Here is a 55,180-nt window from a genome sequence, read left to right as displayed (position 1 = left end):
GCATTGGCCGCGGCCACGATCGCGGGGGTCATCATCATCAGGCGGGCGTTGGCACCGCTGCGCCGCGTCGCGCAGACCGCGCGCAGGGTTGCCGATCTTCCATTGGCCCGCGGTGAGGTCGAGTTGCCGGTGCGCGTGCCCGAATCCGACGCAAACCCCTCCACGGAGGTCGGCCAGCTCGGCTCGGCGCTGAACCGGATGCTCGACCACATCGCGGCCGCGCTGGAAGCCCGTCAGGCGAGCGAGACGCGGGTGCGGCAGTTCGTCGCCGACGCGAGTCACGAGCTGCGCACTCCGCTCGCCGCGATCCGCGGTTACACCGAACTCACGCAACGCATGGGCGACGACCGCGAGGCGGTGGCGCACGCGATGAGCCGGGTGGCATCGGAAACGGAGCGGATAACGCGCCTCGTCGAGGACCTGCTATTGCTGGCCCGCCTGGACTCGGGACGGCCGCTGGAACGCGAACCGGTGGACCTATCGCGCCTTGCGGTCGATGCGGTCAGCGATGCGCACGTCGCCGGACCCGATCACCAGTGGGAGCTCGACCTGCCCGAGGAGCCGGTGGTCGTCACCGGCGACGCGGCCCGGTTACATCAGGTGGTCACCAATCTGCTTGCCAACGCCCGCATTCACACCGGCGCGGGCACCGTCGTGACGACGCGACTGAGCACCGAGCCGACGCAGTCCGTGCTGCAGGTGATCGACAACGGTCCCGGCATTCCGGCCGAGCTTCAGTCGGAGGTGTTCGAGCGGTTCGCCCGCGGCGATTCGTCGCGCTCCCGCAAGGGCGGCAGCACCGGGCTGGGCCTGGCGATCGTCTCAGCAGTTGTCAAGGCGCACAACGGAACTATCGCGGTGAGCAGCTCACCGGGCCATACCGAGTTCACGGTGCGGTTGCCACTCAACGGGTGGCAACCGCCCGCACCCAGCTCTTCGGCTAGCTAGAGCAATTCACATCGATTTCGAACGGCTTGTTCACCGGTTGCATCGGGTTGGCCATGTCGACGCCCGTCGCGGTCCCGGTGATCTTGTAGTGGCTGCCGTCCTTGGTCGCCGAGGCGTTGCCCTGGCCGGTCCCCGACGTGTACGCGAGCGTCACGCCGTTGACGTTGCCGAGCCCAACCGACTTCACCTGAGGAGGGTTGGCATCGGTGAGCACGGCGCCGATGCCGGTCGCGGCCCCACCGATCGCGATGTTGACGTTGCCGCCGGCCGTCGTGCACACGACGGAACCACTCACGTTCTGGTTCTTCCCGTCGATGGTCACCGTGGGCCCGCCGCCGGCGCTAGCCGACGCATTACCGCCCGAGGTGGCCCCGCCACCGGAACTCGATTTGTTACTCGAACAACCAGAAATAGCCGCGGCCAGAATTGCCGCCCCGGCAACCGCGATCGTCAGTTCACGCTTCACCTGTTCTCCTTCGCCCGATCGTTGCGACCCTCGGCATTGAGGGTCGTTTGGGCATTATGCGGGTTTGCCGGACCGCATAGAAGAGGTTCGGCGAAATTGTTTCTTTTCGGTTAACCCGCCAGGTCTCCCCATGTTCTTTCGGGGAAGGCGCATGGATGGCAATGTATTGCCGGTGGACCACAAACCTCCCACTGCAGTCATCGAGTCCGCACATCGCCAGCACGCCCTGCCATTTGATGACACCACGGATTTTCACAATGCCGACCGTGGATTTATAGCGGCATTGTCGCCGTGTGTCGTCAAAGCGGCCGACGGCCGCGTGGTGTGGGACAACGACGCCTACTCATTCCTTGAGGGTCCGGCTCCCGCAACCGTGCACCCCAGCCTGTGGCGGCAATCGTCGCTGGCCGCCAAACAGGGCCTCTACGAAGTGGTGCCGGGCGTCTATCAGGTCCGCGGGTTGGACCTGTCGAACGTCACCTTCGTCGAGGGCGACAAAGGGGTCATCGTCATCGATCCGTTGATCTCCACCGAGGTCGCCGCCGCGGCGCTCGACCTGTATCGCACCCACCGCGGCGGGGACCGCCCGGTAGTCGCGGTGATCTACACCCACAGTCACGTCGACCATTTCGGCGGCGTGCTGGGCGTTACGTCGCAGGCGGACGTGGACGCCGGTGCGGTCGCAGTGCTGGCGCCGGAGGGCTTCGTCGAGCACGCGGTCAAAGAGAACGTCTACGCCGGTCCCGCCATGACCCGCCGGGCCACCTACATGTACGGCACGCTGCTCCCGCGCGGACCGCAGGATCAGGTGGGCTGCGGCCTGGGCCAGGCGCCGTCCACCGGCGAGGTCGCAGTCATCGTCCCGACCATCGACATCCGCGAGACCGGCGAGAAGCACACCATCGACGGCGTGGAGATCGAGTTCCAGATGGCGCCGGGCACCGAGGCGCCCGCCGAAATGCATTTCTATTTCCCGCGTTACCGCGCGTTGTGTATGGCCGAGAACGCCACCCACAACCTGCACAACCTGCTTACCCTGCGCGGCGCGCTGGTGCGTGACCCGCACGCCTGGTCGGGCTATCTCACCGAGGCGATCGACACCTTTGCCGACCGCGCCGACGTGGTGTTCGCCTCCCATCACTGGCCCGCCTGGGGTCGCGACGACATCGTCGAATTCCTGTCACTGCAACGCGACATGTACGCCTATCTGCACGACCAGACGCTGCGGTTGCTCAACCGCGGCTACACCGGTGTGGAAATCGCCGAAATGTTCCAGATGCCACCGGTATTGGAGCGCGCCTGGCATACCCATGGCTATTACGGTTCGGTCAGTCACAACGTCAAGGCCGTGTACCAGCGCTACATGGGTTGGTTCGACGGCAATCCCGCCAGGTTGTGGCCCCACCCGCCCGAGGCGCTGGCCGTCCGATACGTCGACGCGATGGGTGGGATCGACCGGGTGGTTGATCTCGCCGGGGCCGCCTTTGACTCCGGCGACTTCCGTTGGGCGGCGACGTTGCTCGATCACGCCATCTTCGCCGACAGCACCCACGAGGCCGCCCGCGCGTTGTACGCCGATACGCTGGAGCAGCTTGCCTACGGCGCTGAAAACGCAGTCTGGCGAAACTTCTTCATGAGTGGGGCAACCGAATTGCGTGACGGCAACTTCGGAACCGCCGTCACCGCCGCCTCGATGTCGATGCTCAATCAGCTGACACCGGAGCAGCTTTTCGACGGGTTCGCGCTGCGCGTAGACGGGCCGCGCGCGTGGGACCTCGACATCGCCATCGATATCTCGTTCGCCGATCTGGCCGCCAACTACCGGCTCACGCTGCGCAACGGTGTGCTGGTCTATCGCAAGGTTGCCGCCGAAGCCGCAACAGCGAACGTTACGGTCAAGCTGGACAGCAAGTTTCGTCTTCTGACGGTGGCGATGGGCGACTTCGCTTCGCCCGGACTGGACATATCCGGCGACCAGACCGCGCTGCAGGCGTTCCTGGGCGTGCTCGACGAACCGGACCCGAGTTTCAACATCGTCACGCCGTAACGAACTCAACTGTGGTCGAGGAGTTGTCGAGATTGCCGTGAGGGTTGTGCTTTGCCCCTAATTCGCGACCATGACGGCAATCTCGACGACGGCACCTGCGGTGTGCGCCGCACACCGCCTCACGCGACGTCGATGACGACCTTGCCCAGCACCTTGCGCTCCGCCACATAGCGCAGCGCCGCAGCCGTTTCGGCCAGCGGGAAGCGCGCGCCGATATACGGCCGGATGACCCCGCTGGCGAACATCTCGGTCAACTCCTGCGTGTCGCGGATCGCCTCGTCGGGATGATCGGCCATAAACGTGCGGATTTCCATGCCGCGCACACAGATGTCTTTGAGCAGAATGAGATTGAGCGGGATGGCCGGGATAGCGCCCGCCGCGTAACCGAGTGTGACGAAGGTGCCACCGCGGGCCAGGCCGCGCAGCGCCGGCTCCGAATACGCACCGCCGACGGGGTCCAGGACCACCCGGGCGCTGTCACCGGTGAGCTCGCGGATGCGGGCCTTCAGGTCCTCCCGGTCATAGTCGACGGTCGCCTCGGCACCACGCTGACGGCACAGCTCAAGCTTTTCCGGACTCGACGCCGCGGCCAGCACCCGGGCCTTCATCGCGACCGCCAGATCGACGGCGGCCAGCCCCACGCCGCCCGCAGCACCCAGCACGACAACCCAATCGCCCTCTGTCACAGCGGCAGTCGAACGCAACGCATGATAGGCGGTGCGGTATGTCACCCCGAACGCCGCGGCCGAAGCGAAGTCGGCGTCGTCGGGCACAAGTTCGGCCTGACTCGCGTCGAGCAACGCCTGTTCGGCGAACGCTCCAAAAGTGGTTCCGGATACCCGCTGACCCGGACTGAACGCCGCGCCCGCGCCGGCGGCGATCACCTCGCCGGCGATCTCGTTTCCGGGGATGAACGGCGGCGGAATCTTGACCTGGTACTTGCCGGCGATGAACAGTACGTCGGGGAAATTGACCGCAGCGGCGTGAACCCGCACCAGCAACTGGCCTGGACCCGCGACCGGCTCGTCAACGTCGGTGAGTACCAGGTCTTCCGGCGGCCCGTACGCCTGGCAGACGACCGCACGCATCACTTGACCCCCAACCCTTTCAGGCAGAACCGAACCACGTGTGCGATGTCGTCGGGCCCGGGCCGCTCCGCGGAAGCCATGTAACGCCGCATCGTTGCGGCCGTGCAGCAGAACACCGCCTCGACATCGCGGTCCACATCGCTACTGCCCAGCGCCGCAACGGGTTCGACCAGCAGGTCGCGCAGCGGCAGCATCATCTCCTGGTCGACCGTGCGCCAGTTGGTGCCCGTCGCCATCTGACCGGCCGCGGCGCGGCTTTTCCGGATTAGGTGCGGGTGGGCGACCTGTGCCAGCGTGCCCTCGATCCAGCGCGCGACCTTGTCCTGTGGCCTCGCCTCCTTGGCCATCTGATGCTGAAGGTAGGACACGACGATCGCGACCCCACGTTCCATGACGGCCAGGATGAGGTCATCCTTGCCGGCGAAGTAGCGGTAGAACGCCTTGTTCGACGAGCCGGCCTCGGCGACGATGTCGCTGACACGCGGCGGCTCGGGCGCGACCCGCTCCATCACCCGCACCGCGGCGGCCAGGATGCGCTCCACCTCCTCGGTGGCCTCCCGCTGGCGTTCGTCGAGCGCCCGTTCGACGGCGGCCGTGACTCGGCTATTGGTCAACGAGCTCACCGTATTTGGCGCGGGCGGCCTCTCGCCGAACGCCCAGCATTTCACTGGGCCACTCGCCGTCTTCGGCGTCGTATCCCTTGAGCAGCATGCGGGCCAGGTTGACCTTGTGTGCCTCTGTCGGCCCGTCGGCCAGGCCGAGCGCGATGCCGCCCAGCAGGACGTTGACCAGTGGCAGCTGGTCGGTGAGGCCGAGCGCGCCGTGTACTTGAATGGCGCGCAGCGCAATCGATTTCAGTACCTGGGATGCCAGGATCTTGCAGGCGGCGATCTCGGCGCGGGCCGCGTGCTCGTTGCCGTTGTCGATCAGCCACGCGGCGTGCAGCACGGTGAGCCGGAACGGTATCAACTCGGTATAGGAGTCGGCAACGAATTCCTGCACCAATTGCTTGTCGGCCAGCGAGGTGCCCTGTGTGAACCGGCTTTTCGCCCGCCGCGACATCATCTCGACGGCGCGCTGCGCCATTCCGATCGAGCGCATCGCGTGGTGCAACCGGCCGCCGGCCAAGCGGGTCTGCAGAATCAGGAAGCCCTGGCCGGGTTCACCGAGCAGCGCGTCCGAACCCACCCGGACCCCGTCGTAGTGCACCAGGGAATGTCCCGGCTCGTGCGGCTCCGCGCCGACGAGGTGATGGGTGGCTTCGACCGTGAGGCCCGGGGTACCGGCGGGGATCAGGAACGTCGACGCCCCGTGGTGGACGGCCACGTCGGGATTGGTGATCGCGACGACGATGAAGAACGACGCGACGGAAGCGTTGGAGGAGAAGTACTTTCGGCCGGTGATGACCCAGCCGTCACCGTCCGGGACGGCACGGGTGGTGAAGACCCGCGGATCGGCGCCGCCTTGCGGTTCCGTCATCGAGAAGCAGGAGAAGATCTCCCCGGATAGCAGCCCGGCCAGATAGCGGTCCTTCTGCTCCTGGGTGCCGAACCGGGCGATGATCTCCGCGTTGCCGGTATCGGGCGCCTGCGTGCCGAACACGACCGGCGCCCACGGGCTGCGGCCCAGGATCTCGTTGATCAGCGTCAGCTTGACCGCGCCGAAGCCCTGGCCGCCCAGCTCGGGGCCCAAATGCGGTGCCCACAAGCCGTTGTCGCGGACCTGCTGCTTGAGCGGGTCGACGATGCGGCGGCGCTCGTCGTTCAGCGGGAGGAACTCGCACCCCGGGAACAGCACCTCGAGGGGTTCCACCTCTTCGCGCACGAACTCGCGGATCCAGTCCAGCTTCTTGTCGAACTCCGGGTCGGTGGAGAAGTCCCAAGTCATCGAATACTCCTGTCTCGTTCATATGGTGGCGACCCGCAGCGCCCGGCTACGCCGCGCTTGCGATCGCCACGCTAGGGAATGCCGCCGTCGGCCCGCAGAATCGAACCGGTGGTGAAACTGGATGCATCGGACGCCAAAAACAGTGCAGCACCGACGATTTCGCGCGGGTCTCCCGCGCGCTCCAAGAAGAGGTGACTGAACCTGTTGGTGTCGTCGTTTTCCAGACCCCAGGCTTTGCTGACGTCGGTCAGGTATGGCCCGGCCATCAGCGTGTTGACCCGCACGGTGGGCCCGAACGCCTGCGCCAGGCCCTCGGTCATGGCGTTGAGCCCGGCCTTGGCCGCGGCATAGGGGATGATGCCGCCGTTGGGTCGCAGCGACCCGGTGGAGCTCACGTTGATGATGGACCCGCGGCCGGCGGCCACCATCCGCTCGCCCACCAACGCCGATAACCGGAAGGGCCCCTTCAGGTTCAGGTTGACGACCGCGTCGAAGAGCTTCTCGGTGACGTCGGTCAGCTTGTCGTACAGCGGCGACATGCCGGCGTTGTTGATCAACGTGTCGACCTTGCCGAACCTGTCGTAGGTCGCCTCGACCAGTCCGTCGAGCTGTTCCCAGCGTCCGACGTGCACTTGGTAGGGCATGGCGGAGCGGCCGGTCTCCGCCTCGATTTCCTTGGCGGTGCTCACGCAGTTGTCCATGTTGCGGCTGGCGATCACCACGTCGGCGCCGCAGCGTGCGGCGGCGAACGCCATTTCGCGGCCGAGTCCGCGGCTGCCGCCGGTGATCAGCACCACGCGGTCGGTGAGGTCGAAAATGTCGTCCGCATAACCCATTTCAGCGGTCTCCTGTCGAGAGGGACCGGGCGAGCTCGGCCGCGGTGGCGATCAGCCGCGGAATCATCGCCCCGAAAGTGTCTTGGATCTTGGGGTCGACCTTGCCCGTGCGCACCCCGGCGGCGTACGTCTTCTCCAGCACGATGCCCAGTTTCCAGTTGGCCAGCACCAGGTAGTAGTCGATGTTCTCGGTGGACAGTCCGCTGACCTTCTCGTAGTGCTCGAGCAGTTCGCTGCGCGTCGGCATGCCCTTCATGTCCAGGTAGAACCCGTCGTCGCTGGGGTTTTCGCCGTCGTAGCCCAGTAGCGCCCACGCCAGATCCAGCAGCGGATCGCCCACCGTGGTCATCTCCCAGTCCACGATCGCGGCCAGTCGTGCCGGCGCGCCGTGGGCGAACATCACGTTGGCGAACTGGTAATCGCCGTGCATGATGCCCGGCTTGTAGTGCGCGGGCCGGTGGCGGCGCAGCCAGTCGGCCGCCTCGTCCAGGCCGGGCAGCTCGCGGACCTTGTAGGCGTCCAGGAACGTCAGCCAGCGATCGACCTGTCGCTCGTGAAATCCGTCCGGTCGGCCGAACCCTTCGAGCCCCTGGGCGCGCCAGTCCACCCGGCCCAGCCTGGCGGCGCCCTCGACCAATTCGAACGCCAGGCCGTGGCGTGCGTCCAGGTCGGTGTCGAACGGCGCTTGCCATCCGCCGTCCATCGGGCTCCACCCGTCGATGGCCCGCATGACGTAGAACGGCATGCCCAGCACGGTGCCGGTGTCGTCGGCGGCGATGAGTTCCGCGTGCGGTACGTCGGTGCCGGACAGCGCGCGTACCAGCCGGATCTCGCGCAGCAGTCCGTCGATGCGGGCGGCATCGGCGCGCGCGCCGGGCATCCGCAGCACCATGCGTTCGGGGCCACGCTCGATCAGGTACAGGGTGTTCTGGGAACCGCCCTTCAGCTGGTTCAGCAGTGGTTCTTCGCCGCTGCCCGGTGCGTCGTTGGCGTCGAGCCAACGTCCGAGAACACCCGGGTCCAGTTGCGTTTCGCCGGCAGCAGTCATGATCCGCACACCCCAATCTCCGTACGGAGAATAGCATTCTCCACGGGATTGGGAAGGGGCCGCGTCAGCGGTCGGCCTTGTGGGCGCTGAGCAGAAACCCTGGCGCCATGAAGTGGCCCTCGTCGTCGCGCTCGACGTCGGGTACCGTCCCGGACCCGACGGCATCGGCGTTGCCGTAGAGCTTCGCCGGTCGGATGTCATCGACCCGCCACAGGGTCGAGACCGCGTCGTGCAACTCGGTTTGGGTAAAGCCGCGCGGGCCGGGCGCGTCGTCCTCGCCCTGGTGGCCCAGGGCCCCCGCGACGAACGCCAGAATGTAGAGCGCTGCCCCCGGCGCCGCGGCACGAAAGATGGATTGCATGTAGTCCTGGCGCCTCTCGGGCGGCAGCGCGTGGAACAGCCCGCTGTCCAGGATGGTGGAGAAGCGGCCTTCGGATCCGGGCGGGTAGTCACGAAAGCTCGCGACGTCGGCCTGCGCGAAAGTCGCTGTCGTGAACCCTTGTTCGGCCGCGGCCGCGGCCGCCGCCTCGATCGCCGTGCCGCTGGCGTCCAGGCCGACAACCGTGTAGCCGCGCGCGGCAAGGGCCAGCGATAGTGCGGCGTGGCCGCAGCCGGCGTCCAGCACGTCGCTGCGGATCTTGCCCTGATCGATGAGGGCCGCCAGCTCGGGTTGTGGCCGGCCGATGCTCCACGGGGGTGGCGATTCTTGTCGGTAGGCGGCGTCCCAATCCATGCCCGGCTGGGTCATCTGTCCTCCTCGAGGTCGAGCCTCCTGCGCGCAATGAGAAACTGGCGCTGCCCACCATCCGACGACGGGAACAAACATGCAAGTGCTGCTGGTCCGGCACGCGTTGCCGCTGCGCAGCGAACACGGGCAGGGTTCGGACCCGGACCTGTCCGACGAGGGGAAGGCACAGGTCACACGCCTGCCCAACGCCCTTGCCAGGTTTCCCATCTCCCGGGTGGTCAGCAGCCCGCAGCGCCGGGCGATCCAGACCGCCGAACCGGTCGCGGCGGCCCGGGAGTTGGCCGTCGAGATCGACGAGCGATTCGCCGAATACGACCGCGACCTTCCGGTGTACATCCCCGTCGAGCAGATCCGCGCGGAAAACCCTCAGGAGTGGGCGCGGCTGGCGCAGGGCCATCTGCCCAGCGCGGTCGACGAAGACGCCTTCCGGGCGCGGGTGCTGGCGGGCGTGGACGATCTCGTCGCCGCCACTGATCCCGACGACACCGTCGCCGTGTTCAGCCACGGCGGAGTGATCAACCTGCTCCTGCACCACATTCTGGGGACGGCCCGGTTGTTGTCGTTCCCCGTGGACTACGCATCGTTCACGCGCCTGCTCTACTCGCGCTCCGGCCAGGCAACCGTGGCAACGGTGAACGCCGTCGAACACGTGTGGGACCTGTTGCCGCGCAACCAGCGATGGTAAACAAGTTCGGTGACTTCGGCTGACCGACTCGACGGGCTCGACCTGCCCGCGCTGGACCGGTATCTGCGTTCGCTCGGCATCGACCGCGACGGCGAGCTGCGGGCGGACTTCATCTCCGGTGGCCGCTCCAATCTGACGTTCCGGGTCTACGACGACAAAACCAATTGGCTCGTTCGGCGTCCGCCCCTGCATGGGTTGACGCCGTCGGCCCACGACATGGCCCGCGAGTACAAGGTGGTTGCGGCGCTACAGGACACACCGGTACCGGTCGCCCGCGCGATCGCGCTATGCGAGGACGACTCGGTGCTCGGCGCGCCGTTCCAGATCGTCGAATTCGTTGCCGGGCAAGTGGTCCGCCGCCGCGCGCAACTGGAAGCGTTCAGCCACACCGTCATCGACGGCTGCGTCGACGCGTTGATCAGGGTGCTCGTCGACTTGCACAACGTCGACCCCAACGCCGTGGGCCTGGGTGATTTCGGCAAGCCCACGGGCTACCTGGAACGCCAGGTGCGCCGATGGGGCTCGCAGTGGCAGTTGGTGCGGCTGCCCGACGACCACCGCGACGCCGATGTGGAACGGTTGCATTCCGGTCTGCACGAAGCGATTCCGCAGCAGAGCCGCACGTCGATCGTGCACGGCGACTATCGGATCGACAACACCATCTTGGACTCCGACGACCCGACGCGGGTCCGCGCCGTCGTGGATTGGGAGCTCTCGACGCTGGGGGACCCGCTGTCCGACGCGGCGCTGATGTGCGTGTACCGCGATCCCGCGCTGGACTTGATCGTCAACGCTCAGGCCGCCTGGACGTCACCGCTGTTGCCCACGGCCGACGAGCTTGCCGACCGGTACTCCCTGGCCGCCGGATTGTCGCTCGCGCACTGGGAGTTTTACATGGCCCTGGCCTACTTCAAGCTCGCCATCATCGCGGCGGGCATCGACTTCCGCCGGCGCATGTCGGACCAGGCCCGCGGGACGGATTCGGAGCTCACGCCCGAGGTGGTGGCGCCGTTGATCTCGCGCGGGCTGGCCGAACTTGCCAAGCTGCCCGGCTAGGAGCTATTGCGAAGCCGCGGCGTGATGCTTCTTGGCCGCGCGACGCAGCTGCAGGATCCGCGCGGTGCCGACGGCGACGGTGATCAGGCCGCCGACCACGGCCGCCAGCAGAATCGCGACACCGAGCGGCAGGCTCCAGTGCCAGCCCAGGAACTGAAACTGACTCGACGCCGTGTTCTGGGCTATGAAGATCAGCAACAGGATCAGGATCAGGAACCCGGCGATCAATGCGGTCCACAGGGCGCCGGCGCGGGTGAAGCCGATGGCGGGTTCTGCCGACTTGGCGCCGCCCTTGGCCGGTGGGGAGGGCTTGGGGGCCGGCTGGTCGGGCGAGTCAGGCGTTTGGCTGCTCATAGTGTCATCTTTGACCCATCGCGACCGGATTGAAACCACACCACGCAGGAAACCTTGCGGCGTCCCGTCGTTTCTGCCGATAGGGTCACCGGTATGAGGATGCTGCGCGTGCGCAGCGCGACCCGCTCCGCGACGGCGTTGCTGGCGACGGCGTGCCTGATTGCGGCATGCAGCAATTCGGACCCGCTGGGCGAAGAGACCCGCAGCATGAAGTCCATCGTCGTGGGCTCCGGCGACTTCCCGGAATCCCAGATCGTGGCCGAGATCTACGCACAGGCGTTGCAGGCCAACGGGTTTGACGTCGGGCGCCGGATGGGCATCGGCAGCCGCGAGACCTATATCCCGGCGCTGAAGGACCATTCCATCGATTTGGTGCCGGAGTACATCGGCAACCTCCTGCAGTACTTCGAGCCCAAGTCCACGGCGACCATGCTCGATGCCGTCGAATTGGAGCTCTACAAGCGGCTGCCCGGCGATCTGTCGATTCTGACCCCCTCGCCCGCATCCGACACGGACACCGTCACCGTCACGGCTGGAACCGCGGGGGACTGGCACCTGAAGACAATCGCCGACTTGGCGGCGCACTCGCCGGACGTGAAATTCGGCGCGCCCTCGGACTTCCAGGCTCGCCCGTCCGGGCTGCCCGGCCTGAAGCAGAAGTACGGGCTGGACATCAGCCCGGGCAATTTCGTCGCGATCGAGGACGGCGGCGGCGCCGTGACGGTCCGCGCGCTGGTCGAGGGCAGGGTGAACGCCGCCAACATCTTCAGCACGTCACCGGCCATCCCCCAGGAGCACCTGGTGGTACTCGAGGATCCCGAGCACAACTTCCTAGCCGGTAACATTGTGCCGCTGGTGAATTCGCAGAAGAAGTCCGATCGCCTCAAGGAAGTACTCGACGCCGTCTCGGCGAAGTTGACCTCACCGGGGGTGGCCGCGCTCAACGCCGAGGTGGCGGGAAACTCGGGCAGAGATCCGGGCCAGGTGGCCCGAAACTGGGTGCGGGACAACGGCTTCGATCACCCCTTGGGGCAGGGATGATCCGCTTCGACAACGTCAGCAAGGTGTTCGCTGGCGGCGGGACCGCCGTGGACCGGCTCAGCCTCGACGTGCCCGACGGCAAGTTGACTGTCTTCGTCGGCTCCTCCGGCAGCGGCAAAACCACGGCGCTGCGCATGATCAACCGCATGGTCGAACCGACCTCCGGCACCATCACGGTGGACGGCGTCGACGTATCCAAGGTCGACCCGGTGAAGCTGCGTCTCGGAATCGGTTACGTCATCCAGCATGCGGGCCTGATGCCGCATCAGCGGGTGATCGACAACGTCGCGACCGTGCCGGTACTCAAGGGGCAGGGCCGCCGAACCGCCCGCAGAGCCGCCTATCAGGTGCTGGAGCGCGTCGGGCTGGACGCCAAGCACGCCACCCGGTATCCCGCGCAACTTTCCGGGGGCGAACAACAACGCGTCGGGGTGGCGCGGGCCCTGGCCGCCGACCCGCCCATCCTGCTGATGGACGAGCCGTTCTCGGCCGTCGACCCGGTGGTCCGCCACGAGCTGCAAAACGAAATACTGCGTCTGCAAAGCGAATTGCGCAAAACCATCGTGTTCGTGACCCACGATATCGACGAGGCGCTCAGACTGGCCGACCAGGTCGCGGTGTTCGGACACGGTGGCGTCCTGCAGCAGTACGACGAACCCGCTCGGCTGCTGTCGCGGCCCGCCAACGACTTTGTGGCGAGGTTCATCGGTCTGGGCCGCGGCTATCGCTGGCTGCAGCTCATCGACGCAGCCGGGTTGCCGCTGCACGACATCGAGCGGATCTCGCCGAGCGCTCTGGCCGATGGTGGCGGCGCGCCTATCACGCACGGTTGGAGATTGGTGGTCCAGGACGACGGCGCGCCGTTGGGCTGGATCGACGCCGACGGCTGGCGGCGTCACCGCGGTGGTGCGTCCTTGTCGGACAGCATCAGCGCCATTGGTTCGCAGCTGCGTCCGGACGGCAACCTCAGCCAGGCGCTCGACGCGGCGCTGTCCTCCCCGTCGGCAGTCGGCATCGCCGTCGACCGCGACGGCAAGGTCGTCGGCGGCATCTTGGCCGCCGACGTGCTGGCCGCGGTGGAAGCCCGGCGGCGGGACTGACCATGCACTACCTGCTCACCCATCTCCACGACGCGTGGGCCCTGACCATCGTGCACGTGCGGCTGTCGCTGCTCCCGGTGCTGATCGGTTTGGCGGTCTCGGTGCCCGTCGGCGTGCTGGTCCAGCGCGCCCCGGTTGCCCGGCGGCTGACGACGGCGACGGCCAGCGTCGTCTTCACCATCCCGTCGCTGGCGTTGTTCGTCGTGCTGCCGGTCATCATCGGAACCCGAATCCTCGACGAGGCCAACATCGTCGTCGCGCTGACCGCCTACACGACCGCGCTGTTGGTGCGCGCGGTGCTCGAGGCGCTGGACGCGGTGCCGGCCCAAGTGCGGGACGCCGCGACCGCGGTCGGCTATCCGGCGCTCAAGAGGGTGGTGAAAGTCGAACTGCCACTGTCCATTCCGGTGATGATCGCCGGCCTGCGGGTGGTGGTGGTGACCAACATCGCGATGGTGTCGGTGGGCTCGGTGATCGGGATCGGTGGACTGGGCACCTGGTTCACCATGGGTTACCAGACCAACAAGAGTGATCAAATCCTCGCCGGGATCATCGTGTTGCTCCTGCTCGCAATCACCATCGACTTGGGGATCGTGCTGGCCGGGCGCTTCGTCACACCCTGGGAGCGCGCCGCGCGTCCGGCCCGCCGTCGCCGCCCGGTCCCGGCACCGATAGCGGGCGGTGCGCGATGAACTTTCTGCAGCAGGCGCTCTCCTACCTCTTGACCGCCGCCAACTGGACCGGCCCGGTAGGACTGGCGTCGCGCATCTTGGAGCATTTGGAGTACACCGCGCTCGCGGTGGGCGCGTCGGCGCTGGTCGCCATTCCGCTGGGCGCGATCATCGGGCACACCGGTCGCGGCACCCTGCTGGTGGTCGGCGCGGTCAACGGACTGCGCGCGCTGCCGACGCTCGGGGTGCTGCTGTTGGGGGTGCTCGTGTTCGGGCTGGGCCTGGGCCCGCCGCTGGTTGCCCTGATGCTGCTGGGCATCCCCGCCCTGCTTGCCGGCACCTACGCCGGCATCGCCAGCGTCGAGCCGACGGTGGTCGACGCGGCCCGCGCGATGGGCATGACCGAAACCCAGGTGCTGCTGCGCGTCGAGGTGCCCAATGCGATGCCGCTGATCCTGGGCGGGCTGCGCAGCGCGACGCTGCAAGTCGTCGCGACCGCGACGGTCGCCGCGTACGCGAGCCTCGGCGGGCTGGGCCGCTACCTGATCGACGGGATCAAACAGCGCGAATTCCAGCTCGCTCTGGTCGGTGCGTTGGCGGTGGCGGCGTTGGCGCTGATCCTCGACGGTCTGCTGGCGTCGGCGGTGTGGGTCTCGGTGCCCGGCACCGGGCGGCTGCGCCGGGCTACCCGTGGGCGCGAGCGCGTGACGGTGGCCGCACTTCCGGACAAACCTGCCGCGGTTGGTGGACACGCTTTACGGTAGGGGGGTGAACGCAGGCCCCACGGATCCGACTCCCCGCGTCGTGACGGCGATGTTGACCTGGCGTGCACAGGATGTCTCCCGGATGGAGTCGGTGCGAATTCAGGTGTCCGGCAAGCGAATCAGGGCCCACGGCCGCATCGTGGCCGCGGCCACCGAGACAAATCCGGCGTTCGGCGCCTTCTACGAGGTGCAGACCGACGAGACGGGCGCAACCAAGCGGTTCGGGTTGACCGTGACGCTGGCCGAGCGGGAACGGCAGCTGGCCATTGCCCGCGACGAGGAGAACATGTGGTTGGTGACCGACCATCAAGGCGAGTCGCGCGCGGGGTATAACGGTGCCCTCGACGTCGACGTGGTGTTCAGCCCGTTCTTCAACGCCCTGCCGATCCGGCGGCTCGGGCTGCACGAACATGCGGAGTCGATCGCGTTGCCGATGGTCTATGTGAACGTGCCCGAGATGACCGTCACCGCGGCCGTCGTCAGCTACACCAGCGCGGGCAGTCTCGACGGGATCAAGCTGCGTTCGCCGGTCGCCGACACCAACGTGAGCGTCGACGCCGACGGGTTCATCGTCGACTATCCAGGGTTGGCAGAGCGGATCTGATCACCCCGCCGGCCCGGCCCGCGGCGGCCAATTCCTCGCGCCAGTTGTCCTCGCCGATGGTGATGGTGAAGATGTCGGAGCGCGGGAAGCTGTCGAAACGGGTTCGCGCCGCGTGGCCGGCTTCGACGAGCTCGGCCACCGAGATGTCCCGGTCGAGGGAGTCGCGCGCACGACTCAGCAGCTCGATGGCACGGTCGAGGGCGGGCAGCAGTTCGCTGGAGTTGCCTTCGCACATCGCGCGCACCAGGTCCGGCGCGCTGGCGGCCACCCGCGTGCCATCTCGGAAAGACCCCGCGGCCAGCGCGAACGCCAGCGGCACCTCGGCGGCGGTGATGGCGAGGGCCTCGGCGAGCAGGTGCGGCAGGTGTGAGATGGCGGCCGCGGCGGCGTCGTGCTCGTCGGACTTGGCCGGCACCACCGCCGCGCCGCAGTCCAGCGCCAGCGTCATGACCATTGACCACACTTCGGGATCCACATGGTCGTCGACGCTGATGACCCACGGGGCCATGGTGAACAACCCGGCATGGCCGGCGGGCCAACCGGACTCGGCGGTGCCCGTCATCGGGTGACCGCCGACGAAGCGCTGCAGCAGACCGGCCGCCGCGACCTCGTCGAGCACCGCGCGTTTGACGCTGGTGACATCGGTCAGCGGACAGTCGGGGGCCAATTCGCTGATGTGGGCGAGCATGCTGGGCAGGGCCGGCATCGGCACGGCCAGCACGATGAGTGCGCCGAGGTCGGCGGCGCGGGTCAGCGTTTCGGTGAGGTCGGTGGTGGCGTCGAAGCCGTCGGCGACGGCTCCCTGCGCGCCTTCCACCGACCGGTTGTAGCCGAATACTTCGCGGCCGGCTTTTGCGGTGGCCCGCATGATCGAGCCGCCGATCAGTCCCAGACCGAGCACGCATATCGGTGTCTTCGTTGCAGTCCGAGCCACAGTCCAAGGTTGGCACAGTTCCGCACGCCGTGGTGGTTCAGGTTCGCTCGCACGGGTGCGTCTGTCTGGTCAAGGGGCCTGGTCAGCGACTAGCGTATGCGGCCATGGGAGCACAACGGGCCTCCGCACAGGGCCCGTCCGCGGACGTGCCGGATGGCTTCGGCGTCGCGGTCGTGCGCGAAGAGGGCCAATGGCGCTGCTACCCGATGGCGACGAAGTCGTTGACTAGTCTGTCGGCGGCCGAGACGGAGCTGCGTGAACTACGCAGCGCCGGAGCGGTGTTTGGGCTTCTCGATGTCGACGACGAATTCTTCGTCATTGTGCGCCCGGCGCCGTCGGGGACCCGGCTGCTGCTGTCGGATGCCACGGCCGCGCTGGACTACGACATCGCGGCCGAGGTGCTGGACAATCTCGACGCCGATATCGATCCCGAGGACCTCGAGGACGTGGAGCCGTTCGAGGAGGGCGACCTCGGGTTGCTGTCGGACGTGGGCCTGCCCGAGGCGGTACTCGGTGTCATCCTCGATGAGTCCGACCTCTACGCCGACGAGCAATTGGGCCGCATCGCCCGGGAAATGGGCTTTGCCGACCAGCTGTCGGCCGTGATCGACCGCCTCGGTCGGTGATCGCAAGCTCGGTCGGTGTTCTCTGACGAAGATCTGATCCGTACCGCGCTGTCGGTCGCCGCGACGGCGGGACCCCGCGACGTCCCCATCGGGGCGGTGGTCGTCGGCCCCGACGGCACCGAACTCGCCCGGGCGGTGAATGCCCGTGAGGCCCTCGGTGATCCGACCGCGCACGCGGAGATCCTGGCGATGCGGGCGGCGGCCGGCGTGCTGGGCGACGGGTGGCGGCTGCAGGGGACCACGCTGGCGGTGACCGTCGAGCCCTGCACCATGTGCGCGGGCGCGCTGGTGCTGGCTCGCATCGAGCGGCTGGTCTTTGGCGCCTGGGAGCCCAAAACGGGAGCGGTCGGATCGCTGTGGGACGTGGTCCGCGATCGTCGGCTCAACCACCGCCCGGCCGTGCGGGGCGGCGTGCTTGCGGAAGAATGCGCCGCACCGCTGGAGGCCTTCTTCGCCCGCCAGCGATTGGGGTGAGCGGCGGACGGTTCGGTAAGCTGCTCGGCGGTGGCGTGTCCGAGCGGCCTAAGGAGCACGCCTCGAAAGCGTGTGACGGCTAACACCGTCCGAGGGTTCAAATCCCTCCGCCACCGCCACAAACTAGCCGGGCATTAGTACGGGTGAAACGGCTTCTTTTCTATTTGCAAGCGCTAGCCGATCGGTCGTGGATGACGAGGCCGCCCGAAAGCTGCCCCGCCGGGGCCTGATCTCTTGATCAGCCGGGGCGGTGGGTTGACTTCAGCCCACCCTCCATTGGGGGGCAGACTTTCGGATCCAGAAGTCCCGACAAAGTTGGCCCATCTGTCCATAAAGGGCGGTGGCATCGCAATTGCCTTGGTATCTGTGCAGGGGGTTCTCGCGCCGGGATTTGTCGATGCAAGCCTGGTGGGCAGCGGGATCGGTGATGCTGACACAGGGATCGTCGGCGTGCGCTTGTGCTGGTGGAATGCAGAGGGGTGCCAGTGCTATGGCTGCTGCAGTTGACACGCCCAATATTGCCCTCTTCAAATTAGTTGTTCCTTTTCTGCCCCCCTAATAGCCGCGTTGTTGTCGTCACCTACAAATTGTCCCACTTTGTGACGTTGCCGCCCGGGTGATGTGGCTAGTACGCAGCCAGTACGCAGGAGAATTACGGGCAGCTTTCAGCAACCATCAGAACCAGCCGCCCTGCCGGCCATCGGCTGGAACCGGGCCGGATGCTCGCGGGCATCGACCGTGCTCATGCCTAGGCGGTCACGCGACCTGGACCTATGACGCGCCATCCGATACGTGCGTCGTTCTCGCACAAGCACTCCCGCCGCCAGCCTTGCCGCCCCCGCCGCCAGAGGCACCACCTCCGCCGCCAGCGCTTCCACCTCCGCCCGCGTATTACGGCCCGCGACCATACGTCTCTATCGGCATCTGTGCGCCCATACCGTTTGTATCTATCTGCGGCGGTATCTGAGCCGGCGTAATTCATCGTGAAGGCAGCTCGAAGTGCTGGTAGTCGACGGGACTCGACCAATGGCCGCCCCATTGCCAGCCTCGGTCGGTGAAGACGCGTACGCCTGCGTCGCCGTTGTGCAGGAGTCCCGGGTCAGTGCGGCTGCGATCGAGATACGGCGCCGCATTCCGCGGTTCGAATACGCCGCTTGCGTAGACGCACGGATTGAGAAGGGGATTGACGTCGATGGCCCGACCGTAGGCATGTTGAGACCATTCGCTGGACCCCGGGATGCCTCGGCAGTTGAACGCCGACGTGTTGTCGTCCTCCATGGATAGCTCGTCGTCGGCGCCCGGATAGTGGTCGGCGGTGCGGATTTTCTCGATGGGAAAGCGCAGCCGGTAAAGCTGCTCGAAGATCGCGATGACCTGCGGCACCAGGTCTTCGTGCACGATCAGCTCGCCGCGGTGGGTCTGGCCGTCGAAACCGATGTGGTCGACGCCGACCCGCCGCAGCCGCGCGGGTTCGACCGGACAACCCGGCCGCCAGCTCGCACCGAGTTCCTCCGCGGTGACCGGCTGAACCGAGTCATCGGCAGATGCCAGGGGCGCGGCGCTGCAGTGCGCCAGCATGACCCCCGCCGCCGTCGCGCTCACCAGCACGGCAATCCCCCGCCTGCGAGACGTCAACTGGGGTGAGTCCTCACGCTTGGTTCCACCTCGTTCGGCTCTGGACCGTCGGCCTACCCTTGCGATATGCCCGAACTCGGGTCGATGGCGTGGCCCGTGCGGACGGCCATCACTGTTGGAGCCGTCCTGCTTATCCTCGCTCTGCCTTCCTCGCGTGGCTATCCGGGCCACCTGGCAGCCCACGGCAGCGCGGTGGCGACGCAGCCAACGCAGGCGATGCAGCCGACGCAGGCAACACAGCCAACGGAGGCGATGCAGCCGCCGCAGGCATCGGCGCCGATGCAGGCGACGGAGCCACCGCAGGCGACCCCGCCGCCGGCTGCGGGGGCCGCGGGGGACTTCGCAGCCGTCGCCAAACTGATGAACAATGCGGTCGCCGCAAACAGGCTGCCGGGTGCCGTGGTCGTGATCGGGCACGCCGGCAACGTCGTCTTCCATCAGGCGTTTGGCTCGCGCAAGCTTGCGGGCGAACAGGGGCTGGACGGATCGCCCGCACCCGCAGAGCCGATGACCGAGGACACGATCTTCGACTTGGCGTCGTTGACGAAGTGCCTCGCGACGGCGATCGCCGTCATGCAGCTCTACGAACAAGGCAAGGTCGGCTTCGACGATCCGGTTCAGAACTATTTGCCCGAGTTCAACGCGGGCAACGACCCGCAGCGCGCCGGGGTGACGCTGCGCATGTTGCTGACAAACACCTCGGGCGAACCGATAGACGTAAACCTCGGCGACCCATGGGGATTGGACGGACCCGACAAGGCGGAGGGCATCCGTCGTGCGCTCACCACGCCGCTGCAGTCGGGTCCCGGCGAGGTGTTCCGTTACTCCGACATCAACTTCCTGCTACTCGGGGCGCTACTCGAAAAGATCACGGGCCAGGCGGAAGACGTCTACGTAGAGCAAAACGTATTCGGGCCGCTGGGCATGGAGGACACCCGCTACCTTCCTCCGGCCAGCCTCTTGCCGCGCATCGCACCGACGGCGCTCGACGAGGAAAACAGAGCCGATCCAAGCAAGAATCCCGATTACGGTCACCTGCTTCGCGGCACCGTGCACGACCCGACGGCGCGCCGCATGGGGGGAGTGGCCGGGAATGCCGGTGTGTTCGCGACGGCGCACGACGTCAGCATTTTTGCGCAGGCCCTGCTTGATCGACTTGCGGGCCGCCCGAGCAAGTTTCCGCTGCAGCAAGCGACTCTCGAGATGATGACGACGCCGGAGCAGCCCGGGCATAGCGCCCGACAACTTCAAGCGGCGAACGATGCGGCCCGCAGGGCCACCGTTCCGAGCTATCCGGCCATCAACGGACAGAATCTGTTCGGCTTCGGCTGGGACATCGACACTCCCTTTTCCAGACCCCGCGGGTCGATCTTTCCCGTTGGCAGCTTTGGCAATACGGGGTTCACCGGAACCACGCTGTGGCTGGATCCGGAATCGGATACCTACGTCATCCTGCTCTCGAACGCGATCCATGTGCGCGGCAGCTCCCCGATCTCGGATCTGCGCGGCGAAGTGGCCACGGAGGCCGCCCGGGGGTTGGGCCTGTATGGCAGTGCACCGTCGTCATCGACGCCGAAACCCCTTCGGCAGCACTAGCCTTGCGCGCCGGTAAGTCCGCGGATCGCTTGAATTTCGCTCTCCCGGTATGGCCGCCCGTCGGGCAGCAGAAGGTCGTGGAACCATACCTTCGGCGGTGCCGTGTACGGGTGATCCCACGAGTCCCACGGAAAGTAGGTCTGGGTCTTCCCGGCTACCAGGCCCCAGTTGAATGCGCCGACGTTGTGGCGCTTCGCCACGGGCAGGATCGACTCGACGGTGCTGCCCTGCGGCCGCGCCATGTACTCGGTGCAAATGATCGGGCGCCCAAGGGGGGCAAGCTCGTTGATCCGGGACTCGAAGGCCGTGGGTTCGGCATAGGAGTGGAACGTGATCACGTCGGAGTTGTCCAGCTGCATGGCGCTGATGGCGCTGAGTCTCGCCGGCTCACCCCAGTCACCGCGCCACACACCGCTCGTCAGCGGTTGACTCGGATCGACAGCACGCGCCCACAGGAACACCTGGGGGAGCAGCTCCGCCACACGCTCCAGCTTGTCTGGGCGCTCGACCTTGCTGTACACCTTCGCCGGATTGTCCGGCTCGTTCCACAGGTCCCAGCCCAAAACCCGGTCGTCAGTGCGGAACTGGGTCAACACCCCGGTGACGTAGTCACGCAGCAGGCGGGCGTAGGCGGGATCGCCGAGGTGCTCGGCTCCCGGGCTCTGCACCCATCCGGAGTTGTGCACGCCGGGCCTCGGCGCGTGTTGCGGACCCAGTCTGGGTAACGGATCCCAGCACGAGTCGAAGAAAACGAACAGCGGCTTAATGCGGTGGCGCGCGGCGATATTGACGAACTGCGCCAGACGCATCAGGAAGCCGCGGGCGTCTTGGGCCCAGAGCTGATCGTGGAGGAAGACCCGCACGCTGTTGAGCCCGGCCGCGCGGGCCCAGCCAAGTTCGGTGTCGATGCGCCGGGGATCGTAGGTGCCGGGCTGAAACATCTCGAGCTGATTAATGGCGTTGGAAGTGATGAAATTCGCTCCGACAAGCCAACCTTGGGCTTGATACCAGCGATTGGCGCGTTCGGCCGACCACCGGGTTATCTCCCCGGACGAGCGGGGTGCTGGTTCGGCGGAGGCACGGGGTGCGTGGGCCAGCGCACTGCCCGCTGCCAACACCAGCGGTAGCTTCAAGACCGTTCGGCGGTACACGAATTGACGATAAGTTGGCCGAGCCCCGTAACCCGGTATTTACTTAGCGCGTCGCGATACGTTTAGCTGAGAATCGTTATTTCATTGTCATCAAGCGGTGTTGAGCGGGCGCGTCCCGTCGATGACATCCCCTAGCGCAGCTTGCGGCCGTGGCTGTCGGTGACGCTGCCGGTGAACATCATGATGGCGTCAACGATGGCCCAGATGGCCGAACCGAGCAGCACCGGGAAGCCGAAAAGGCAGAACAGGGTGAAGACGAATCCGAAGATGCCCACACACAACTGAGCGATCGCGATCTGGGTCGAGTCGATATAGAACCGGCCGATGCCGAACACCCCCAGGAACAGCTGGAGGAGGCCGGCCGTGGTGGCGGATTTGTCCGAAAGCGGTACGCCCGTGGCGGGATCGCGACCAAATGGCGCTTGGGGATCGACGTGCCCCGGGTAGCCGGGGTAGGGGGGCGGGTACGGCTGCGGCTGCGGATAGCCCGGTTGGTACCCCGGTTGGCCCGGATATCCGGGCGGCGGAGGGATTTGGGGATTCTGCTGCGCACCATAGCCCTGCGGCTGCCACCCCTGGGGTGGTTCGTCGGAGGGGTTTCCGGGTGGGTTCGGGCTCGCCATCCCAAGAACATAGCCCACGCAAGCCGTCGTCGACTCCGGCAAACGGCCGAAGCTGGCCGCAGTGTGCTCAGCCGAGCCCAGCCATCGCGGCGGCAAACTGCCGCCAGCCTGATCGGCGCGATCCGGCGGGCAATTTTTCGCGGCGCGGATGGCGCATTTCCCGCAAACTTCGTGCCCGGGAGCGCGATACTGAGCAAGTGCCTGATCGCAATGTGCTGGGCGGGCCGCTGGAACCGTGCGGTACCGACCCACTGACTGGTTTCTATCGCGACGGTTGCTGCTCGTCCGGGCCCGAAGACCGGGGCCGGCACACGATCTGTGCCGTGATGACTGCCGAATTCCTGGAGCACCAGCGTTCCATCGGCAATGACTTGTTGACACCGGTGCCCGAGTACCGTTTCCCCGGCCTGCTGCCCGGCGATCGCTGGTGCGTCACCGCCCTGAACTGGCTTCGGGCCCATCACGACGGTTGCGCCGCCCCCGTGGTCTTGGCGTCGACTCACGAGCGCACACTGGAGGTCGTGCCTCTCGAGGCGCTCAAGGAACACAAAGTCGACGTTCCCGACGACCTGGCCAATTTGTAGAGCCCGCTAGGAGGCGCTCGCATGGGCTCTGCGGGCCCCGACATCGCGGATATCGACTTCGACGACTTGACGGCGCCCAAGCTCACCGATGTACAGCGCCAGATTCTGAAATTCACCGAGGCCAAACGCGTCGACTTCGACATCGATCGGATGATGGCCGAGGCCGTCGAGATGGCCGGTGTCGGCGACCTGGACGACACGGACGGCTTCGGTGACCGCCTGCGCGCGCACGTGGCCGCGATCGAAGCCGACGAGGGCCTGCGCGAGCTGACACGGTCCTCACTGCGCCAACGGGTCGTTCGCCTGCTGCGCAACCGGTTGTCGTTGACCGAACTCGTCAAGCGTTATCCCGAGATCGAGTCGATCCCGATCGAGAAACCGTTCGTCGTCGTCGGAATGCCGCGATCCGGCACCACCCATCTGGTCAATCTCATTGCGGCCGACCCGCGCCGACGCGCGCTGCCGTATTGGGAAAGCCAGGAGCCGATACCCGCGCGGGGCGAAGGACCCGACATCTTCGGGGTCGACCCACGCTACGCGCGGGCCAAATCCGAACACGAGGCGCTCATGGCCAGTGCACCGGTGGTGGCCGCCATGCACGACCGGTTCCCCGAGGCGATCGAGGAGGAAGTCGAGCTCCTCGACCTCGATCTGGCCGCCTATGTGCTGGAATGGCATGCGCGCGTTCCCGATTGGCGCGACTTCTACCTGGCGCTCGACCAAACACAGCACTACGCGTACATGAAGAAAGTCTTGCAGGCGTTGACGTTCCTGCGCGGCCCGCGGACCTGGATCCTCAAGAGCCCGCAGCACTGTGAGCAGCTCGGCCCGCTGGTGGCAACATTTCCGGACGCGACGGTGGCCTTCACACACCGCGATCCCGTCGCCGTGATCCAATCGGCGATCACGATGATGGCCTACTCCGATCGGTTGCGCCGGACTAGCATCGACCCGGATTGGCTCCTGGACTACTGGAGCGACCGCGTGCACCGGCTGCTCAGCGCGTGCGTGCGCGACCGCGACCTGGTGCCCGCCGATCGCAGCCTCGACGTCAGCTTCCACCACCTCAACGGCAACGAAATGCCGCTGCTCGACGAGCTTTACCGCCGCGGCAACGTGGACTTGACACCGAAGGTGCGCGAACGGTTCCGGCGCTACCTGGACGGCAACCCGCGCGGAAAGCACGGCCGCATCCGCTACGACCTGCAACGGCACTTCGGCATCTCGGCCGACGAACTCCGTGGGCGGTTCGACTTCTATTTCGATAGATTCGACGTCCGCCCCGAATGAAGGAGTCAACAGCGATGCCCGGACCGGTCTATCGCGGCAGGCCCGGCGCCGAGGCCATGCGCCCGGCGTCGGCCGAACAAGCCGAGCGGCTCGCCCCGGGGCTGTGGTGCTCGCCGGGCCTGTCCAACGCGTACATGCTGACCACCGCCGACGGCCGGGTGATCGTCAACACCGGGATGGGCTTCGAGGGGCCGGTGCACCGCGCGAACTTCGACGCCGTCGACTCCTCGCCGGTGCGCTACATCATCTTCACGCAGGGCCATGTGGACCACGTCGGCGGCCTGGACAGCGTCCGCGATCCGGAAACAACGGTTGTCGCGCAAGCTAATTGGACGGCGTGGCGGGACGACAACGAGCGGCTGATCCCGTACCGCGCCAGCCGCAGCGCATTCGCCTTCAAAGACACGCTGACGTCCGGCATTCGGGCAATCCAGCGGCGCCTCGGAACCAAGCACCTGCCCGGCCAGAGTGTCCCTGCCGTCGATCTCGACTTCGAGGACACCCTCTCCCTCGAGGTGGGCGGTCGACGGCTGGAGCTGATCTCGGTGCCCGGCGGCGAGACCACCGACTCGCTGGTGGTCTGGTTGCCGGACGAGCGAATTTGCCTGTGCGGAAACACCTTCGGTCCGATCTTCGGACACATTCCCAACCTCGTCACCATACGGGGCGACCGCTACCGCGACGCCCTGACCACCATCGCATCGGTCGAGCGGGTACGCGCACTTCGGCCCGAACTGCTGGTGACCGGTCACTTCGAACCGATCGCGGGCGCCGATCTGATCGACGCCGAGCTTACGAGGCTGCGCGACGCGATCCAGTACGTCCACGACGAGACTGTGGCCGGGATGAACGCCGGCAAGGACGTCCAGACCCTGATGCGCGAGATCACGCTGCCCGCGGAATACGAAGTGGGACAAGGCTATGGGAAGGTCGCCTGGGATGTCAGAGCGATCTGGGAGAACTACTCGGGCTGGTTCCACCACCGCTCGACCACCGAGCTCTACCCCGTCGGCTTCGATGCAGTCGGCGCCGACGTGATCGAACTGGCCGGCGCCGAGGCCCTTGTGGATCGCGCGCGGGAGCATCTTGCCGCGGGCCGCCCCCTGCACGCCATCCATCTCGCCGAGCTCGTCTCGTCGGATGATCCCGCGGCCCGGGCGGTACTGCGGGAGGCACACGAAGTCCTGCTCGCGGACAGCACCAATTTCTGGGAACGAGCATGGCTCTCCGAACAAATAGCGAGGAACTCATGACGGCCCGTGTCGGCTTCGACTTCACCGGCACGACCGCGTTGATCACCGGTGGCACCAGCGGGATCGGGCACGCCACCGCGGTGCTGTTCCGGGATGCCGGAGCCGAGGTCACCATCACCGGCACCAAACCGGCGGCGACGGACTATGACGCCGACCTGGCCGGCATGGCCTACCGCTCGCTGCAGATCACCGACCATGACTCGGTGGATGCGCTGGCCGCCAGCTTCGCCAGCCTCGACGTCTTGATAAACAATGCGGGCGCGAATTTCCCAGGCGGCCTGGACGAATCGAAGCCGGAGGGTTTCGAGGTGTCGGTGGGCCTCAACCTCGTTGGGCCATACCGGCTTACGGTGGGACTGTACCCAGCCTTGAGGGCATCGACCGCGGCGGGAGGCGCCAGCGTGGTCAATCTGGCGTCGATGTCTGCGCTGCGGGCGGTTCCCTTGGTGCCCGGCTACGGGGCCGCGAAGGCCGGGATCGTCGACATCACCAGGAATCTCGCGGTCAAGTGGGCAACCAAGGGAATCCGGGTGAACGCCGTCGCACCGGGAACCATCGACACGCCGATGACCGCGCCCATGCACGCCGCGGCGGACATCGTGGAATCCGAGCTGGCACATATTCCGTTGCGCCGCTTCGGGTCCATCGCGGAGATCGCTCCCACGATCGCATTCCTGTGCACCGAGCAGAGCAGTTACACCAGCGGCGCGGTCTTCGTCGTCGACGGCGCGTCGGACTGCGTCTGAGATTAAGGACAAGACCATGGCACTCGCGCTTCGACCCGAGGACTTCTACCACACCGGCATCGTCGTGCCCGACCTCGAAGCCGCGATGGCCCGGCTCAGCACGCTGGCCGGCTACCGATGGATCACGCCGCTGACCTACACGCTGCCCTTCCGCACCGCGACCGAAACACACGAACTCACCTCGACATTCGTCTACTCCCTGCAGAGCCCGCACCTCGAACTCATCCAAGAGGTTCCCGATAGCCCGTGGAAGGCGGCGCCCGGCAACTCCGCTCATCACCTCGGCTACTTCACCGACGACCTCGCCGGCAGCGCAGAGATGCTAGAGGCCAACGGCTTCACCTTCGAAGCCACCGCCGATGTCTCACCGCCGGGCCTGGCGCTGTTCGCGTACTACGTCGACGCCTTCGGCACCCGCATCGAAATCGTCGACCGTGCACTCTTTCCCGACTTCGCCGCGTTCCTGCGGTCGGCGGCGGCGCCGGTCCAGGGCTGAGGGCCGGACATGGTGCTGACCGTGCTGCGCTTCAACTTCGCCTCGCCGCAGGGCGAGCCGAGGACGCAGAGCGGGATCTTGTCCGCCGCACTCGAACTGGCGCAGTGGGGCGAATCCCGAGGCATCACCACGGTCAGCGTCGACGAGCACCACGCGACCGGCCACGGATGGAGCTGCAACCCCATCATGGCGGCGTCGATGTTCTTGGCGCGAACGACGACTCTGATCGCCAGCGTGGACTGCGCGCTTGGCCCGTTGTGGAATCCCGTCCGCCTGGCCGAGGACATCGCGCTGGTGGACAACATGAGCCGAGGACGGCTGCACACCACGGTGGGGTTGGGCTACCGAACCGTCGAATACGACGCGCTGGCGGTCGATTTCGGCCGGCGGGGCGAGCTGATGGACGGCCTGATCGAGCGAATGCTGTCGGTGTGGTCCGGCGCCGATCCGGACTCCGGAATCTGCACCGGCACCTGGACCAGGCCGCACCCACCGCTGTATGTCGGCGGGGGAGCGCGTGCCACCGCGCGGCGGGCCGCGCGCTTCCGGTTACCGCTCAGCCTGGCCGACCACCTGCCCGACATCGCCGGCTACTACCGCGAGCTGTGTTCCGACGTCGGTCTGACGCCGTTCGTCATCATGCCCGGCCCGATCAACCGCGGCATGATCTACCTGCACGAGGATCCGGACCGGGCGTGGGCGGAACTCGGCGAGCACATCCTCTGGGAGGCAGTCACTTACGGCGAATGGGCAACCGACCATCGTTCACTCATGCACCTGCCGGGAGTCCGGACGCTGGACGAGGTGAAGGCCTCGGGACGATACCGATTCCTGACTCCCGAGCAGCTCATCGCCGAAGTTCGCGAGTCCGAACACTACGGGCCGTTGGTGATGCATCCGCTGGTCGGCGGCATGCCCGTCGACGAAGCATGGAAGTCGGTTCAGCTGCTCACCGACGTGGTCCTGCCGGCGCTCGACTAAGTCTGTCGTCCTGATTGAAGCCCTCCGGGGCGGGTACTCGGGCATTTCGGGCTAATTCAACGTGCGCGTAATGGAGAGGAGTGTGCTGTGATCATCCTGGGCATCATTCTCTTGATCATCGGTTACTTCACGAGCCTGTCGATCCTGTACACGATCGGCGGAATCCTGGTGGTCATCGGTGTGATCTTGTGGATCCTCGGCGCGGTCGGGCGCCCGGTGGCCGGCAGAAGGGTCTGGTTCTAGCCGATTTCGTCAAGGGATGGGCGTCCGCCAAGGCGCTGCACCGTGGAGCTGGCGGCGGCAGCGGCTTGCTGTCCTGCATGCTGAGGCCCGGCGCCGTCACGCAATGCGGAAATAAGCCCGGCAACAAAGGCATCGCCGGCACCGGTCGGATCGACCACGTCTACGTCGGCGAATTCGAATAGCTCGCTGCCTCCACGCCACGCCAGGAGGTCGCCCACGTCGGGAACCGCAATCGCAACGAGCTCAGGCCCGCACGTCAAAAGATTGTCGGCCAGCTCGGCCGCTTCGTCCACAGTGCCAACGGCTTTTCCACCGATAAGCGCGGCCTCTGTGGCATCGGCCCGTATCACGTCCACGGATGCAAGCAAATCGGCTTGAATATCCTGCGGCGGTGCACCATCCGCGACGACGCGCACACCACGCCGCCGGGCCCGGCGCGCCGCCGCAAGCGCCGTCTCCGCCGGCTGCTGCAGCTGAATTGAAACGATCTCCGCCCCGTTTAACCGCTCGGCCGACCGGTCGAGGTCGTCGACCCGCACGAGCGAGCTTTCCGGTATGTGTTCGAGAAGCATTCGCTCCGGCGGCGGTGCCACCAGATCAACCAGCAGTGCCGTGGTCCCGCGTCGCACGACGCCACCTATGTCAATACCGTCACCTTCCGCTTCCTCAAGCACGAAAGTTCCCGCTGTGTCGTCGCCCACCACGCCGATTAGTGCGACCGGTACCCCGAGCTGGGCGAGACCGACTGCCTGGTTGGCGCCCTTGCCGCCCAGCAGCTCTTCGCGCTGCAGAATTGTTCTGGACTCACTCGCCGACGGCGGCCCATCGGTGCGCAGTACCAGGTCCCGGCCGATCTGGCCGATCACCACAACACTCATTGGGTTACTGTGCCCGTTTCCGCCCAACGTATGCGCGCTGCCAATGATGGCTCTTGATCGCTTCGAGGGCGTCGGTGACGTAGCGGTCCAGCGGGCGCGGCTTCTTGCTCGACTGGCGCACCCAGGTCTGGAATGCGAAATCGCCTGCGGCAAAGCCGAGTTGGACCAGAAGGCCTGGTCGGATATCGGCGTCGGGGTTGGCGCCCATGCGCTCGCCGATCAGTTTCGTCGCCCGCTCCTTGTCCGCGGGTGTGTGCAGCGTGACCTTGCCGAGCAGATTAGGCGCAACCAGCAGGGCTTCGCGCCACTCCTCACAGTCGGCTTCGTCGAATGACCGGGTTCGGACAATGATGGCGTTGATCAGTGCGACATCCGGCGCCTCTCCCGCCGGGCGCTGTTCGAGCAGGTTCACGATCGCGGCGCCACCGTGGCGAACCGGCGCAAGCAGCAGATCCTCCTTTGTTGGCACGTGCCGGAAGAAGGTGCGTGGCGAAACGCCTGCGGCCGAGGCGATTTCCTCGGTCGTCACGGCGTCGTACCCACGCTCGACGAAGAGCCGGAACGCCGCGCGCCTGATGTCGGCCCGGACCTGTGCGCGCTGTCGATCGCGCAGCGACTCTTTCATCGGAAGCTGCCGATGCCACCGTCGACGTGAATGGTTTGACCCGTGATGAACGTCGCGTCGCTGCTGAGTAGGAACGCCACCAGCGCGCCCACGTCGGTGCGCACGTCTCCGATGCGCTTCATCGGAACGCGTCTCACCGCCTTCGCGTAATCGTCGGGCGCGTATTGCTTCCACAGCTTGACGCCGTCGGACTCGGCGAACGGGCAGATGACGTTGACGCGGATGTTGTCGCGCCCCCATTCCAGGGCGGCGACCTTCGACAGTCCCCGGATGCCCTCCTTGGCGGCGGCGTACCCGCCCCACCTGGGTTCGCCCCCGGTGCCCGTCCCCGAGCCGAGGTTCACGATCGATCCGCCGCCGGCCTCGACCATCACCGGGTGCACCGCCTGCATGAGCAGGAATGTTGCCCGGGGCCCGACGTCGTAGCCGAGCGCCAGGTCCTCGGTGGTGATGTCGACGAACGCCTTGGGCTCGTTGGTCGCAATGGCGTTGTTGACCAGGCCATGCACGGTACCGAAGGCGTCGATCGCAGCCGCCACGATCCGCTGGGCGCTGTCGGGATCGCGCAGATTGGCGACCAACTTCTCGACCCGGCCCGTCGACGCCAGCTCGTCGGTCGTCGTGCTCAGGACGTCGGCTTGGATGTCGACCAGCAGCACCGCCGCACCGCGTTCGAGCAGCGCGGCGGCGATGCCCTTGCCCACGCCCTGCGCGGCACCGGTGACGATTGCCACGTGGCCGCGCATCGACTCGGGATGGGTGTAGGTCATGTCACGGGCCCCATCCGTAGCGGCACGCCCCGGTGCATCTCGTACGTGCTGCGCGCGCCGCCGGGCAGCTCGATGAACTCCACCGGCGTTCCGTCCGGGTCCTTGACGAAAAACATTCGCACCCCGCCTATTTCGAACGGATCCTGGTCGGGCGTGCAGCCCGCGGCGGTGATGCGACGGTGGGTGTCGTCGAGGTCCGGGACGGAGAGCGAGACGTTGTGGATGCCGGTGATGCGGCGCGCCTGTTGATCCGCGGGCGGCTTGGCGCCGAGGGAGAGCAGCTCGACCATCAACCCGCCCAGCAAGCCGCCCACCACCCGGCCCTCCTGCTTTCGCTTGGCATGCAGGACCGCGTCGAAGGGTTCTCCGGAGATGAGGGTCTCGAAGATGACCTCCATGCCGATCACGTCGCGGTAGAAGGCCAGCGAGCGGTCCATGTCGGTCACGCCGATGACGAGGTGGCAGAACGACACATCGTCTAGGACGCCGGATGTCATAGCGGCGCAGCAACTTTGGGGGCGGGGCGTCCGGCGAAAAGCGGCAGGTCGAGATAGGTCTTGATGCCGGGGCCGGCGGCGCAGACGTCGGGAATCGCGTTGACGCAGTGGTTGGCCGTGGCGACGACACCGGGGTTTCGTTTGAGCCCTTCGGCGATGGATGGTGGTTGCAGGCCCTTGAAGGTCAGCGACACGGTGGGGTCGCCGGTGATCTCGACCTCGAAGCGTTCGCCGAGCCCGCCGAAGTTCCAGTCCGGTTCCAGGTTGTCTTCACCCATCAGCCAGTTGACCGCCGCGGTGATGACCGGTTCGCCGTCGGCGATCGCCTGCCAGCGGAATCGGCGGGCGGCCACGGTTCCCGCGGTGATCGGGAAGGGGTCGTAGTCGATGTCGGCGGTCGCGACGGCGATCTCCTGGACGGTCCTGATGTTGGGATCGATGCGAAAACCCATGTGCTCGGCCACCATTCGCACGGACATCTTGAAGCCCGCCTCGAGCAGCGTGGCCATGGGCCCTTGCATGGCTTCCTCGGGGGTGCCGCCGAAGCCCATGATGTGGCGCACGACGTCCGGCGCGTTGTAGGTGCGGATGTCGGAGAACTCCTCGGCGCGCACATGGGTGACCGCTGATGACAGTCCGGACAGCATCAGCGGGAATCGCTCCGTGATGCCGCCGGGATGGATGCCGGATCCGTGCAGGGTTACCCCACCCTCGACCGCGGCGTCCGCAATTGCTTTGACGGCCGGGCTGTCGAGGTCGGGATATACCCAGCCGACCGGTGTGACGACGTTCTTGCCGGACCGCAGAATCGCGACGACCTCGTCGTCGTTGGGTATCAGCGGGCTGTACACGACGCAGTCGGCGCCGAGGGCCAGCACCTCGTCGGCGCTGGAGGTGGCGGTGACGCCGAGGTCGTCCGTCCCGACGATCCGGCCGACGTCGACGCCGTCCTTTTCCGCGCTGTGCACCCAGCACCCGACGAGCTCGAGCTGCGGATGATTCACGACGCATTCGATGGCGGCCTTGCCGACACCTCCGGTCGCCCACTGGATGACGCGAAGCTTGCTCATGGCTGACCTCCCGCACGCCTTTACATCGCACCAACGAGATGGCACGGTATGACTACCTGGCAGTGACTGTCAATGAGGAAGGTCGGTCGGTGGGCGTTCTCGACGGCAAGGTTGCGATCGTCACCGGGACCAGCCGCGGCGTCGGCGTCGGGATCGCGCATGAACTGCTCCGCGCCGGCGCCACGGTAGTCGGCTGCTCACGCTCGCCGCTGGACACCATCCCCGGCGTGGAAGCCGGCTGGGCGGCCCGAGCTTCGCAACGAGTGTGCGACCAAGGTGACTACCACTCGATCGACTCTCTCGTCGCCGACGTCGTGGCGACCCACGGCCGAATCGACATCCTGGTGAACAACGCCGGCGGCACCGTCCCGGCGCCGCATGTGGAGAGCATTCCCGAACTCGTCCAACGCATTCAGGGCGCGCCGCGAAGCGACGACGACTTCGAGCGCACGGCGCTGTTTCACGCTTACGCGGTGCAGATGAACCTCATCAGCCCGCTGTGGTTCGCCATTCGGGTGTACCGGCAGATGGCCACCCAGGACGGCACCGGCTGCATCATCAACATTTCCAGCGGTGCCGGGCATCCGGCGGGATCTCCGACGTTGGTCTCCTATGGCGCGGCCAAGAGCGGGCTCAATCACCTCACGCGGTCGCTGGCCGAGGAGTGGGGACCGAAGGTTCGTGTCAACTGCGTCGCGCTGGGCCCGACCATGACCGAGAACTTCCGGTCGTTCGTGCTGCCCAAAGACGATCCGACCGGCGAAAAGTACTTCGCCGCCGTCCCGTTGCGCCGCGCGGGGGAACCGGCGGAGGTGGGCCGCGTGTGCGTCTTTCTCGCGAGCGGGGACGCGGACTTCGTCAACGGCACGACGATCGAGCACGACGGCGGCATGCTGCCCGGCGTGCTCTACGACGCGGGCCTGAAGACGATCACCGATCTGCTGTAAGGAGATTCACGTGAGCAGCCTGCAACCCACTCCCGAACAGTTCGCGGCGCTGGCCGCGCGGCCGGCGGACGAACCGGTGGTGATGGTCAACTTGCTGAAGTTCAAGGCTGACGGCGGCCTCGAGCGCTATGCGCAGTACGGCCGTGAGGTCACACCGCACCTCGAACGCGTCGGTGCCACCGTGCTGTACGCGGGAGGCGCGCCGGCGGTGGTCATCGGCGAGGGCGAACGGCCTTGGTGGGACGCGGTTCTCGTCGTTCGATACCCGTCGCCGCAGGCGTTCATCGACATGGTGACCACTCAGGAGTACGCCAAGATCCACGAGAATCGTGCCGCCGGTTTGGAGCGCGGGGACCTGATCGCGACGTCGGCGTGGTCGGTCGCGTCGGAGTGATCTCCTGAGGCGCTAGCGGGTTGCTTCCCCGTGGGGGTCTAATTGGTGGATGGAACTGATGATGCCCACCGATTCGGTGTTTCTGCTGGGGGAATCCCGTGAGCACCCCATGCACGTCGGGGGCCTAGCGCTATACGAGCCACCGGCCGGCGCCGATCGGGGATTCGTCCGCGAGTTCTACGACCGGCTGGTCGCGCAGCAGGATTTCCAGCCCACCTTTCTCAAGCGTCCCGCCACGTTCTTCGGTGGAATCGCGAATCTCGCGTGGTCCTACGACAACGACCTCGACATCGACTATCACGTGCGGCGCTCGGCGCTGCCGTCCCCGGGCCGGGTTCGGGACCTGCTCGAGCTGACCTCGCTGCTGCACAGCAGCCTGCTCGATCGCCACCGTCCGCTGTGGGAGGCGTACGTGATCGAGGGCCTCAAGGACGGCCGCTTCGCGGTCTACACCAAGATGCACCATGCGCTCATCGACGGCGTCTCGGCCCTGAAGCTGATGCAACGCTCGTTGTCGCCCGACCCCGACGATCGCGAGATCCGGGCGCCATGGGGCCTGCTCAAACCCAAACGCAAGTCCGTCCCGTCGTCGCCGTTGAGCACGCTGAAACGGACGGCGGGAGGTGTTGCCGCACTGGCTCCTTCGACGGTTTCGCTGGCTCGCGCGGCGCTGTTCGAGCAGCGGGTGACGCTGCCGTTCGGGGCCCCGCGCACCATGTTGAACGTCAAGATCGGGGGCGCCCGGCGGTGCGCGGCGCAGTCGTGGTCGGTGGACCGCGTCAAGAACGTCAAGAAGGCCGCGGGCGTGACTCTCAACGATGTGGTCCTGACGATGTGCTCGGGGGCGCTGCGTTACTACCTGCTCGAGCAGAACGCGCTGCCGGACACCCCGCTGGTCGCGATGGTTCCGGTGAGCCTGCGCAAGGAACACGAGGCCGACGCCGGCGGCAACCTCGTCGGAGCCATCCTGTGCAACCTGGCCACCGACATCGAGGATCCGGCCAGACGGCTGGAGATCGTCAGCGAGTCGATGCGCAACAACAAGAAGGTGTTCTCTGAATTGCCCCGGTTCCAGGCGCTGGCGCTGTCGGCGATGAACATGGGTTCGCTGGCCCTGGCGGCGGTTCCGGGGTGGGTGTCGTCGACGTCGCCCCCGTTCAATCTGGTCATATCGAATGTGCCGGGGCCGCACGAGCAGCTGTATTACGGGGGCGCGCGGCTGGACGGCAGCTATCCGCTATCGGCGATCGTGGACGGCCAGGCGCTGAACATCACCCTGGTCAGCAACGGCGCCAATCTCGATTTCGGTTTGACCGGGTGCCGGCGCAGCGTGCCGCACCTGCAGCGCCTGCTCGCCCACCTGGAGTCGTCGCTCAAAGACCTGGAACGCGCCGTCGGGGTCTGAGTAACTAGATGCCCAAACTCAGCGCCGGTGTGCTGTTGTACCGGGTTAGCGACGGTGTCGTCGAAGTTCTGATCGTGCATCCGGGTGGCCCGTTTTGGGCGCGTAAGGACGACGGGGCGTGGTCGATCCCGAAGGGTGAGTACACCGACGGCGAGGACCCCTGGACGGTCGCGCAGCGGGAGTTTTCCGAGGAGCTCGGGCTGCCGACGCCCGCGGGGCCGCGCGTCGATTTCGGTCGGCTCAAACAGCCCAGCGGCAAAGTGGTTACGGCCTTCGGCGTGCGGGCCGATCTCGACGTCACCGATACGCGCAGCAACACCTTCGAACTCGAATGGCCGAAGGGCTCGGGCAAGTTGCGGGAGTTCCCCGAAGTCGATCGCGTCGGCTGGTTCCCGGTGACGCAGGCCCGCACCAAGCTGCTCAAGGGACAGCGGCCGTTTCTGGAGCGATTGATGACCCTGCCCGAGTTGGCGGGCTTGGACGAAGGGACCTGAAATGCAGACGGTACGGACACCCGGCGAACGATTCGACAATCTGCCCGAATTTCCCTATGCCCCAAGGTATTGCGACATCCCCGATGGCGACGGCGCTACGCTGCGGGTCGCCTGGTCGAAGATGGCCCGGAGAGCGCCGACCCCGTTCTCATGCTGCACGGTGAGCCGTCGTGGTCCTACCTGTACCGCAAGATGATTCCAATACTCGCAGCCGCCGGGCATCGCGTCGTGTGCCCCGACCTAGTCGGGTTCGGCCGTTCGGACAAGCCGACCCGCCGCGCGGACCACAGCTACGCACGCCACGTCGAGTGGATGCGGGCGCTGGCCTTCGATGTGCTGGACCTGCGCAACGTGACCCTGGTCGGGCAGGATTGGGGCGGGCTGATCGGATTGCGCCTGGCCGCAGAGCATCCCGAACGGTTTTCCCGCCTGGTCGTCGCCAACACCGGCCTGCCCGACGGCGAGCAGCCACTGCCCGAGGTCTGGTGGCGTTTTCGCGAAGCCATCACGACGGCACCGGAGCTGAACATCGGCGCGTTCGTCCAGAGTGGCTGTCGCCGCCCGATGAGCGACGAGGTGCGCGCGGGCTACGACGCGCCGTTTCCGGACGACGAGTATTGCGCGGGACCGCGCGCCATGCCCGGCCTGGTGCCGACCGCACCGGACGATCCCGCGTCCGCGGCCAACAAAGAGGCCTGGGCGAAGCTGTCGGTGAGCCCCACGCCGATGCTGGTCGCCTTCAGCGACAGCGACCCCATCACGGGGCCGATGGGCGAGATCTTCCGGCATGCGATGCGCGGCGCGCAGGGCGTCGACCATCCGCTGATTCGCGACGCCGGACACTTCTTGCAAGAGGATGCGGGCGAAGAGCTCGCCAACCACATCGCGGAATTCTTGAGCCGCTAGGGCTTTCGAAGTTTCAGCGCTCCCACGGCGCGCTTTCGTCCATCTTCTTGTAGTACTTCGCCAGGTGGCTTCGGACCCGGTCGATGTCGCTCTTGGGCAAGTCGATGCCGCCCCGGGCGCCGTCCATGATCGCGCCGGCGATCATCACCCCTCGCGGTACCGCTTTGAGCTTGCCGCCGATGACGTCGGCGAACAGCAGCTTGTACGCGGTGAAGTTATCTTTGTTGCCGGCGTCGTACCAGATGTGGGCATCGCGGTACTTCTGGTTCGGTTTGTGTTCCGCTCCGGCCCACTTCCGGACCCGCTTTTCGGCGGCGCCGCCGTCCCACTTGCGGTCGCGGTCGGCCAGCGGCAGATCCTTGAACGCTGTTACGGACATGTACCTCGCGTGCCCGTCGCGCTGGTGGGCTAAACCCTGGGTTGCTCGGTTAATCCACAGTTGGCGCTTCATCCACAGATGGGCTTTCGGGCGTCGCGGAGCGTCGGGACTCCTCACTAGAGTCGAAACTATGTTCGAATGCGCATTGCCGGATGTGGGCGGGCTGGCGCACGCCGACGATGCGGCATTGGCGGTGGCCATCACCCAGTGCGCGCGGGTCGAGGCGGCCGCCGCCGCACGCCGGCTCGCGGCCACCGCCGAGTTTGTGGGGCGCCATGCCGTCGGCCCTACCGACTGCGCCTACTGGTCGTGTGACAACTGGGATGCTATGGCGGCCGAAGTCGCTGCCGCCCAAGGTATTAGCCACAGCATGGCATCGGGTCAGATGTATCTGGCCGTCGCCTTGCGGGACCGGGTGCCACAAGTCGCGGCCCTGTTCGCCGATGGCATGATCAGCGCCCGGCTCGCGGCGACAATCGTGTGGCGAACCGACCTCATCAAGGATCCGGAGACGATGCGGCTGGTTGATGCGACGCTGGCCGAGAGCGTCGTGACATTCGGGCCGCTGTCGATCAACAAGACGGCGGAAGCCATCGATTACGTCGTGGACCGCTACGACCCCGGTGCCTTGCGTCGTACCCATGCCAGCGCCCGCGGCCGCGAGGTCGTGATCACCCCTGCGGGAGATCAGTCCGGCACCGCACAGCTGTGGGGTTCTCTATACGAGAGTGACGCGGCCGTGTTGGACCGGCGGCTGGATCAGATGGCGCACGACGTATGCCATGACGATCCGCGCACCATCGCCCAGCGCCGCGCCGACGCACTCGGCGCGCTGGCCGCCGGGGCCGACCGGCTCGCCTGCGGCTGTGGGAATACGGAGTGCACCGCTGGCGCGGACGCCGACGAGCGGGCGAGGAGCGTCGTCATCCACGTCGTCGCCGACGCGGCTGCCGTCGCGGCGAAACCCGGGCTAACGGCGGAACCCAGGCCGCCCGCGGCACGGCTCACCAACGGTGGTTTGATCCCCGCGGCGGTGCTGGCCGAGCTGATTCGTGGCGGCGCGAAGGTCCGGCCCGTGCTCCATCCCGGCGACGCTATGCCCGAGGCCGGTTATCGCCCCTCGGCCGACCTGGACCGATTCATCCGATGCCGCGATATGACCTGCCGGTTCCCGGGCTGCGACCGACCCGCCGAGTTCACCGACATCGACCACACCGTGCCCTATCCGATGGGGCCGACGCACCCGTCAAACCTGAAGTGCCTCTGTCGAAAACACCACCTCTTGAAAACCTTTTGGACGGGCTGGCGCGACGAGCAGCGGCCGGATGGCACCGTTGTCTGGACATCTCCCGCCGGGCGGACCTACATCACCCGTCCGGGCAGTCGCCTGCTGTTTCCCAGCCTGTGCTTGCCCACGGGCGAATTACCCACTGCCTCAACGACATATCGCCCGATCGGCGATCGCGGGCTGATGATGCCGGTCCGCCGGCGAACCCGCGAGCAGGACCGCAGGCGGCGCATCGACTCCGAACGCGCGCTCAGTGCCCCAGGCCCGGAACGATGTCGCCCAGACTGAAACTGACCGGCTGTTCGAGTTGTTCGTAGGTGCATGACCGTGGATCGCGGTCGGGGCGCCAGCGATTGAATTGGGCGGTGTGGCGGAAGCGCTGGCCTTCCATGTGGTCGTAGCGCACCTCGACGACCCGCTCGGGCCGCAGCGGGACGAACGACAGATCCTTACCGGCGTTCCAGCGGGAGAACTCGTTCTTGCGCGGCGTGCGCTCGCCGGCTTCGTGGGCCGCCCAGTTCCAGGGATGGTCCTCGAAGTCGGTGACCAGCGGCTGCAGCTCGATAAACAGCCGGCGCCGCTCGGCCATCGGGAAGGCCCCGATGACTCCGACCGACGCCAGCTGGCCATCGTCCTGATACAACCCGAGCAGTAGCGAGCCGATGGCGTCGCCGCCGGATTTGTGGACTCGATACCCGGCGACCACGCAGTCCGCGGTCCGCTCGTGCTTGACCTTGAACATGACGCGCTTGTCCGGCTGATAGGTGATCGCCAGCGGCTTGGCGACGACGCCGTCCAGGCCCGCGCCCTCGAATTCCTCGAACCATTGCTCTGCCGTCCCGAGATCGGTGGTGGCCGGCGTGACATGGAACGCGGGCCCGGAATCGGCCAGGGCGTCGACGAGGGCCGCGCGCCGCTCTTCGAACGGCCGCTGCGTGTAGTCCTCGTCGTCGACGGCGAGCAGGTCGAACGCGATGAACGACGCCGGCGTCTTCTCGGCGAGCATCCGCACTCGCGAATCGGCGGGATGGATGCGCTGCTGCAGCGCCTCGAAGTCCAGGCCGTGGTCGGTGGCGATGACGATCTCGCCGTCGATCACGCACCGCTGCGGCAGCTCGGCCTGTGCCGCCGCGACCAGCTCGGGGAAGTAGCGGGTCATCGGCCGCTCGTTCCGGCTGCCCAGCTCCACTTGATCGTGGTCGCGGAAACAAATGGACCTGAACCCGTCCCACTTCGGCTCGTATGACGCATCGGGCGGGATCGACCGCACCGACTTGGCCAGCATCGGCGAGATCGGCGGCATCACGGGCAAGTCCATTGGTTCATTGTGGCCTGCGGCATGTTGGAATCGTGGTGTGGCCGCACCAGCAGAAGAGGTCGACGTCGACGGCATCGCGGTTCGGCTGACCAATCCGGACAAGGTGTATTTCCCCCAACTCGGGTCGAACGGCACCAAGCGGCGGCTCGTCGAGTACTACCGCGCCGTGGCGGGCGGGCCGATGCTGGACACGCTGCGCAATCGGCCCACCCATCTGCAGCGCTTCCCGGACGGCATCGACGGCGAGGAGATCTATCAAAAGCGGGTGCCGCAGCATCATCCCGACTACCTCGAGACCTGCCGGGTGACGTTTCCGTCGGGACGAACCGCCGACGCGTTGAAGGTGACCCACCCGGCTGCGATCGTGTGGACCGCGCAGATGGGCACCGTCACGCTGCACCCATGGCAGGTGCGCTGGCCCGACACCGAGCACCCCGACGAGCTGCGCATCGATCTGGACCCGCAACCCGGCGTCGCCTTCGAGCAGGCCCGCACGGTGGCGGTCGACGTGCTGCGGCCCCTGCTCGACGAGCTGGGTCTGATCGGTTATCCCAAGACGTCCGGGGGCCGCGGCATCCACGTGTTCCTACGGATCGCCACCGATTGGGACTTCATTCAAGTCCGCCGGGCGGGCATCGCGCTGGCCCGTGAGGTCGAACGCCGTGCACCGGATTTGGTCACCACCTCATGGTGGAAGGAGGAGCGCGGCGAGCGTATCTTCATCGACTTCAACCAGAACGCCCGGGACCGCACCATGGCGTCGGCGTATTCGGTGCGGCGCACCCCGATCGCCACCGTGTCGACGCCGCTGGCGTGGGACGAGCTGGCCGGCGCCCAGCCCGACGACTACACGATGGCGACGGTGCCCGATCTCGTGGCCGGCCGCGACGACCCTTGGGCCGCAATGGATTCCGTTGCTCAGTCTATTGCGCCGCTGCTGGAAATGGTCGAGGCCGACGAACGACGCGGCCTTGGCGACATGCCCTACCCGCCGAACTACCCGAAAATGCCGGGCGAACCGAAACGTGTTCAGCCGAGCCGCGACACCGATCTCAAGGACCAGCGAAACTAGAGCCGATCGGCTGCAAATGCCGCGGCCTGGTTGGTCATCCCGGACTGAACATACAAAACGTGTGCGGTCGGGTTTCTCCCTTCGGAGCAGATCGGATCGTTGGGAACGCACAGGTCAATCGTCTTCGGGCGGTAGAGCGGGCTGATCGTCGGAAGCCGGCCGCCCCCAAGCGTTCTCGCGAAGTTACTTTCTGGATTCCCGAAGACGGCGACCGCGGCGACATGACTCGCTGCCTGGGGCGGCAGGTTGTCGGTGGCCATATCGATCACGCCCGCGCCTTGCGAGTACCCGCCGAGCACGATTCTGGTGTTGGGACAGTTCGCAACCGTTGACTGGACATGACCGACCGCATCGCCGGCCCCGGCCAACGAACTCCGCATGAAATCGTCGGTGGCGGGGTAGTTGACTGCGTATACGCCGACGGACCGGCCGCCAACACGCGACCTAAGGGAGTCCACGAATGCCTGGCCGACCCCTCCGACGCCGGGAGGTTCGTTGGTGCCGCGAGCGAATACCACCTCGACGTCGGAACACGGGCCCGCGAAGGCGTAGCGGGTATCGATGAACGCGGTCAGTGGCGTCCATGTGATGACCACCGCCGCACACAGGATGCGAGCGACGGTTCGTGCGCGCATTGCCAAATGCCGTATCGCTGCAATTCGTTGGGACCGAATGAAAGTGTAGTCGGCCCGGCCGGGCCAGTTTAGGCCCAAGTGCCTTTGCGCCGGTGAGCCAGCGCCCAGACTTCCATGATCAGCTTAAAAATGGATGGCCGCACCAGCCGGTTGAGCTTATGGAAGCGGCGGAAATCCTCGAATGCCGTTCGGAAATCCTGTTCGCTCGCTCGGTACTCCGCGTAAACGCGTTCCAACGCAGACTCATCCCAGGACTCATTCCGCGCGGCAGCGCCCAAGGTTTCGTAGACGGTGGAAATCCAGTCCGTGCCGAAGGAGTCTGTGACCGGGCCGCAGTGTCGCTGCCGACGGAGATCGTCTTGGAGGAACTCCTCGATTGCGCCGTCCTCGTCCCGGGCATCGAGGTCGATGGCAAGCGCCTCGGAAATCCGCTTTACCTCCCGGCGCCAATCCGCGAGAAGGTTGGCGTAATCGACGAACACTCGCGGCATGCCGCGCGTGTGTCTTTCGGCCACCAGATTGAATTTCAGCCACAAGGCACTCGATAGCTGCGCCGAGGCTCCACTGCTTGCCGCGACCGAGGCGATGACTTCCTGCGGATGGCGCACCGCGATCACGGTCACGACGTCAAATCCGGCCTGACGTGCCGCGTCGAACCACACACTGGACAGCACCGTGATCCGCGGGTCCTTGATCAGCACCAGCGGCGCGGCCGGCAACGTGGTCAAAAACGCCCGGATCTCGGCGATGCAGGCGGCCTTCGCTTCGGCATCGAACGGACCGTCCTCGTGGAGGCGTAGTGTCGGGTCGAACATGGTGCTGCCGTGGCGCCGCAAAATTGTTTCGTTGAGGTAATTGGCCGCGCGCGGCTCCCAATGGCCGACCGGATTGTCCGCCATGGCGCCCACCAGCTTGCCGGGCAGTGCACCACCGCACAGCGAGAGAACCCGCGTGAGCGCCGACGTTCCGGATCGGTTCATCCCCAACACGAACAGAATGACCGAGCGGGCCGCAGGCCCGCTCTGCGCGGCGACTGTGGTCAACTGCCGGCTTGGCATTAAGCGTGGCCGCCCGGCAGTGGCGCGCCGATTGCGCCCAATCCGATAGCCGCTCGCATGAAAAACAGCGCGGGACGACATTTGCTCACCAAGCCCTCCGTGTTTGGTGCCGCTGTGTCTGAAGTAAACATTTACATACTACGATGCATGTGTAAAGGTGAAATTAATACAATTTGTCTTGTTTGGCACAAAAACTATGATGCTCAGTTTCCTAGTGAGCGGTGGCCGCCCCTCAACAGCGCTTGGGACGGCCACCCTCGATCCAGCTACCGCACGCCGAAGTTAAAAGCCCGGCGGGTGCGGCGCTCCAGGCGGTGGCGGCCCATCCGGGCCAGGCGGCGGCGGTGGCGCAAGCGGTCCAGCCGGACCACCAGGCCCGTGCGGTGGCAGCCAAGGTTGGCCGGGCCCCGGCGGTGGGGGCGGGGGATCCGCACTGGCTATCCCAATACCGAAGCCCGCCGCGGTTATCCCAAGGGCACCCGCGAGCAAGGAACCAGCGATTACCTGTTTGATCTTCATGTTCGGCCGTTACTCCTATCTGCTTGTCGGTCCAACTGGCGCGGGCTGGGACGCGCTTGGCGGCGGTCCAGCCGGCGGAAGGCCGGGCTCCGGCAGTTGCGGGCGCCCCGCTGGCGGGGGCGGTGCGAAGGCCGGCCCGGGCGGTGGTGGGCCCCAGCCCGGTGGGATTGCCCACGCCGGTGGTGGCGGTGGCGGTGGCATGCCGAAGGGACCGGGCGGTGGTCCCCAGGCCAACGGAAGCAACAGCGCGGTCAGGATCGCCCCCACGATCAGGCCGCCGACGCCCGCGCCGACCGCGACGCCGACGGGGTGCCGTTGCACGACGGACGGTGGGGGCGCAGAGCCCCTCGGCGCCTCGGGTGTGTGTAACGGTTGCTCGTCGGCCATAGCTTCCTCCCGGTGTGCGAATTGTTGCGATGCGGGCGAAGCTAGGAAGCGAATCTGAAGCCAACCTGAAGACATCGCGCAGGAGCCCGGTTTCTTCAGGTGGATTTCAGGAAGCGGCCGAGAATGAGGGCATGAAACAAACATCCCGCCCAGGCGCAGGGGCCCGCGTGCTGGTCGTCGAGGACTCAGAGACGATCCGCGAAATGGTGCGGGAGGCGCTGACCGAGGTCGGGTACATCACCGCGGCCCGCACAGACGGGGCGGGGCTGGAGGATGTCCTGGAAGGATTTCGTCCCGATCTGGTGGTCCTGGACGTGATGATGCCCGGGCGCGACGGCTTCGCGTTGATCGATGTCATCCGCGACTGGGGCCACGCCGGCATCGTGTTGCTCACTGCCCGTGATGGCCTGCCCGACCGGCTGCGCGGGCTCGACGGCGGCGCCGACGATTACGTGGTCAAACCCTTCGAGCTCGCCGAGGTGATCTCGCGTGTCGGCGCGGTGCTGCGCCGCCGCGGCCGGCTACCCGCCGTTATCCAATGCGGCGACCTGACGTTGGACCTCGGCGCCTCGGTCGCCGCTCGGGCGGGATCGCCCCTGGACCTGACCGCCACCGAACTGCGGCTGCTCGGGTTCCTGGTCGAGCAGCGCGGCCGCATCGTGAGTACCGGGCAGATCCTGACCGCCCTCTGGGGCTATGACGCCTACGACGCCAACCTGGTGCATGTCCACGTCAGCGGACTGCGCCGCAAACTGGAGGCGCACGGACCCCGCATCCTGCAGACGGTGCGCGGCATAGGCTACCGCCTGCAACCAGTCCGGCAATGAGTGGCCGGCGCGCCGCGGGCCCCGCGCACACCCGCACGCCCTCGTTGCGCCGGCGGGTCGCCCTGATGGTCCTCGGTGTGCTCGGCGTCCTTTTGCTGGTGCTGGGCCTGACCATTGACCTGATGCTCGGGGCGCAGACCCGCCGCGACCTCCACGATCGGCTGATGGCCACCGCCGCCCGTGCCGACGCGTTGGCCGCCGCCAATGTCCCGCCCGATCGCCTGGTGGCACAACTCGAGGGCGGAGGAATTCGCGCGCTGCTCGTCGCCGCGGACGGAACCACTTACGGTGATCACGCCATCCACCCCGACACGACCAGCGGACCCACGGAACCTCCGCCTCCGCCGCCGCAACCGGGTTGGCCGGGACCACCATTGGGCTGGCCGCCGCCACCACCGGGCTGGCCGCCACCACCGGGGTGGCCCCCGCCCCCACCACCACCGGTCGCGCCACCCGACGCCACCGCCACCGTGGTGGTGCACTCGCTGACATCGGGCGGCCGGGTGATCCTGGTCGCGGACACCACCCAAACCACCGCGCTGATCCGACGGCTGCGCGAAGTTCTGCTGGCCGGCGGCCTGATCACGCTGATGGTGGCCGGTCTACTGGTCACCGCCGTCTCCCGCGCCGCCCTGCGACCTCTGGATCGGCTTACCTCCGTCGCACGATCGATCACCAGCGGCGACCGCGGCAGGCGACTGCGACCCGACCGCGTCGGCACCGAACTCGGCCGCGCAGCAGCGGCTTTCGACGGAATGCTCGACGCGTTGGAAGCATCCGAACAGCGCACTCGCCAGTTCCTGGCCGATGCCGCCCACGAACTGCGCACACCCATGGCCGGAATCGGCGTCGCTGCCGAACAGCTGATGGGGGCCGCCGCCCAAGGCGGCGAAGATGCTCGCGCGAAAGCCCAATACCGCCGCGCAGCAATGCTTTTGGCCGAATCCCAACGGGCCGGTCGACTGGTCGCCGACATGCTGGATCTGAGCCGCATCGACGCCGGGGTGACACTGGACCTCTCCGATACCGACCTCGTCGAGATCGCCGAAGCCGAATGCGAGCGAGTGGCCGTGCTCTCTCCGGATATCGCCATCACGCGCACGGGTGAGCCGAGTGTGCCCGTGCGCGCCGACCGGACCCGCGTTGCCCAGATCGTGTCGAATCTCGTCGACAATGCCCGCCGACACACCCCATCCGGCGGGCACATCGTGATCGATGTGTGCAGGGCTGGGCCGCATGTCGAGTTGACCGTCACCGATTCGGGCTCCGGTATCGCAGACTCCGACCGTGAGCGGATCTTTGACCGGCTTGTCCGTCTGGACCTAGCCCGCGATCGCGACCACGGCGGCGCCGGGCTCGGCCTGCCCATCGCCCGGGCGCTGGCGCGTGCTCATCGCGGAGATCTCGTCTGCGTGCCCAACGATCGAGGGGCGCGGTTCCGGCTCACCTTGCCGCCGCATCCCGGAGCGCCATAAGCGGGGCTGCTCAGTCACACGTCGCCGCGACGGCCGGACATGCAAAACAACAGATTTGCGAACACGACGGGCTGGCTTACCTGCATGGCCACCGTCACCACGTCATAGTCGGGGAACGTGGACACGCCTGCTCCCGGCATCGTTTTCAAGACGGCAGCCCAATGTGCTTGATCGTCGTCGTTGGTGGCGGCGTATAGCTTCATGTCTGACGCGCAGAACGGAAAAAGCTCGCCGACGGCGACGGCTTCGGCGATTGCCGTCGCGACGCCGGGTTTTTCCGTTATCCGGTAGTCATCCAGGCTGATCACGCCCCGCTGGCCGGCGTGCTTGGCGACGAGCTTGATGTCGCCCCTGGCGCGCTGATAGCTGTGGCCGCCGTCGATGTGCACGAAACGCAACGGCGGGAGGTCGGTTAATTGCGCCGAGTCACAAATTCTGATGTCGAGTTGTCGTCGGCTGTGAAACTGCTCCCAGTTGCGCCGGAACGCCGCGACATCCAGACCGTCGTAGGGTTCCCGGTCCTGGATGGGAATGTCCTCCTGCGACATCACCTTTTCGAACAGATCGCACGCGATGAGGCGCTCGTCCGGGCGCAGGCCGCAGCCCATCAATATGGCCGATTTACCCAGGTAGACTCCGATCTCGAGCATGTCTCCCGCGACTCCGCCGTCGAGCTGGTGGCCCAGGATGAAATCAAACAGCATGAAGTCGGCGGGGTAGAAGAAGCCGGGAATTTGTGCGGACGCGCGCGCATATCGTGCAGCGGTCTCGAGCTTCAGCATTGATGCAAGCGTACAACTCGGCGCTGGGCACTGAAACGGGTTCTCGCAGCGATCTTTTGGGGCGAAGGGCATCGCTGCGTTACATTTGCCGCGATGAAATTTGCGCTGGCAACCCTGGGAAGTCGGGGCGATGCCGAGCCGTACGCAGCCGTCGGTCGGGAGCTGCAGCGCCGAGGTCACGAAGTACGCATGGCGGTCCCGCCCGCCTATCTCGAGTTCGTCGAATCGGCCGGGCTTGCCGCGGTTCCCCACGGCGCGAACTTGGTCCGCAAATTCGCGCCGATGCCGAATCCGATCAGCATGATGTGGGAAATCTTGCGGGATGTCACCCAATACTGGCCGGAGGTGGGTACGGCACTGACGTCGTTGGCAGACGGGGCCGATCTGCTGCTGGCGGACCCAAGTCAACAAGGGCTGGCCGCCAATGTTGGGGAGTACTACGGCATTCCGCTGGCCACCCTGCACTTCTACCCGATCGAGGCCGGTGGTCCGGGCATAACCAAAGACGCGGAGGACGCCCACCGGTGGGAACTGGGCCTGCCGGAGGAAACAGGGCCGTCGGAATGGCTGGAGATCCAGGCCTACGACGAGCTGTTCTTTCCCGGGCTGGCCGCCGAATGGGCGAAGCGCGGACTCCGGCGCCCTTTCGTTGGCGGGCTGACGCTGGAGTTGCGGATGGACGTCGACGACGAGGTCGCGTCGTGGATTGACGCGGGCACGCCGCCGATCTACTTCGGCTTCGGCAGCGTGCGAGTCGCGTCTTCCGATGACGCGGTCGCGATGATCAGTGCGGCCTGCGCCGAGCTAGGCGAGCGGGCGTTGATTTGCAGTGGCGCAAGCGATTTCACCGACATCTCGCAATCCGAGCACGTCAAGATTGTGGACGCGGTGAACCACTCGGCCGTCTTTCCCGCTTGCCGTGCGGTCGTCCACCACGGGGGACCCGGCACCACGTTCGCGGGCATCCGGGCCGGAGCCCCGACGCTGATCCTTTGGGTTTCGGTCGATCAGCCGATGTGGGGTGCCGCGGTCAGCCGACTAGATGTCGGGACCGCGCGCCCCTTCTTCGAGACCACCCAGAAGCTGCTGGTCGCAGATCTGCGGTCCATCCTCACTCCGCACCGCGTCAGGCGGACCCGCGAGGTCGCCGCCCAGATGACCACACCCGCCGAAAGCGTCACCGCCGCTGCCGATCTGCTCGAAGACGCCGCCCGCCTGGGTCGCCGAGCCTAGTTCGGTCAAGTGGCGAACGCTGACAACCACGACCAGCGGCCAAAGCATTTCCGCCGTCGCGGCGGCGCGTTCGCTCAGCCCCACATCGATGCCGCTCCACGCATCGCAACACAGCCAGACCACCAGTCCGAACAGCAGCGCCGACACCGAAATGGCCCAACGCCTGCGCCGCGGCCAAGGCATCGTCGGGTCCGGCGAAACCGTGAGCACCGGCCAGATTGCCAACAGGATGACGCCCAGCCCGGTGGCCGCTATGTGAGCGGTGGCGGTGCCAAGCCGATCGGGCAGCGCGGCGGTCGCGAGACCGCAGCAACCGGCGATCGCCAACGCGATGCGCGGCAGGCCGGGCAGCACTCGTAGCCCGGCGGCGGTGACGATCAGGCAGCCGGCGCTGACCGCGAACCCCGCCGTCATGATCCAGTCGCCGCGGCCGGTCAGGGCCAGGGCGCTGAGAGTCTGGGTGAACGGGTCGTAGGAATCGATCCGCATCGAGCGCGCGATGCTGGCGCACGCCAGCAGGACGGTCGGCGCAGCCGCCGCCGACACCACAGCCCACCAAGGCGTTGTCACCCGCCTTGCCATTGTGGGTGGTTACCCGGGCTGACGCCCGCCGAACAGAATCGGCGGCACGGTTCTCAGCCTTCCTCAAGGTTGCGAACCGCGGTACCGGGTAGGCACCGCAAAGGATGCCTAGCGCTTGGATGGTGATGAAACCCCCGGCCCGCTGGATCAGCCGTCGACTGCCGGTGTCGTTGTTTGATGTAGCGCAGCTACCCGTGCGCTCTGTGGGCCGGCTCCTCGGTGCGGCGCCGAATCAGGCGCAGGTGGAACCGCCGCCGGGTGCCCCCCTGGTCGTGGTCGACGGCATGCCCGAGGGGGCACCTCCGGCGGCGCGGCGGCCCGAGCCGCAGCTACCGTCACCGGTCGGCTGGCCGTTCGGTGAGCACTTTCCGCGCACCTGCGGCACCGGCCGCTTGGCCGCTGGCGCGTCGTTTTGGACGGATTTCCTCTATGACGACCACGGCGCGACCGGCACGCGCGTCAGGCTGCCGGCGGCGGGACGCATCGTGCCGCCCAAGGGCACCTATCTCTATCCCGACGGGGCAGCGGCCCGCAACGGCGCCGATATCTTCCGCGTCGCGGTCGGCCTCACCGAAACCCACACCTGGTGGCGGGTCGACTGGAACACGCTGCAGGATCCGTCGGTGCCGATCGCGTTGTTCGCATTCGACACCGGCCGGGATCCCGGTGGCACTGGGCAGTGGCCCGCAGGCGCGGGTGTTCGCTCGGCCGGTATCGACTCGGCGCTGCTGATTTCGGGTGCGGGCGCGTGGCTGATCGACCTGGCGACGCGGACAACCACAGCGGTCGGACACTCCGTCGACGGGAACGCGCGGTCGTTTCTGGCGCAGATTCCGCGCGAGCTGGTGGAGCCGGCCGGGAAATGGACGGTGCGGCTGGTGTCCGGCCTGGCCAACCCGGCGGGTGACGGGTTCGCGGAAGTGCCTCCCGAGCGTGGGGCGCGGCCGCGTCAACCCAACGTCTACAACATCGCGTTCCGCCGCCACGAGCAGGAGCCGCAACGCTACAACTTCTGGCTGGACAAGGCGCAGGCTGAGGCGCTCGACGACGGCGACGTGTCGCAGTTCTCGCTGGCGGTGGCGTGGGACGAACTCGCCGCTGGCACAACGACCGACGAACCAGTGGTGACGGGCCCGTCGACGCGGTGGTACGTCTCCTCGGTGGAGCTTGGGCAGGGGATCGCCGACGCGGACTTGTTGTCCACCGAGCCGCAGTTCCTCGGGCGTGTACAGCCTTACTCGATCTGCCTGCCGAAGACCTTCGCACCGGGTAAGGCGCTGCCGCTGACGCTGCTCCTGCACTCGATAGCGATGGGCAAGAACCAGTTCGCCGCGGTGAATCCCCGCCTGGTGCAACAGATTTGCGACGGGCGCGACTCGGTGGTCGCCACGCCGCTGGGTCGTGGCCCGGCGTGTTGGTTTCTCGACGAGGGTGAGCTCGACCTGTGGGAGGTCTGGGCGCGGGTCGCCGAACAGCTCGGTACGGATCCCAATCGCACTGTGATTGCCGGTTTTTCGATGGGCGGCTATGCGGCCTATCGGCTGGCGCTGACATACCCGACGGCGTTTGCGCAGGCCGTCGTTCTCGCCGGGGCCCCCACCTGCGGGGTGCGCCTACTGCCCGGGATCAAAATGGCGGCCGACCGAAACCCGGACTCGCACTGCGCGCGTGAGGGCGAAACCTGGCCGCTGCTCCACAACGCCCGATGGTTGCCCTTCGTCATCGCCCACGGTGTGCTCGATGAGTTGGTGCCAATCTTCTCGGTAGTGCCGCAGGTGCTGCGGCTCGACCGGCTTGGGTACCGTTACCGCTTCGTGGCGTACCTGGCTGAAGACCACATCGTTCTTGCGGCGCAGGGCAAGTTCGACGACGCGGTCGCCCATATGGGCACCGCAACCCGTCACCCGGACCCCGGCCATATCACCTTCTCCTGGTACCCGCAGCTGGTGCGCACCGACCTGGGTATTGGGCCACACCGGGTTTGGTGGATATCGGGTCTGCAGGCGGATCCGCAGACCGCCTCCAAGCGGGGCGCGGTCGCCACAGTGGACGCCCGGTCATACGCCCGACCAGATCGGACGCGGAGCACGCGCCGGCGTGGCGGCCTCATCCTGAATTTCAAGCCGACGCCGGGGTTTTACGCGGAGCGGACCTGGCGGCTGGGTCCGCACCCCCAACCGCAACCCCGGCTGACGTTGCGCCTCACCGGTGTCGCTGCCCTGACTGTCGACGCCGGCCGGGCTGGGGTTGCGGCGTTGCCCTACAGCACGGTCACGGTCATCACCGACTGCCCGGTGCAATTAACCCTGGACAAGCTGGCGCCCGGCACCGTCGCGCGGATCGATGGTGCGTTTACGGATACGACCGTCGCGGTGCCACAGGGGCGACACGGGATCACGCTTGCTGCGGGCGGGGCCTTAGGGCGTGGCCGGCCAGAACCGCGATGAGCGCGCCCGCCGCACCCGCGACCGGCGCGACCATCGACGGCCCGGAGAGCACGAAGTAGCCGAACGCGATGCCGACGGAAAGTAAGGCCACCCGCATGGGTGTCCAGTGGGCCGTTGACGGCAGTTGGAAGGACAGCCGAATGCCCAGCAGCAGCGCGAGGATGTGACCGAAGGCGGTGAAGTCGGCTCCCAGGGCCGCGATCATCGCCACGCCGAGCCACCACCCGACCCAGGCCGCCCGCCAGCGCGACGGTATCGATGCCGTCAGCGCGCCAAGAACACACACCGCGCCGTAGCTGACCCCCACGTCGCTGGCCCGCGCCACCGACATCGGCAGCCATCCCGCCTTCAGCGCGGCGGCCAAACCTATCGCGACCAACAGCGTCGCGCCGATGTGACCGACCGTGAACGTGAGGACCAAACCCCTACTGCGCCAAATCAGTTCGCCGAGCGCCAGCAGGCACACCAAGCCGGGCAACCAGACATAGACCGCATCGCTGCCGTCGACGAAGGCGCTGCCGACCAGGGTGCCCATGTGGCCGTGGCGCAGATTGTGCAAGTTGGTACTCATGCGGCTCACGGCGGCCTCGCGCGCGTGCGGACCGAGCATGGTCAGCGTAAGAGAGACCCCGATCAGCAACAGTGCGTATCCGGCCGTGACGCGCAATCGCGCAACCGTCGCCTTCATACGTCAACGATGCTGGTTGGCGGCGCGATCGGCCACGTTCTTAACGAAGCTTTCACACGCGTGTGATGAATCTTCACAGATTGTCGGGGGCTCTTGACGAGGCAATCGTGATGCTGCTAGACATGGCCCTGCGCAGCAAATTGGGCGATCGCCCAAAAACAGCCCGGGCGGAGGGTGCAATGGGCCGGATGGACGGCAAGGTCGCGTTCGTGACGGGGGCGGCCCGCGGGCAGGGCAGAAGCCACGCGGTGCGGCTCGCGCGGGAGGGGGCCGACATCATCGCCGTGGACATCTGCCGCAAATTCGAGGCTTCGCCCGCCGACGGCGCGACGCCGGAAGATCTCGACGAGACGGCGGGGATGGTGAAGAACGCCGGGGGCCGTGTCGTCACCGCCGAAGTCGACGTGCGCGATTTCGACGCCCTGAGCGCCGTCGTCGACGGCGGCGTCGAGCAGCTGGGTCGCCTGGACGTCATCGTGGCCAACGCCGGTATCGGTACGACGGCGGGAAAGCTGCACAAGGCCGACGAGGCGCTGTGGCAGGAGATGATCGACGTCAATCTGAGCGGGGTCTGGAAGACGGTGAAGGCCGGCGTTCCACACATCCTGCGGGGCGATCGCGGCGGCTCGATCGTCTTGACGTCCTCCGTGGCCGGTTTCAAGGCCTACCCGCACGTCGGGCACTACGTGGCGGCCAAGCACGGGGTGATCGGCCTGATGCGATCGTTCGCCGTCGAATTGGGTCAGCGGATGATCAGGGTCAACGCCGTTCTCCCGACCCATGTGAATTCGCCGTTGTTGATGAACGAGCAGACCTACCGCGCATTTCGGCCCGAACTGGAAAACCCCGGTCCGGACGATCTCGCGCCGGTGTGCCAGAGCTTTCACGTCCTGCCGATCCCGTGGGTGACCCCCGAAGACATCAGCAACGCCGTGCTGTTCCTGGCCTCCGACGAAGCGCGCTACATCACCGGCGTCGCGCTCAACGTGGATGCCGGCAGCAGCCTGAAGTAAGGAACGCATCGTGACCGTCACCAACGACACGGACGTCTATTACGACCCCTACGACACCGGCATCAACGCCGACCCTTATCCGACCTACGCGCGGCTGCGCGACGAGGCGCCGATCTACTACAACGAGCGCTACGACTTCTGGGCGATATCACGACATTCCGACGTCGAACGGGCACTGGCCAACTGGGAGACCTTCTCCAACCGACGCGGCGACATCCTCGAGTTGATCAAGTCGAAATTCGACATGCCCGGCGGCGTCATGATGTTCCAGGATCCGCCCGAGCACACGGCACTGCGCGGGCTGATGTCACGGGTATTCACCCCGCGCCGAATGGCCGAAATCGAAGACCAGATCCGCGCCTATTGCGTCCGGTGCCTGGATCCGCTCGTCGGATCGGACGGATTCGACATCATCGCCGAGCTCGCGTCGATGATGCCGATGCGGGTGATCGGCATGCTGCTGGGAATTCCCGAGTCCGAGCAGATCTCGGTCCGGGACGCCAACGATGCCAACCTGCGGACCAAGCCGGGCGCCCCGCTGAAGGTCGCCGACGCCGACTCCATCGCCGACGGCCGGATCTACGCCGACTACGTCGAGTGGCGATCGAAGAACCCGTCCGACGACCTGATGACGCAGCTGCTCAACGTCGAGTTCGACGACGATGCGGGCGTGCACCGCAAGCTCACCCGCAAGGAGGTCCTGCACTACACGCAAGTGGTCGCCGGCGCCGGTAACGAGACGACGGGTCGGCTGATCGGCTGGCTCGCCAAGGTGCTCGCCGAGCATCCCGACCAACGTCGGGAGATCTACGAGGATCGGTCGCTGCTGAACCGCACCGTCGACGAGACGCTGCGGTTCGAACCCACCGGCCCCCACGTAGCACGTTGGATGGCAAAGGATTTCGAAATCTACGGCACCACCGTTCCGGCCGGCGGCGCGATGCTGCTGCTCTTCGGAGCCGCCAATCGCGACCCCCGCCGCTACACCGATCCGGACACGTTCAACATCCACCGCGACAACATCTCGCACATCACCTTCGGCAAGGGAGTGCACTACTGCCTGGGCGCCAACCTGGCCCGGCTGGAGGGGCGCGTCGCGCTCGACGAGATGCTCAACCGCTGGCCCGAATGGGACATCGACTACGACACAGCGAAATTGGCGCCGACGTCGACGGTTCGCGGCTGGGAGCGGCTGCGGGTGGTGCTGCCCTGAGCTCAGCCGCGGCGCGGCTTCGGTGTCGGCATCTCGTACCGGTCCAGCAGGCGGTTGACGAGCGCGACGGCCTCGTCGTGACCCCCGGAAGTGCCGAGCGCCTGTTCCAAGATGAGCATGCGGCCGATCGACGCGATGACGACCGCGATTCCCGCCGGTGGGAATTCCGTTGTGTCAAGCCCATGTTCGCGAACGACGAAGTTCAGTGCGGTGATTTGCATTTCGCGCCACCGCTCCTGCCACGCCGCGATCTCGGCCCTGATCTCCTTGCGGTGGTTGGCAAGGCCCATGAATTCCAGCAGCAGCCGGGTGTCCTTCGGCCCGATCAGGGTGTCCCACAAGGCATGCAGGGGCCGGTCGGAGGCCAGCGCCTTCTTTTGCCGCTCCAGATACGCGGAGGCGCCGCGCCGGAACACGTCCAGGTACAGCTCGTCCATCGTGGGGAAGTAGTAGTGCACCAACGCCGGTTTGACGCCGGCTTCGGCCGCGACCCTCCGCGATGTGGCCGCGGCGTAGCCCTCGTCGACCATGATCCGACTCGTCGCGTCGATCAGCATGTCGCGAGTGGTCATCGACCTACCTTCGTTGAGCGATTGCCCAAATCGTACTTGACCGTGGTGCGTCGGGGTGATAGGCAGGTGAGGCCAACGGACCTGAGCGATCGCTCAGCTTTCGCGGAGGGTGAGGAATTGAGCCAGAAGACGGCGGTCGTGACCGGCGGTGCGTCGGGCATAGGCCGTGCCGTCGCGGAACGGTTGCGCCGCGACGGATTTCACGTGGCCGTCATCGATCTGTCGCCCACCGACGACGGGACCGGACACGTCGCCGACGTCACCGACCGCGCGCAGGTCGATGCGGCGGTATCGGCGATCCGCGACGAGTTCGGCCCAATCCTGGTGCTGGTCAACGCCGCCGGGGTGGAGGGCTTCAAGAAGTTCTTGGCCATGTCCTTCCAGGAATGGTCCAGGGTGATCGACGTCAACCTCAACGGCGTCTTCCACACCATCCAGGCCGTGCTGCCCGACATGGTCGAGGCCGGCTGGGGACGCATCGTCAACATCTCGTCGTCCAGCACGCACTCCGGACAGCCGTTCATGGCCCACTATGTGGCGGCGAAGTCCGCGGTGAACGGGCTGACCAAGTCGCTGGCGCTGGAGTACGGGCCGAGCGGAATCACCGTCAACGCCGTGCCGCCGGGGTTCATCGACACACCGATGCTGCGCAGCGCCGAGAGCCGGCACCTGCTCGGCGGCACCGTAGCGGACCACATCAATCGCACCCCGGTTCGGCGCGTGGGCAAGCCCGAGGACATCGCCGCGGCGTGCGCGTTCTTCGTCTCCGAGGAAGCCGGCTACATCACCGGACAGATTCTCGGCGTCAACGGTGGTCGCAACACCTGATAAGCATTAGGTGTGGCTCCCAGTTTTCAGGACGTGATCAAGTCCAAGTACCTGCTCCTGACCACCTTCACCAAGGACGGCCGCCCCAAGCCGACGGCGATCTGGGGAGTGCCGGACGGCGACAAGCTGCTGGTCATCACCGACGACGGCTCGTGGAAGGTGAGGCGGATCAACAACACGCCCCGGGTGACGATCGCGCGCAGCACCGCACTCGGCAAGCCCAAGGGCGACCCGGTCGAAGGCGTCGCCCGGGTCCTGCCGAAATCCGAGACGCGGCGGGTCTACAACGCCGTGCTCAAGCGGTACTGGTACCACGCCTGGTGGTTCTATGCGCACTCGATCGTGCGCGGCGGCATCGACAAGGTGCACGTCGGGCTGGAGATCCAGCCCGCCGGTTGACGGGGCTGCTGGCACGCGGGCGCCGCGACACTAACACGCACAAGAACGCCGCGGCGGGTGTGCGCGGTTTCAGTCTCGGCGTCGCGGAATGGCGTCGACCGGAACGGGACTCGTAGCGTCGCTCTTGGGGTCGATCAGTATCTTCGCGTGCGCCTCCGGATCGCCCAGCGCGTCGAACGCGGCCTCGACCCCGGGCAGCCCCACCGTCCCGGTGATCAGCGGCGCGACGTTGACCTTGCCGTCGGCGAGCATGTGCAGCGTGTCGCGGAACTCCAGCGGGGTGTAGCCGAGCACGAACCGGAGATCGGTCTCCTTGTTGATCGCCATCGCCGGGCGGATGTGGTCCGAGCCCATGCAGACACCGACCACGACGATGCGCGAGAACAGCGGCGCGCCCGCGATGATCCCGTCGATAATGCCTGGGACACCGACACATTCGAAGATGATGGGGTGCTTCGGCGTCGTGGCGCCGGCGGCTTCGGCGGCACGCCACACGTGCCACCA

General features: G+C 66.7%; 57 protein-coding genes, 1 tRNA gene and 3 pseudogenes (1 of these 61 cut by a window edge). 35 read left to right on the top strand and 26 right to left on the bottom strand.

What is annotated here, in order from left to right; genetic code table 11:
• Positions 1-948 carry the 3' portion of a cell wall metabolism sensor histidine kinase WalK gene (locus tag A5736_RS25390; RefSeq protein WP_076249203.1) on the top strand. Its footprint begins 570 nt before the window's first position, so the window shows 948 of its 1,518 coding nt (coding positions 571-1,518); the start codon falls outside the window, past its left edge; its stop codon occupies positions 946-948.
• Here A5736_RS25390 and A5736_RS25385 read toward each other — a convergent pair.
• On the bottom strand, positions 941-1,414 hold the full coding sequence (locus A5736_RS25385; protein ID WP_076063435.1) for a lipoprotein LpqH: 474 nt from the start codon (positions 1,412-1,414) through the stop codon (positions 941-943). The two genes, A5736_RS25390 and A5736_RS25385, sit on opposite strands and share 8 nt — an antisense overlap.
• A gap of 166 nt (positions 1,415-1,580) precedes the next feature.
• On the opposite strand from A5736_RS25385, the gene A5736_RS25380 reads away from it, so the two are divergent.
• Positions 1,581-3,461 (top strand): alkyl/aryl-sulfatase, encoded by a 1,881-nt coding sequence (locus A5736_RS25380; RefSeq protein WP_175611383.1) that lies wholly within the window; start codon positions 1,581-1,583, stop codon positions 3,459-3,461.
• A 119-nt stretch (positions 3,462-3,580) separates the two neighbouring features.
• Here the strand turns inward: A5736_RS25380 and A5736_RS25375 are convergent, their stop codons facing one another.
• The 6 genes from A5736_RS25375 to A5736_RS25350 all read right to left on the bottom strand — a co-directional run bounded on the left by A5736_RS25375 (position 3,581) and on the right by A5736_RS25350 (position 9,068).
• Positions 3,581-4,549, bottom strand: a complete 969-nt coding sequence (locus tag A5736_RS25375; protein WP_076249192.1) for an NADPH:quinone oxidoreductase family protein — start codon at positions 4,547-4,549, stop codon at positions 3,581-3,583.
• Positions 4,549-5,172, bottom strand: a complete 624-nt coding sequence (locus tag A5736_RS25370; RefSeq protein ID WP_076249191.1) for a TetR/AcrR family transcriptional regulator — start codon at positions 5,170-5,172, stop codon at positions 4,549-4,551. Before A5736_RS25370 ends, A5736_RS25375 begins: the two co-directional genes overlap by 1 nt.
• On the bottom strand, positions 5,153-6,436 hold the full coding sequence (locus A5736_RS25365) for an acyl-CoA dehydrogenase family protein (RefSeq protein WP_076249190.1): 1,284 nt from the start codon (positions 6,434-6,436) through the stop codon (positions 5,153-5,155). Before A5736_RS25365 ends, A5736_RS25370 begins: the two co-directional genes overlap by 20 nt.
• A 71-nt stretch (positions 6,437-6,507) precedes the next feature.
• Positions 6,508-7,272, bottom strand: a complete 765-nt coding sequence (locus tag A5736_RS25360; RefSeq protein ID WP_076125128.1) for an SDR family NAD(P)-dependent oxidoreductase — start codon at positions 7,270-7,272, stop codon at positions 6,508-6,510.
• Position 7,273: 1 nt separating this feature from the next.
• Positions 7,274-8,320 carry a phosphotransferase family protein gene (locus A5736_RS25355; protein WP_076249202.1) on the bottom strand — a complete coding sequence of 349 codons (1,047 nt, stop codon included), beginning with the start codon at positions 8,318-8,320 and terminating at the stop codon, positions 7,274-7,276.
• Positions 8,321-8,384: 64 nt separating this feature from the next.
• The gene (locus A5736_RS25350; RefSeq protein ID WP_076249189.1) at positions 8,385-9,068 is read right to left on the bottom strand and encodes a class I SAM-dependent methyltransferase; all 684 of its coding nucleotides are present in this window, start codon (positions 9,066-9,068) and stop codon (positions 8,385-8,387) included.
• A gap of 76 nt (positions 9,069-9,144) precedes the next feature.
• On the opposite strand from A5736_RS25350, the gene A5736_RS25345 reads away from it, so the two are divergent.
• Entirely contained in the window at positions 9,145-9,753 is a 609-nt protein-coding gene (locus A5736_RS25345) for a histidine phosphatase family protein (protein ID WP_076249188.1), read from the top strand.
• Between the two features lie 9 nt (positions 9,754-9,762).
• The gene (locus A5736_RS25340) at positions 9,763-10,809 is read left to right on the top strand and encodes a phosphotransferase family protein (protein WP_076125135.1); all 1,047 of its coding nucleotides are present in this window, start codon (positions 9,763-9,765) and stop codon (positions 10,807-10,809) included.
• Positions 10,810-10,812: 3 nt separating this feature from the next.
• Here the strand turns inward: A5736_RS25340 and A5736_RS25335 are convergent, their stop codons facing one another.
• Positions 10,813-11,163 (bottom strand): lipopolysaccharide assembly LapA domain-containing protein, encoded by a 351-nt coding sequence (locus A5736_RS25335; protein WP_076125137.1) that lies wholly within the window; start codon positions 11,161-11,163, stop codon positions 10,813-10,815.
• A 93-nt stretch (positions 11,164-11,256) separates the two neighbouring features.
• On the opposite strand from A5736_RS25335, the gene A5736_RS25330 reads away from it, so the two are divergent.
• Genes A5736_RS25330 through A5736_RS25310 form a run of 5 tightly spaced genes read left to right on the top strand, consistent with a single transcriptional unit; the run spans position 11,257 to position 15,343 of the window.
• Entirely contained in the window at positions 11,257-12,204 is a 948-nt protein-coding gene (locus tag A5736_RS25330; RefSeq protein WP_076249187.1) for an ABC transporter substrate-binding protein, read from the top strand.
• The gene (locus A5736_RS25325; protein ID WP_076125143.1) at positions 12,201-13,304 is read left to right on the top strand and encodes an ABC transporter ATP-binding protein; all 1,104 of its coding nucleotides are present in this window, start codon (positions 12,201-12,203) and stop codon (positions 13,302-13,304) included. Before A5736_RS25330 ends, A5736_RS25325 begins: the two co-directional genes overlap by 4 nt.
• A gap of 2 nt (positions 13,305-13,306) precedes the next feature.
• Complete coding sequence (locus A5736_RS25320; RefSeq protein ID WP_076249186.1) at positions 13,307-13,996, top strand: ABC transporter permease; 690 nt, start codon at positions 13,307-13,309, stop codon at positions 13,994-13,996.
• Complete coding sequence (locus A5736_RS25315; protein WP_076249185.1) at positions 13,993-14,739, top strand: ABC transporter permease; 747 nt, start codon at positions 13,993-13,995, stop codon at positions 14,737-14,739. Before A5736_RS25320 ends, A5736_RS25315 begins: the two co-directional genes overlap by 4 nt.
• Before the next feature lie 4 nt (positions 14,740-14,743).
• Positions 14,744-15,343, top strand: a complete 600-nt coding sequence (locus A5736_RS25310) for a putative glycolipid-binding domain-containing protein (RefSeq protein WP_076125151.1) — start codon at positions 14,744-14,746, stop codon at positions 15,341-15,343.
• Here A5736_RS25310 and A5736_RS25305 read toward each other — a convergent pair.
• Entirely contained in the window at positions 15,306-16,250 is a 945-nt protein-coding gene (locus tag A5736_RS25305; protein WP_254848456.1) for a prephenate dehydrogenase, read from the bottom strand. The two genes, A5736_RS25310 and A5736_RS25305, sit on opposite strands and share 38 nt — an antisense overlap.
• A gap of 131 nt (positions 16,251-16,381) precedes the next feature.
• Between A5736_RS25305 and A5736_RS25300 the strand changes: the two genes are divergently transcribed.
• From A5736_RS25300 to A5736_RS25290, 3 genes are all read left to right on the top strand, one after another.
• Positions 16,382-16,903: a tRNA adenosine deaminase-associated protein gene (locus A5736_RS25300; RefSeq protein WP_076125156.1), complete on the top strand. Its 522-nt coding sequence runs from the start codon at positions 16,382-16,384 to the stop codon at positions 16,901-16,903.
• 15 nt (positions 16,904-16,918) lie between these two features.
• On the top strand, positions 16,919-17,377 hold the full coding sequence (locus A5736_RS25295; protein ID WP_076249183.1) for a nucleoside deaminase: 459 nt from the start codon (positions 16,919-16,921) through the stop codon (positions 17,375-17,377).
• A gap of 29 nt (positions 17,378-17,406) precedes the next feature.
• A tRNA-Ser gene (locus A5736_RS25290) sits at positions 17,407-17,496 on the top strand.
• A gap of 859 nt (positions 17,497-18,355) precedes the next feature.
• Here the strand turns inward: A5736_RS25290 and A5736_RS25285 are convergent.
• Positions 18,356-18,955, bottom strand: coding sequence for a M15 family metallopeptidase (locus tag A5736_RS25285; RefSeq protein ID WP_139333552.1), 600 nt, complete (start codon positions 18,953-18,955; stop codon positions 18,356-18,358).
• A 123-nt stretch (positions 18,956-19,078) separates the two neighbouring features.
• On the opposite strand from A5736_RS25285, the gene A5736_RS25280 reads away from it, so the two are divergent.
• On the top strand, positions 19,079-20,608 hold the full coding sequence (locus A5736_RS25280; RefSeq protein ID WP_371328414.1) for a serine hydrolase domain-containing protein: 1,530 nt from the start codon (positions 19,079-19,081) through the stop codon (positions 20,606-20,608).
• On the opposite strand, the gene A5736_RS25275 is transcribed toward A5736_RS25280, so the two are convergent.
• Positions 20,605-21,759: a 1,4-beta-xylanase gene (locus A5736_RS25275; RefSeq protein WP_076249182.1), complete on the bottom strand. Its 1,155-nt coding sequence runs from the start codon at positions 21,757-21,759 to the stop codon at positions 20,605-20,607. The genes A5736_RS25280 and A5736_RS25275 overlap by 4 nt on opposite strands.
• A 131-nt stretch (positions 21,760-21,890) precedes the next feature.
• Complete coding sequence (locus A5736_RS25270; protein WP_076125164.1) at positions 21,891-22,382, bottom strand: TM2 domain-containing protein; 492 nt, start codon at positions 22,380-22,382, stop codon at positions 21,891-21,893.
• 197 nt (positions 22,383-22,579) lie between these two features.
• Between A5736_RS25270 and A5736_RS25265 the strand changes: the two genes are divergently transcribed.
• The 7 genes from A5736_RS25265 (at position 22,580) to A5736_RS26175 (ending at position 27,975) form a co-directional block, all read left to right on the top strand.
• Positions 22,580-22,966 (top strand): DUF2237 family protein, encoded by a 387-nt coding sequence (locus A5736_RS25265; protein WP_076125165.1) that lies wholly within the window; start codon positions 22,580-22,582, stop codon positions 22,964-22,966.
• A 21-nt stretch (positions 22,967-22,987) separates the two neighbouring features.
• Positions 22,988-24,256 carry a sulfotransferase gene (locus A5736_RS25260; RefSeq protein ID WP_076249181.1) on the top strand — a complete coding sequence of 423 codons (1,269 nt, stop codon included), beginning with the start codon at positions 22,988-22,990 and terminating at the stop codon, positions 24,254-24,256.
• A 14-nt stretch (positions 24,257-24,270) separates the two neighbouring features.
• Positions 24,271-25,509 carry an MBL fold metallo-hydrolase gene (locus tag A5736_RS25255; RefSeq protein ID WP_076249180.1) on the top strand — a complete coding sequence of 413 codons (1,239 nt, stop codon included), beginning with the start codon at positions 24,271-24,273 and terminating at the stop codon, positions 25,507-25,509.
• A complete protein-coding gene (locus A5736_RS25250; protein WP_076249179.1) occupies positions 25,506-26,255 on the top strand; it encodes an SDR family NAD(P)-dependent oxidoreductase in 750 nt (249 codons plus the stop codon). The genes A5736_RS25255 and A5736_RS25250 overlap by 4 nt, the downstream gene beginning before the upstream one ends.
• Positions 26,256-26,271: 16 nt before the next feature.
• Entirely contained in the window at positions 26,272-26,751 is a 480-nt protein-coding gene (locus tag A5736_RS25245; protein WP_076125174.1) for a VOC family protein, read from the top strand.
• 9 nt (positions 26,752-26,760) lie between these two features.
• On the top strand, positions 26,761-27,732 hold the full coding sequence (locus A5736_RS25240) for an LLM class flavin-dependent oxidoreductase (RefSeq protein WP_076249178.1): 972 nt from the start codon (positions 26,761-26,763) through the stop codon (positions 27,730-27,732).
• Positions 27,733-27,819: 87 nt separating this feature from the next.
• Positions 27,820-27,975 (top strand): hypothetical protein, encoded by a 156-nt coding sequence (locus A5736_RS26175; RefSeq protein ID WP_139333546.1) that lies wholly within the window; start codon positions 27,820-27,822, stop codon positions 27,973-27,975.
• Here A5736_RS26175 and A5736_RS25235 read toward each other — a convergent pair.
• Genes A5736_RS25235 through A5736_RS25215 form a run of 5 tightly spaced genes read right to left on the bottom strand, consistent with a single transcriptional unit; the run spans position 27,972 to position 31,815 of the window.
• Positions 27,972-28,853 (bottom strand): PfkB family carbohydrate kinase, encoded by an 882-nt coding sequence (locus A5736_RS25235; RefSeq protein ID WP_076249177.1) that lies wholly within the window; start codon positions 28,851-28,853, stop codon positions 27,972-27,974. The genes A5736_RS26175 and A5736_RS25235 overlap by 4 nt on opposite strands.
• 4 nt (positions 28,854-28,857) lie before the next feature.
• Positions 28,858-29,478 (bottom strand): TetR/AcrR family transcriptional regulator, encoded by a 621-nt coding sequence (locus tag A5736_RS25230; RefSeq protein ID WP_076125179.1) that lies wholly within the window; start codon positions 29,476-29,478, stop codon positions 28,858-28,860.
• The gene (locus A5736_RS25225; RefSeq protein WP_076249176.1) at positions 29,475-30,248 is read right to left on the bottom strand and encodes an SDR family NAD(P)-dependent oxidoreductase; all 774 of its coding nucleotides are present in this window, start codon (positions 30,246-30,248) and stop codon (positions 29,475-29,477) included. Before A5736_RS25225 ends, A5736_RS25230 begins: the two co-directional genes overlap by 4 nt.
• Positions 30,245-30,745, bottom strand: a complete 501-nt coding sequence (locus tag A5736_RS25220) for a VOC family protein (protein WP_076249175.1) — start codon at positions 30,743-30,745, stop codon at positions 30,245-30,247. The genes A5736_RS25225 and A5736_RS25220 overlap by 4 nt, the downstream gene beginning before the upstream one ends.
• The gene (locus A5736_RS25215; protein WP_076249174.1) at positions 30,742-31,815 is read right to left on the bottom strand and encodes a dihydrodipicolinate reductase; all 1,074 of its coding nucleotides are present in this window, start codon (positions 31,813-31,815) and stop codon (positions 30,742-30,744) included. Before A5736_RS25215 ends, A5736_RS25220 begins: the two co-directional genes overlap by 4 nt.
• Before the next feature lie 89 nt (positions 31,816-31,904).
• On the opposite strand from A5736_RS25215, the gene A5736_RS25210 reads away from it, so the two are divergent.
• The 5 genes and pseudogenes from A5736_RS25210 (at position 31,905) to A5736_RS25190 (ending at position 35,961) form a co-directional block, all read left to right on the top strand.
• Entirely contained in the window at positions 31,905-32,762 is an 858-nt protein-coding gene (locus A5736_RS25210; protein ID WP_076125437.1) for an SDR family NAD(P)-dependent oxidoreductase, read from the top strand.
• 10 nt (positions 32,763-32,772) lie between these two features.
• Complete coding sequence (locus tag A5736_RS25205; RefSeq protein ID WP_076249173.1) at positions 32,773-33,156, top strand: DUF1330 domain-containing protein; 384 nt, start codon at positions 32,773-32,775, stop codon at positions 33,154-33,156.
• Between the two features lie 49 nt (positions 33,157-33,205).
• Entirely contained in the window at positions 33,206-34,561 is a 1,356-nt protein-coding gene (locus A5736_RS25200; protein WP_076249172.1) for a wax ester/triacylglycerol synthase family O-acyltransferase, read from the top strand.
• 8 nt (positions 34,562-34,569) lie between these two features.
• Positions 34,570-35,055, top strand: coding sequence for an NUDIX domain-containing protein (locus A5736_RS25195; RefSeq protein ID WP_076249171.1), 486 nt, complete (start codon positions 34,570-34,572; stop codon positions 35,053-35,055).
• Position 35,056: 1 nt separating this feature from the next.
• Positions 35,057-35,961 (top strand): annotated as a pseudogene (locus tag A5736_RS25190) (haloalkane dehalogenase).
• A gap of 13 nt (positions 35,962-35,974) precedes the next feature.
• Here A5736_RS25190 and A5736_RS25185 read toward each other — a convergent pair.
• Complete coding sequence (locus A5736_RS25185; RefSeq protein ID WP_076125193.1) at positions 35,975-36,340, bottom strand: hypothetical protein; 366 nt, start codon at positions 36,338-36,340, stop codon at positions 35,975-35,977.
• Positions 36,341-36,470: 130 nt separating this feature from the next.
• Here A5736_RS25185 and A5736_RS25180 point away from each other — a divergent pair, with 130 nt between their 5' ends.
• Positions 36,471-37,916, top strand: a complete 1,446-nt coding sequence (locus tag A5736_RS25180) for an HNH endonuclease signature motif containing protein (RefSeq protein WP_076249170.1) — start codon at positions 36,471-36,473, stop codon at positions 37,914-37,916.
• Here the strand turns inward: A5736_RS25180 and A5736_RS25175 are convergent.
• A complete protein-coding gene (locus tag A5736_RS25175) occupies positions 37,879-38,946 on the bottom strand; it encodes an ATP-dependent DNA ligase (protein WP_076249169.1) in 1,068 nt (355 codons plus the stop codon). The genes A5736_RS25180 and A5736_RS25175 overlap by 38 nt on opposite strands.
• A 37-nt stretch (positions 38,947-38,983) precedes the next feature.
• On the opposite strand from A5736_RS25175, the gene ligD reads away from it, so the two are divergent.
• Entirely contained in the window at positions 38,984-40,018 is a 1,035-nt protein-coding gene (gene ligD, locus A5736_RS25170; RefSeq protein WP_076249199.1) for a non-homologous end-joining DNA ligase, read from the top strand.
• Here ligD and A5736_RS25165 read toward each other — a convergent pair.
• Together A5736_RS25165 and A5736_RS25160 are read right to left on the bottom strand one after the other, a co-directional pair.
• The gene (locus A5736_RS25165) at positions 40,015-40,653 is read right to left on the bottom strand and encodes a cutinase family protein (RefSeq protein ID WP_076249168.1); all 639 of its coding nucleotides are present in this window, start codon (positions 40,651-40,653) and stop codon (positions 40,015-40,017) included. The genes ligD and A5736_RS25165 overlap by 4 nt on opposite strands.
• Before the next feature lie 68 nt (positions 40,654-40,721).
• Complete coding sequence (locus tag A5736_RS25160) at positions 40,722-41,711, bottom strand: sulfotransferase family protein (protein ID WP_083667740.1); 990 nt, start codon at positions 41,709-41,711, stop codon at positions 40,722-40,724.
• Positions 41,712-42,748: 1,037 nt separating this feature from the next.
• Here A5736_RS25160 and A5736_RS25145 point away from each other — a divergent pair.
• Positions 42,749-43,444, top strand: coding sequence for a response regulator transcription factor (locus A5736_RS25145; protein WP_076125207.1), 696 nt, complete (start codon positions 42,749-42,751; stop codon positions 43,442-43,444).
• Positions 43,441-44,919, top strand: coding sequence for an ATP-binding protein (locus A5736_RS25140; protein ID WP_076249166.1), 1,479 nt, complete (start codon positions 43,441-43,443; stop codon positions 44,917-44,919). Before A5736_RS25145 ends, A5736_RS25140 begins: the two co-directional genes overlap by 4 nt.
• Positions 44,920-44,933: 14 nt before the next feature.
• Here the strand turns inward: A5736_RS25140 and A5736_RS25135 are convergent, their stop codons facing one another.
• The gene (locus A5736_RS25135) at positions 44,934-45,701 is read right to left on the bottom strand and encodes a class I SAM-dependent methyltransferase (protein WP_076249165.1); all 768 of its coding nucleotides are present in this window, start codon (positions 45,699-45,701) and stop codon (positions 44,934-44,936) included.
• Between the two features lie 93 nt (positions 45,702-45,794).
• Between A5736_RS25135 and A5736_RS25130 the strand changes: the two genes are divergently transcribed.
• Positions 45,795-46,934 carry a glycosyltransferase gene (locus A5736_RS25130; protein ID WP_076249164.1) on the top strand — a complete coding sequence of 380 codons (1,140 nt, stop codon included), beginning with the start codon at positions 45,795-45,797 and terminating at the stop codon, positions 46,932-46,934.
• Positions 46,935-46,967: 33 nt separating this feature from the next.
• Here the strand turns inward: A5736_RS25130 and A5736_RS27005 are convergent.
• Positions 46,968-47,516: pseudogene (locus tag A5736_RS27005) on the bottom strand (DUF998 domain-containing protein); the annotation flags it as partial.
• 119 nt (positions 47,517-47,635) lie between these two features.
• Here A5736_RS27005 and A5736_RS25120 point away from each other — a divergent pair.
• Positions 47,636-49,963: an alpha/beta hydrolase-fold protein gene (locus A5736_RS25120; protein WP_254848453.1), complete on the top strand. Its 2,328-nt coding sequence runs from the start codon at positions 47,636-47,638 to the stop codon at positions 49,961-49,963.
• Here the strand turns inward: A5736_RS25120 and A5736_RS25115 are convergent.
• On the bottom strand, positions 49,911-50,651 hold the full coding sequence (locus A5736_RS25115) for a rhomboid-like protein (protein WP_254848452.1): 741 nt from the start codon (positions 50,649-50,651) through the stop codon (positions 49,911-49,913). The two genes, A5736_RS25120 and A5736_RS25115, sit on opposite strands and share 53 nt — an antisense overlap.
• A 179-nt stretch (positions 50,652-50,830) precedes the next feature.
• On the opposite strand from A5736_RS25115, the gene A5736_RS25110 reads away from it, so the two are divergent.
• Together A5736_RS25110 and A5736_RS25105 are read left to right on the top strand one after the other, a co-directional pair.
• Positions 50,831-51,664, top strand: a complete 834-nt coding sequence (locus A5736_RS25110) for a mycofactocin-coupled SDR family oxidoreductase (RefSeq protein ID WP_076125217.1) — start codon at positions 50,831-50,833, stop codon at positions 51,662-51,664.
• A 10-nt stretch (positions 51,665-51,674) separates the two neighbouring features.
• Positions 51,675-52,877, top strand: a complete 1,203-nt coding sequence (locus tag A5736_RS25105; protein WP_076249162.1) for a cytochrome P450 — start codon at positions 51,675-51,677, stop codon at positions 52,875-52,877.
• Between the two features lie 2 nt (positions 52,878-52,879).
• Here A5736_RS25105 and A5736_RS25100 read toward each other — a convergent pair whose 3' ends face one another.
• Positions 52,880-53,434, bottom strand: a complete 555-nt coding sequence (locus A5736_RS25100; RefSeq protein ID WP_076249196.1) for a TetR/AcrR family transcriptional regulator — start codon at positions 53,432-53,434, stop codon at positions 52,880-52,882.
• A gap of 132 nt (positions 53,435-53,566) precedes the next feature.
• On the opposite strand from A5736_RS25100, the gene A5736_RS25095 reads away from it, so the two are divergent.
• Complete coding sequence (locus A5736_RS25095; RefSeq protein ID WP_076249161.1) at positions 53,567-54,277, top strand: SDR family NAD(P)-dependent oxidoreductase; 711 nt, start codon at positions 53,567-53,569, stop codon at positions 54,275-54,277.
• A 12-nt stretch (positions 54,278-54,289) separates the two neighbouring features.
• A complete protein-coding gene (locus tag A5736_RS25090) occupies positions 54,290-54,676 on the top strand; it encodes a PPOX class F420-dependent oxidoreductase (RefSeq protein ID WP_076125223.1) in 387 nt (128 codons plus the stop codon).
• Between the two features lie 69 nt (positions 54,677-54,745).
• Here the strand turns inward: A5736_RS25090 and A5736_RS25085 are convergent.
• Positions 54,746-55,180: pseudogene (locus A5736_RS25085) on the bottom strand (alcohol dehydrogenase); the annotation flags it as partial.

Source organism: Mycobacterium sp. SP-6446 (assembly GCF_001954045.1).
Classification (GTDB): Bacteria; Actinomycetota; Actinomycetes; order Mycobacteriales; family Mycobacteriaceae; genus Mycobacterium.
The sequence above is the reverse complement of the archived record's forward strand: the minus strand, read 5'-3'. Positions and strand labels throughout refer to the sequence as shown.

What these genes read in the sequence shown, in the direction of transcription:
- A5736_RS25375 (WP_076249192.1), bottom strand. Translation starts at nt 4,549, where the DNA reads ATGCGTGCGGTCGTCTGCCAGGCGTACGGGCCGCCGGAAGACCTGGTA.
- A5736_RS25365 (WP_076249190.1), bottom strand. Translation starts at nt 6,436, where the DNA reads ATGACTTGGGACTTCTCCACCGACCCGGAGTTCGACAAGAAGCTGGAC.
- A5736_RS25360 (WP_076125128.1), bottom strand. Translation starts at nt 7,272, where the DNA reads ATGGGTTATGCGGACGACATTTTCGACCTCACCGACCGCGTGGTGCTG.
- A5736_RS25355 (WP_076249202.1), bottom strand. Translation starts at nt 8,320, where the DNA reads ATGACTGCTGCCGGCGAAACGCAACTGGACCCGGGTGTTCTCGGACGT.
- A5736_RS25350 (WP_076249189.1), bottom strand. Translation starts at nt 9,068, where the DNA reads ATGACCCAGCCGGGCATGGATTGGGACGCCGCCTACCGACAAGAATCG.
- A5736_RS25345 (WP_076249188.1), top strand. Translation starts at nt 9,145, where the DNA reads ATGCAAGTGCTGCTGGTCCGGCACGCGTTGCCGCTGCGCAGCGAACAC.
- A5736_RS25335 (WP_076125137.1), bottom strand. Translation starts at nt 11,163, where the DNA reads ATGAGCAGCCAAACGCCTGACTCGCCCGACCAGCCGGCCCCCAAGCCC.
- A5736_RS25330 (WP_076249187.1), top strand. Translation starts at nt 11,257, where the DNA reads ATGAGGATGCTGCGCGTGCGCAGCGCGACCCGCTCCGCGACGGCGTTG.
- A5736_RS25325 (WP_076125143.1), top strand. Translation starts at nt 12,201, where the DNA reads ATGATCCGCTTCGACAACGTCAGCAAGGTGTTCGCTGGCGGCGGGACC.
- A5736_RS25320 (WP_076249186.1), top strand. Translation starts at nt 13,307, where the DNA reads ATGCACTACCTGCTCACCCATCTCCACGACGCGTGGGCCCTGACCATC.
- A5736_RS25315 (WP_076249185.1), top strand. Translation starts at nt 13,993, where the DNA reads ATGAACTTTCTGCAGCAGGCGCTCTCCTACCTCTTGACCGCCGCCAAC.
- A5736_RS25300 (WP_076125156.1), top strand. Translation starts at nt 16,382, where the DNA reads ATGGGAGCACAACGGGCCTCCGCACAGGGCCCGTCCGCGGACGTGCCG.
- A5736_RS25285 (WP_139333552.1), bottom strand. Translation starts at nt 18,955, where the DNA reads ATGCTGGCGCACTGCAGCGCCGCGCCCCTGGCATCTGCCGATGACTCG.
- A5736_RS25280 (WP_371328414.1), top strand. Translation starts at nt 19,079, where the DNA reads ATGCCCGAACTCGGGTCGATGGCGTGGCCCGTGCGGACGGCCATCACT.
- A5736_RS25270 (WP_076125164.1), bottom strand. Translation starts at nt 22,382, where the DNA reads ATGGCGAGCCCGAACCCACCCGGAAACCCCTCCGACGAACCACCCCAG.
- A5736_RS25260 (WP_076249181.1), top strand. Translation starts at nt 22,988, where the DNA reads ATGGGCTCTGCGGGCCCCGACATCGCGGATATCGACTTCGACGACTTG.
- A5736_RS25255 (WP_076249180.1), top strand. Translation starts at nt 24,271, where the DNA reads ATGCCCGGACCGGTCTATCGCGGCAGGCCCGGCGCCGAGGCCATGCGC.
- A5736_RS25250 (WP_076249179.1), top strand. Translation starts at nt 25,506, where the DNA reads ATGACGGCCCGTGTCGGCTTCGACTTCACCGGCACGACCGCGTTGATC.
- A5736_RS25245 (WP_076125174.1), top strand. Translation starts at nt 26,272, where the DNA reads ATGGCACTCGCGCTTCGACCCGAGGACTTCTACCACACCGGCATCGTC.
- A5736_RS25240 (WP_076249178.1), top strand. Translation starts at nt 26,761, where the DNA reads ATGGTGCTGACCGTGCTGCGCTTCAACTTCGCCTCGCCGCAGGGCGAG.
- A5736_RS25235 (WP_076249177.1), bottom strand. Translation starts at nt 28,853, where the DNA reads ATGAGTGTTGTGGTGATCGGCCAGATCGGCCGGGACCTGGTACTGCGC.
- A5736_RS25230 (WP_076125179.1), bottom strand. Translation starts at nt 29,478, where the DNA reads ATGAAAGAGTCGCTGCGCGATCGACAGCGCGCACAGGTCCGGGCCGAC.
- A5736_RS25225 (WP_076249176.1), bottom strand. Translation starts at nt 30,248, where the DNA reads ATGACCTACACCCATCCCGAGTCGATGCGCGGCCACGTGGCAATCGTC.
- A5736_RS25220 (WP_076249175.1), bottom strand. Translation starts at nt 30,745, where the DNA reads ATGACATCCGGCGTCCTAGACGATGTGTCGTTCTGCCACCTCGTCATC.
- A5736_RS25215 (WP_076249174.1), bottom strand. Translation starts at nt 31,815, where the DNA reads ATGAGCAAGCTTCGCGTCATCCAGTGGGCGACCGGAGGTGTCGGCAAG.
- A5736_RS25200 (WP_076249172.1), top strand. Translation starts at nt 33,206, where the DNA reads ATGGAACTGATGATGCCCACCGATTCGGTGTTTCTGCTGGGGGAATCC.
- A5736_RS25195 (WP_076249171.1), top strand. Translation starts at nt 34,570, where the DNA reads ATGCCCAAACTCAGCGCCGGTGTGCTGTTGTACCGGGTTAGCGACGGT.
- A5736_RS25185 (WP_076125193.1), bottom strand. Translation starts at nt 36,340, where the DNA reads ATGTCCGTAACAGCGTTCAAGGATCTGCCGCTGGCCGACCGCGACCGC.
- A5736_RS25180 (WP_076249170.1), top strand. Translation starts at nt 36,471, where the DNA reads ATGTTCGAATGCGCATTGCCGGATGTGGGCGGGCTGGCGCACGCCGAC.
- A5736_RS25175 (WP_076249169.1), bottom strand. Translation starts at nt 38,946, where the DNA reads ATGGACTTGCCCGTGATGCCGCCGATCTCGCCGATGCTGGCCAAGTCG.
- A5736_RS25165 (WP_076249168.1), bottom strand. Translation starts at nt 40,653, where the DNA reads ATGCGCGCACGAACCGTCGCTCGCATCCTGTGTGCGGCGGTGGTCATC.
- A5736_RS25160 (WP_083667740.1), bottom strand. Translation starts at nt 41,711, where the DNA reads ATGCCAAGCCGGCAGTTGACCACAGTCGCCGCGCAGAGCGGGCCTGCG.
- A5736_RS25145 (WP_076125207.1), top strand. Translation starts at nt 42,749, where the DNA reads ATGAAACAAACATCCCGCCCAGGCGCAGGGGCCCGCGTGCTGGTCGTC.
- A5736_RS25140 (WP_076249166.1), top strand. Translation starts at nt 43,441, where the DNA reads ATGAGTGGCCGGCGCGCCGCGGGCCCCGCGCACACCCGCACGCCCTCG.
- A5736_RS25135 (WP_076249165.1), bottom strand. Translation starts at nt 45,701, where the DNA reads ATGCTGAAGCTCGAGACCGCTGCACGATATGCGCGCGCGTCCGCACAA.
- A5736_RS25130 (WP_076249164.1), top strand. Translation starts at nt 45,795, where the DNA reads ATGAAATTTGCGCTGGCAACCCTGGGAAGTCGGGGCGATGCCGAGCCG.
- A5736_RS25120 (WP_254848453.1), top strand. Translation starts at nt 47,636, where the DNA reads ATGGTGATGAAACCCCCGGCCCGCTGGATCAGCCGTCGACTGCCGGTG.
- A5736_RS25115 (WP_254848452.1), bottom strand. Translation starts at nt 50,651, where the DNA reads ATGAAGGCGACGGTTGCGCGATTGCGCGTCACGGCCGGATACGCACTG.
- A5736_RS25110 (WP_076125217.1), top strand. Translation starts at nt 50,831, where the DNA reads ATGGGCCGGATGGACGGCAAGGTCGCGTTCGTGACGGGGGCGGCCCGC.
- A5736_RS25100 (WP_076249196.1), bottom strand. Translation starts at nt 53,434, where the DNA reads ATGCTGATCGACGCGACGAGTCGGATCATGGTCGACGAGGGCTACGCC.